A 40,740-nucleotide genomic window follows, 5' to 3' on the forward strand; every position below is an offset into this window, starting at 1 on the left:
CGGCCGGGCCAGGGCGCGCATGACCGGCCGGACCTCGCCGGGATCGACCGCACCGAACGCGCCCGGGTCGATCCGGACCGCGACGAACGCGGACCTGCCGCCCGCCAGGGCCGCGTCGAACAGCGCCATGCCGTCGTCGGTGCCCAGCGGGAGCAGACCTTCGCGCCGCAACCGGACGAGGTCGGCCTCGCCGAGGCCGCTGGTCATGCCGCTGCTCTGCTGCCACGGACCCCACGCCACCGAGGTCGCGGGCAGCCCGCGCACCTGGCGGTACCGGGCCAGCGCGTCGAGGAAGACGTTGGCTGCGGCGTAGTTGGCCTGCCCCGGATTGCCGATGACACCGGAGACGGACGAATACAGCACGAACGCCGACAGGTCCAGGTGCGCGGTCGCCTCGTGCAGGTTCCACGCGGCGTCGACCTTCGGCCGCAGCACTCGGGCGATCCGGTCGGCGGTCATGGTGGCGAGCAGGCCGTCGGCCAGCACGCCCGCGCAGTGGACGACGGCGGTCAGCGGATGCTCCGCCGGGATCGCCGCCAGCACCGCGTCCAGGGCGGCGCGGTCGGCCGCGTCACAGGCGACCACGTCGACCTGTGCGCCGAGTTCGGTGAGCTCGGCGACGAGTTCGGCCGCACCGGGAGCCGCCGGACCCCGCCTGCCCGCCAGGACGAGTCGCCGCGCGCCGTGCGCGGTGACCAGGTGGCGCGCGGCCACGGCACCGAGCCCGCCGGTGCCGCCGGTGATCAGCACAGTGCCCTCGGGCCGCAACGGTGTCGGCACGGTGAGGACGTTCTTGCCGATCCCCCTGGCCTGGCTGAGGTGCCGGAATGCCTCGGGCGCCCGGCGCAGGTCCCACGCCGTGGTCGCGCTCGGCGTGAGCGCACCGCGCTCGAACAGGTCGACGAGCGCGGCCAGGATCTCCCGGAGCCGGTCCGGGCCCGCCTCCATCAGCATGAAACTCGCGTACCGCACACCCGGGTGGGCGGCCGCCACGGCGGCGGGATCGCGGCGGTCGATCATGCCCATCTCGACGAACCGGCCACCGCGCGGGAGCAGCCGCAACGACGCGTCCACGAAATCGCCTGCCAGCGAATCGAGCACGATGTCGACACCGCGACCGCCGGTGCCGGCATGGAACTTCCGCTCGAAGTCCAGGGTCCGCGAGTCACCGATCTGATCGTCGTCGAAGCCCATCTCCCGCAGCACATTCCACTTCGGTGTGCTGGCGGTGACCAGCAGACGCAAATCCCAGTGCCGGGCGAGCTGGACAGCCGCCATGCCGACGCCACCGGTGGCCGCGTGCAGCAGCAGGGTCTCGCCGGGTCGCGCGGCGGCCAGGTCGACGAGGCCGTAGTAGGCCGTCGCGTACACGATCGGCACGGCCGCGGCCTGGGTGAACGACCAGCCGCGCGGCATCCGCGCGAGCAGCCGGTGATCGGTCACCGCGACCGAGGCGACGCCGGGGGTGAAGCCGAACACCCGGTCACCCGGCGCGAATTCGGTGACGTCGGGCGCGACCTCGAGCACGATGCCCGCGCCCTCGCCGCCGATGCGGCCGTTCGGGTCGGGATAGGTACCCAAGGCCATGAGCACATCACGGAAGTTGAGCCCGGCCGCCCGCATGCTCACCCGCACCTGTCCCGGGGCGAGAGCGGTGCGCGGGCGCTCGACCAGCGCGAAGTTGTCGCTGGACAACGTGCCCTTGTCGAGCGGGGTCAGCGCCCACTCCACCGCGTCCGGCACCTCGAGCGCGCCCCCGCCGGGGTGCAGTCGGGGCAGGTACGCGCTGCCCCGCCGCACGGCCAGCTGGGATTCGCCGTCGGTCGCCACAGCCAGGGCCACGGCGGCGCGGTAGTCGGCCCAGGAGTCGACATCGACGAGCAGGATCCGGTCCGGGTTCTCGCTCTGCGCGGTGCGCAGCAACCCCCAGGCCGCCGCGACGGCCAAGGCCACCTGCTCGCCGGGGTGCACGGCGACGGCCCGGCTGGTCACGACGACGATGCGTCCGTCGTCGGCCAGCAGGCGCTGGACCCGCACGGACAGCTCCGTCATCGCAGCACGCACGGTGGCGGGCAGATCGGTGCCGGTCGACGCGCCGTCGAGGCGCACCACCGTGGCGGTTCGACCGTCGATCGTGACGGTCTCGGCGTCGTCGGAGGTGGTCCAGTCGCCCAGGCCGAGGGCGACGGTGGGCTCGGGGGCGGCGACCCAGTCCAGCTCGTAGCCCACACTGTCCGCGCGGCGGGTGACCGTGCCGAGCGCGTCGGTCGACAGGGACCGCAGGGTCAGCAGGCCGACCTCGGCGACCGCCGTACCCGCCTGGTCGGCGAAGGTCAACGTGATCCGCGCACCGCCCGGACCGGTCCCGGCCGAGGTCGCGCGCACGCGCAGCGTGGTCGCTCCCGTGGCACGCAGAACGACGTTCTCCCAGGTGAACGGGACGGCCACGGTGCCGGTGGGCTGGTCGGGAACCAGGCCACCGAGCAGGATCGCGTGCAGCGCCGCGTCGAGCAGTGCCGGATGCAGGCCGAAGGCGGCGGCGTCCGCGCGCACCGACTCCGGCAGGACGACCTCGGCGAACACCTCGCCCTCGCCGCCCCACAGCGCGGTGAGCCCGCGGAAGGCCGGACCGTACTCGTAGCCGCGCTCGGCCAGGCCCGCGTAGGCGTCCGCGATCGCGATCGGGGCGGTGTTCGGGGGCGGCCAGGTCACCAGGTCGGATCCGGCGGCGGAGGTCGGCGCGGCGGTCATCGTCGCGACGGCGTGCCGGACCCACCGGTCCGAATCCTCGCCTGCCGCCCGCGAATACATCGACACCGTCCTGGCGCCCGTGTCGTCCGGGCCGCCCGCCACCACACGCAGTTCGGCGGCGGACTCGGCCGCGATGGGCAGCGGCGCCTCGATCACCAGCTCGGTGAGCAGCGGGCACTCCACCACGGTGCCCACGTGCAGAGCCAGCTCCACCAGCGCGGCGCCGGGCAGCAGCGCCACCCCGGCGACGGCGTGATCGGCCAGCCAGGGATGACCGGCCTGCGAGAGCCTGCCGGTGAACACCACGTCCGGGGAATCCGGCAGCCGCACCATCGCGCTCAGCAGCGGGTGGGCCGCGTCGTCGAGCCCCGACTGCCGGACATCCGAGGCCTCGACCGGCCGCACCCAGTACCGCTGATGCTGGAAGGCATAGGTGGGCAGGGTCACTCGTCGTGCGGCCCGGCCGGCGAACACCGGCGTCCAGTCCACCGGCAGCCCCACGGTGTGCGCCTGGGCCAGCGCCGTGACGAACCCGGCCGTCTCCGCGACCGAGCGCCGCGACGATGCCAGCACCGCCGACTTCGCCTCCAGCTCGGGGTGTTCGGCCAGGCACGACCGGGTCATCGCGGTGAGCACCGCGTCCGGGCCCACCTCCACGAACCGGCGCACTCCGAACTCGACCAGCGCGTCCACCCCGGGCGCGAAGCGCACGCAGCCGCGCACCTGGGCCACCCAGTACTCCGGGTCGAGTACCGTGTCGCCCGCCGCGGCGCCGGTCACATTGGACACGATCGGCAGCAGCGGCGCGCGATAGGTCAGACCCTGGGCGACCGTGCGGAATTCGGCCAGCATCGGATCCATCCGGGCCGAATGGAACGCATGACTGACCCGCAACCGGTGCGTGCGGCCGCCACGTTCGGCGAACAGGCGGGCGAGCTCGTCGGCCGCGTCCTCGTCGCCCGAGAACACCACCGCCTCCGGGCCGTTCACCGCGGCCACCGCCAGCCGGTCACCGTATCCGGCCACCAGTTCCATCGCCTCGTTCTCGGACACCGCCGCCGCCAGCATCGCCCCGCCCTCGGGCAGCGCGCCCATGAGCCGGCCTCGGGCCGCCACCAGCGCGCACGCGTCGGCGAGCGACCAGACACCGGCGACATAGGCGGCCGCCAGCTCGCCGATCGAATGACCGGCGACGACATCCGGGAGCACACCGCACGATTCGAGCAGCCGGAACATCGCCACCTCGAAGGCGAACAACGCGGGCTGGGTGAACTCGGTGCGGCTCAGCCCCGCCTCGGGGGCGTCGAACATCACCGCGCGCAACGATCCGCCGAGGTGGCGATCGAGCTCGGCGCAGACCTCGTCCAGCGCGGCCGCGAACACCGGGAAGTCCCGGGACAATTCGGCGCCCATGCCGGGGCGCTGCGCGCCCTGCCCGGTGAACAGGAAGGCCGTCTTGCCCTGTCCCACAACACCTGCGACCGACCTGGACGATCCCGTCCCGGCCGCGAGGTCGGCGAGCCCGTCCAGGAGCTCCTGGCGGTCGACGCCCAGCGCGCCACCGCGCCACTCCAGCAGCGCCCTGGTATCGAGCAGGGCCGACGCCACGTCCCGCAGGTCGGCGTCCGGGCGCTCGATCAGCCACTGCCGCAGCCGATCCGCCTGCGCCCGCAATGCCTGCTCGGACTTCGCCGACACCAGCAGCGGGACGATCCCGGAGGGGGCGGCCGACGCTCGCGCGGCGAGCGGAACCACCGGCGGTTCCTCGAGGATGACGTGCGCGTTCGTGCCGCTGATCCCGAACGAGGACACCCCCGCCCGCCGCGGCCGCGCACCGGCGGGCCACCGTTCGGCCTCCGCCAGCACCCGCACCGACCCGGCCGACCAGTCCACATGCGGCGACAACGCGTCGACGTGCAGGGTCTTGGGCAGGGTGTCGTGGCGCATGGCCTGCACAATCTTGATCACGCCACCCACGCCGGACGCGGCCTGCGAGTGTCCGATGTTCGACTTGAGCGAGCCGATGCGCAGCGGCTCGTCGCGGTCCTGCCCGTAGGCCGCGATCAGGGCCTGCGCCTCGATCGGATCGCCCAGGGTGGTGCCGGTGCCGTGCGCTTCGACCACATCCACATCCGCCGGCGTCAGGCCCGCGTCGGCCAGCGCCGCCGCGATCACCCGTTCCTGCGACGGTCCGTTGGGCGCGGTCAGGCCGTTGCTCGCGCCGTCCTGGTTGACGCCGGTGCCCCGCACGACCGCGAGCACGTTGTGGCCGAGCCGCCGCGCGTCCGAAAGCCGTTCCACGACCAGCACGGCCGCGCCCTCCGACCACGAAACGCCGTCGGCCGCCGCCGAGAAGGACTTGCACCGACCGTCCGAGGCCAGCCCCCGATTCCGGGAGAACTCCAGGAACACCATCGGCGTCGCCATCACGGTCGCGCCGCCGACCAGCGCGAGGGAACTCTCCCCCTGGCGCAGGGCCCGGCAGGCCACATGCAAGGCCACCAGCGACGAGGAGCACGCGGTGTCCACCGTCATCGCGGGGCCCTCCAACCCCAGCGCGTAGGACACCCGCCCGGACGCCACACTGCCCACGGCCCCGGTCACGACGTAGCCCTCGACCTCGGGGGTCTGCCGGGTCAGCGTCTCGTAGTCCTGGTACATCACGCCCGAGTACACCCCGGTATCGGTGCCGCGCAACGACATCGGATCGATGCCCGCGTGCTCGAGCGCTTCCCACGACACCTCGAGCAGCAGTCGTTGCTGCGGGTCCATCGCGATCGCCTCGCGGGGCGCGATCCCGAAGAAGTCCGCGTCGAAGTCGGCCGCCCTGGTCAGGAAGCCGCCCTTCCCGGAGTAGGTCGTGCCCACGTGATCGGGGTCGGGATCGATCAGCCGATCCAGCGCCCAGCCGCGATCCGCCGGGAAGTCGCCGATGGCGTCGGTGCCCGTGGACACCAGCTCCCACAGCTCGTCCGCGGAGGCGACCCCACCCGGGTACCGGCACGCCATGCCGACGATGGCGATCGGTTCGTCCGCCCGCGCCCGCCGACCCGGCCGCGCAGCCGGGTCGCTCGCCGCCTTCGGCTCGACCCGCGACTGCACCAGCTTCGCCACGGCCGCCGGGGTCGGATGATCGAAGACCAAGGTCGACGGCAAGGTCAGGCCGGTCGCCTTGCCCAGCCGGTTGCGGAACTCCACCGCACCGAGCGAGTCGAAACCCAGCTCGCGGAACGGTTTACCCGCGTCGACCGCCTCACCCGAATCGTGGCCGAGTACCGCGGCCACCTGGTCGCGGACCACCGCCAGCACCACGGCGGGGCGCTGCGCCTCGGGCACGCCCGCCAGGCGCGCGCCCAGCGAACCCACCGCGTGGAGGGTGGGCGTGGGGGCCACGGCCGGGCGGCGGACGAAACCGCGCAGGACGGCGGGGACGGTGTCGGGGTCGGACTCGCGACGCAGGACGGTCGCGTCGAACCGGATCGGGACGAGGCGGGCGTCCGGGCGAGCGAGCGCGGCGTCGAACAGGCGCAGTCCCTCGTCGTCACCGAGCTGTCCCAGGCCCAGCCGGTCCCAGCGCGCGACGGCGACGCGATCCAGCGCGCCGGTCATCCCGCCCGCCTGGTTCCACGGACCCCAGGCCAGCGCGGTCGCGGGCAGACCGGCGGCGCGACGCTGTTCGGCCAAGGCGTCCAGGACACCGTTGGCCGCCGCGTAGCTGCCCTGTCCGGCCGTGCCGAGCAGCCCGGACACCGAGGAGAACACGAGGAACGCCGACAGCTCGCGGGTCTGCTCGTGCAGGTGCCACGCGCCGTCGACCTTCGGCGCCAGGACCCGGTCGATCTGGTCGTCGGTCATCGCCTCGACGACGCCGTCGTCGAGGACGCCCGCGGCGTGCACGACGGCGGTCAGCCGCCCGTCGGCGGCGATGGTGTCGAGCAGGGACCGGATGTCGTCGGCGTCGGCGACATCGCAGGCCACGACGCGGACGTCGGCGCCCGCGCGCCGCAGCTCGTCGACCAGGTCGGCGGCGCCGGGAGCCGCGGGACCCCGGCGCGAGGTCAGCACCAGGCTGCGGACCTCGTGCGCGGTGACGAGGTGGCGGGCGAACAGGGCGCCCAGTCCGCCGGTGCCGCCGGTGATCAGCACCGTGCCGTCGCCGAACGACGTGGCGCCGGTGTCCGCCGACGCGGACGTGCGCGTCAGCCTGGGTACCAGGAGCTCCGTGCCGCGGACCGCGACCTGGGGCTCCCCCGACCGGGTGACGGCCGCGATCCGCTCCGCGTCCAGCGGCGCGGCGGGATCTTCGTCGACGAGGACGAAGCGCCACGGGTGCTCCGACTGCGCGCTGCGCACGAGGCCCCACACGGCGGCCGCGCCCAGATCTGGCGTTTCGCCGGGAAGGGTGGCGCCCGCGGTAGTGACCACGACGAGGCGAGGCGATCGCTCGTGGGCGAGCCAGGACTTCAGCGTCGCGAGGGTGGTCAGGACGCCGTCGCGGACCGCCGCCGGCGTCTCACCGCTGGGCGCCCGCCACACCACCGCATCCGGAAGCTGTTCAGCGGCAGCCAGATCGGTCACGGTGACGGAGACGTCGATCCCCCGCACCACCGTGCCCGCGAGCGCCGCCATCGACGGCGTGGACCCACCGGTGACCACGACGGGCTCCCAGCGCACCTCGTACAGCTGTGCGTCGTCGTCGGCCAGTGCGCTCCGGAAGGCGTTCACGTCGTAGGGACGCATCACCACCGCCTCGACCGACACGATCGGCGTGCCGTCCGGATCGACGGCGGCGACGGATACGGTCTCCGGGCCGGTCGCCACGGCGATGACCCGCAGCGAGGTGACCTCGGCCGTCGGCGCGTGGAAGTGGACCCCGCCCCAGCGGAAGAGCAGCTTGCCGGTGGCCGCGTCGGCGGCGGCGTCACGCCACACCAGCTGGGCGAGTCCGGCGTGCAGGGTCATATCCAGCAGCGTGGGATGCAGGCCGTAGCGGCCCGAGTCCCCCGCCGTGTCGGTGACGAGGGCGAGGTCGGCGAAGACCACGTCGTCTCGTCGCCACGCGGCGCGCACGCCGGTGAACGCCGGGCCGTACTCGAGGCCGGAGCCGTTCGACATCAGCGCCGGAATCTCCTCGGCGGCGATCGGTTCGGCATCCACCGGCGGCCACTGCTCGCCGCGCAGGCGCGCGAGCAAGGCCGAATCGCCGGCTCGCGCCGACAGCGCACCGGTCGCGTTGCGCGTCCATGCCCCCTCCGGCGAGGTCCGGAAGGAGAACTCGAACTGGCGCGATCCCGACGCGTCGGGCGCCCGCACCAGTACCTGCAATTCGACCTCGTCCGTGCCGGACGGCAGGATCGGCGCCTGGAGCGTGAGCTCCTCCAGCACACCGCAACCGATTCGATCACCGGCCGCGAGCAGGAACTCGGCCAGGGCCGCGCTGGGCACGACCACCACGCCGTAGGAGGCGTGATCGGTGATCCACGGCTGCGCGCGCAACGACAGACGGCCGGTGACCAGCCACTCGTCGGTACCCGCCAGGCCCACCACCTCGGTGAGGATCGGGTGACCCGAGGTCGAATGCGGCGCGTCCTGCACCGGCGGCAACCAGAACCGGCGATGCTGGAACGCGTAGGTGGGCAGCGGAATCCGTCGCGCCGCGCGATCCGCGAACAGCGCAGTCCAGTCGACCCGAACACCGGCGACATGTGTCTGCGCGAGACCGGTGACGAACTGCGTCACCTCCTCGGCCGACCGTCGCGCGGTGGCGACCACCGTCGACTCCGGTTCGACCTCCGGGTGCTCGGCCAGGCAGTTCCGGGTCAGCGCCGACAGCACCGCGTCGGGACCCACCTCGACGAACCGGCGCACGCCGCCCGCGGCGAGCGCGTCCACGCCCGGGGCGAACCGCACACAGCCCCGCACCTGGCGGACCCAGTACTCCGGGTCGACGATCTCGTTCCCGGCGAGCTCACCGGTCAGGTTCGACACGATCGGCACCCGGGGCGATGAGTAGGCGATAGCTGTTGCTACAGAACGGAATTCGTTCAGCATAGGGTCCATGCGCGCCGAGTGGAAGGCATGGCTGACGCGCAATCGGCTGGTCTTGACGCCGGCCGCCACGAGTCGCTGCTCGATCTCCTCGATCGCGTCGGCATCGCCGGACAGCACCGTCGAGGACGGGCCGTTCACGGCCGCGACCGCGAGGCGATCGCCGACGGCGGCGACGATCTCGACCGCGCGCGCTTCGTCGATCGCGACGGCGAGCATCGCGCCGCCCGTGGGCAGGGCGCCCATCAACCGACCCCGCGCCGCCACCAGCGCACACGCGTCCGGCAGCGACCACACTCCCGCCACATAGGCCGCGGCCAGCTCACCGATCGAATGGCCGATCACCGCATCCGGTGTCACACCGAAGGATTCGAGCAGCCGGTACAGCGCCACCTCGACGGCGAACAAGGCGGGCTGGGTGAATTCGGTCCGGTCCAGCACCGCGCTGTCGCCGTGGAACATCACCTCGCGAAGCGACTGGCCCAGCACGGGATCGAAGTGCTCGCACAGCGCGTCGAGTGCGGTCGCGAACACCGGGAACGCCGCGTACAGATCGGCGCCCATGCCGATCCGCTGTGCGCCCTGACCGGTGAACAGGAAGGCCGTGCGTCCCGCACCGGCGCTGCCGTCGACGACACCGGCTCCGGTTCCCCCAGCGGCGAGGTCGGCCAACCGCGCGAGGATCTCATCGCGATCGCGACCGAGCACGACACCGCGCGTATCCAGGTGCGCGCGGGTGCTGACCAGTGAATAGGCGGCGTCGGCGACCTCCACCTCGGGGTGGTCCGACAGCCACGCGTGCAGTCGCGCGGCCTGCGCGCGCAAACCCGGCTCACCCTTCCCGGACACCAGCAGCGGCGTGATCGTCGCCGTCCGCGCGGGCGCGTCCTCGGTGACCGGTGCGGCCGGCGCTTCCTCGAGAATGACATGCGCGTTGGTGCCGCTGATCCCGAACGACGAGACACCCGCTCGCCGGAGCCGCTCCCCGGCGGTCCACGCTTCGGGTTCGGTCAGCAGACGCACCGCGCCCGCCGACCAATCCACATGCGGCGACGGCGAATCGAGATGCAGGGTGTGCGGCAACCGCTCGTGCCGCATCGACTGCACCATCTTGATCACCCCGGCCACACCCGCGGCGGCCACGGTATGGCCGATGTTCGACTTCAGCGAACCGATGCGCAGCGGCTCGCGGTCCGCGCGACCCTGGCCGTAGGTGGCGATCAGGGCCTGCGCCTCGATCGGGTCACCGAGGGCGGTTCCGGTCCCGTGCGCCTCGACGACATCCACGTCGGCCGCCGTGATTCCCGCGTTGGCCAGCGCCTGCGCGATCACCCGTTCCTGGGAGGGACCGTTCGGCGCGGTCAGGCCGTTGCTCGCGCCGTCCTGGTTCACGGCACTGCCGCGGACAACGGCCAGCACCTGGTGGCCGGATCGCTGCGCGTCCGAGAGCCGTTCCAGCACCAGCACGCCGGAGCCCTCGGACCAGGCCACGCCGTCAGCGGCGGCCGAGAAGGGCTTGCACCGGCCGTCCGGAGCCAGGCCGCGCTGGCGGGCGAAGTCGACGTGCAGGTACGGGCTGGCCGCGACGGTGACGCCACCGGCGAGGACCAGCGAACTGTCCCCCTGACGCAGCGCTTGGCACGCCAGATGCAGCGCCACCAGCGAGGACGAACACGCCGTATCCACCGTGACCGCGGGCCCTTCCAGGCCGAACACGTACGCGATCCGGCCGGAGATGACGCTGTGCGAGGTACCGGTGAGCCGGAACCCCTCCAGGTCACCGGTCACCCGGCGCGCGTACCCCGAGGAGCAGGCGCCGACGAACACGCCGGTGTCGCCGCCCCGCAGTGAGGTCGGGTCGATGCCCGCGTCCTCCAGCGCTTCCCAGGCGGTTTCCAGCAGCACGCGCTGCTGCGGGTCCATCGCCAAGGCCTCACGCGGGCTGATGCCGAAGAAGCCGGGATCGAAATCGCCCGCACCGTCGAGGAATCCGCCGTGGCGGGTGTACACGGTGCCCGGGGTACCAGGATCAGGGTTGTAGAGGCGGTCGAGGTCCCACCCGCGATCGGTGGGGAATTCACCGATGGCGTCGCGTCCCGCGATCATCAGATCCCACAGATCCTCCGCGGAGGCCACCCCACCGGGGAAACGCGCGCCGATGCCGACGATCGCGATCGGTTCGTCGGTGGTCGTGCGCCGCGAGACCCGGTGCCGGTCCTGCCCGCGCCCGGCGACACGGGCCCGCAGCAGCCCCGCCACCGCTGTCGCGGTCGGATAGTCGAAGACGAGGGTGTCGGGCAGCGGCACACCGGTGGCCGTGGTCAACCGATTGCGCAGCTCCACACCGCTGATCGAGTCGAAGCCGGTCTCGGTGAACGGCAGGTCGGGGTGGATCGCCGTCGGCGACTCGTGGCCGAGGACCGCGGCGGCCTGCTGCCGCACAATGTCGAGAACCAGTGCGTCGCGCTGGAATTCGGGTGCGGCGGCGAGAGTCCGCGCCAGTTCGGTGTCGTCCCGAGCATCTACCCGGACCTGATCACCTTGATCCCCAGCACCATTCGCCGTGGTCGTCGGCTGCGCGCCGTTGTGGCCCGCCACTCCGAATGCCGGATCTTCGTGGCCCAGAGCCCCCCGCCCTGGGGCGCTGAACCGGGTGCCGTCGCGCTCCGGGTCGTCGAGCTGCGTTGCCGGGACCCCTGCGGTGCCGTCACCCGCTCCGCTGAGATCCGGTGCCCTGAGTCCTGTGGCATCGCGCTCGGTGGGGGAATAGACGCCCGGGGGAAGGGTCCTCGGGGTTCCGGACCAGAAGTTCCGGCGCTGGAATGCGTACGGCGGCAGATCGACTCGCGATCCGCCGGTGACGAGTGCGTCCGGTCGGACCGGCAGGCCTGCACAGTAGGCCTGGGCGAGCAGGGCGACGAACCAGTCCGGACCATCCTCACCCAACCGCCGCGAACCGAGCACCGCGACGGTGTCGGAGGCCATGTCGGCGAGATCGGGGGCGAGGGTCGGGTGTGGGCTCATCTCGACGAATCCGGTGATGCCGTCGGCGATCAGCGCGGATATCACCTCGGCGGACCGGCCAGGGGCAGGCTGCGATCGGAGCCAGTACTCGGCATCCAGGTCCGCGGGATCGACCGGATCGGTCGAGGCCGTGGAGCGGAACGGGACCGACCCCGAGCGTGGTCGGATCGACGCCAGGTCTCGCCGCTGTCGGGCGGCGTCCTCGGTCCGCGACCGGACGACCACCACGCGCGCCGCGTCGTCCAGCGACAGCCCACCGGCGATGTGCGCGGCGGCGATCTCGCCCAGCCCGTCGCCGAGCACCAGATCCGGCGCAACGCCCGACGCCTGCCACCGCCGAGCCATCGACACCATGACCGCGAACAACACCGGCTGCGCCACGTTCGGGCGATCCGCCGACGGCGCGCCCTCGTCGCCGCGCAGCACCGCGCGCAGCGACCAGCCCACGTACGGCGCCAGCGCCGCTTCACAATCCGCGATCGACTCGGCGAACGCCGGGTCCGACGCCAACAGCCCCAGCGCCAGACCGGCCCACCTGCTGCCCTGCCCGGGGAAAACGAACGCGACCTTTCGCGGCGCCGCCTCGACGATCGTCGCCCCGGACCCCGCCACAGCCGCCAACGAGGCCAGCAACTCCGCACGATCCCGGCCGACCGCGTACCCGCGCCACTCCATCGCGACCCGGGTGGTCACCAGCGAATGCGCGACATCGACCACATCCAGCTCGGGACGGCCGCCCAACCACTTCCGCAACCGCTCCGCCTGGGCCCGCACACCGGTTTCGGTGCGCGCGGACAACACCCACGGCACCACCCCGACGTCGACCCCACCGCGTGCAGTGCGCGCGGTGGCGAATTGCCCACGGTGAGTGGTAGAAGGGGCGACAGCTGTCCCGTGGTGAGGGATGACCGCCGGGGCTTCCTCCAGGATCACGTGGGCGTTCGTACCGCCCATGCCGAACGAGGACACACCGGCCCGACGCACGGTGTCGGTCGACCAGCCCTCGTTGGCGGTCACTACGCGCAAGCCCAAGTCGTTCAAGGGGATTCGTGGATTGGGTGAGTCGAAGTTCAGGCTGGGTACCAGGTCTGCGCGACTCAGGCAGAGGGCGGTCTTGATCAGGCCCGCGATGCCGGCGGCGCCTTCCAGATGGCCGATGTTGGTCTTGACCGAGCCCACGGCCAGCGGTGCGTCCGGTGCCCGGTCCGCGCCGTAGATGTCACCCAGGGCCGCGGCCTCCACCGGATCGCCCGCCGGTGTTCCGGTGCCGTGCAATTCGACGTACTGCACCGAGGACGCGTCGACCCCGGCCGCGCGCAATGCGGCGCTGATCGCCGCCGCCTGCCCCGCCCGGCTCGGGGCGCTCAGTACCCTGCGTTCGTTGCCGGTGTTCACCGCGCTGCCGCGGATCACGGCGTGGACGCGGTCGCCGTCGGCGATCGCCCGGTCCAGCGGTTTCAGCACCACCATGCCGCCGCCCTCGCCGCGCACGAACCCGTCGGCCCTGGCGTCGAAGGTGTAGCAGGCGCCCCGCGTCGACTGCGCGCCGAATTGCTCGATCCGCGCACCGCTGGACGGTGACAGGATCAGGTTCAGGCCGCCGACCAGCGCCACCTCGCTCTCGCCGCTGCGCAGGCTCTCACAGGCCAGGTGGACCGCGACCAGCGACGATGCCTGGGCGCTGTCGACCACGAGACTCGGTCCGCCGAAACCGAAGTGGTTCGAGATCCGGTTGGCCATGATGCCGCGCCCGGTCCCCCACAGCGCGTGTCTGCTGACGCCGGGACCGCCGCGCAGGGCCATGACCTCGGCGAAATCGCTGCCGGTGCTGCCGAGGAACACGCCATAGGGCCGCGACCGATGCCCCGGCGCCGCCAGCCCGGCGTCCTCGAGCGCCTCCCAGCTCAGCTCCAGCGCCAGCAGCTGCTGGGGATCGACCGCACGTGCCTCGTTGGGCGAGACACCGAAGAAGTCGGCATCGAAATCACCTACGGTATCGAGGAATCCGGCCCGCTCGGTGATCGCGTCCCGCCCGGCGGGCGCGGTCCCGATCGCGGCCCGCCCCTGACTGAGCAGCTGCCAGAACCCCTCGAGATCAGCGGCGCCCGGCAATCTGCAGGACATACCGACAATCGCGACGTCGAACGTCGAACCGGTCACCTCTGAACATCCTTCCGCGAAACACGCTAATTCCCCCGAGCCCCCTGCCGAGTATGTGTGGGGGCTACCAGATCGCGGAGCGGGTCATGTCACCATCGATTCGTAGTACTAACTAATGAGTTCGACGACTCAGACGATTCGTGCGTCGACACAACGAATCTCGATGCGGTCGAGCAGAAGGGGCGCGGAGATCGTCCGCGGATTGCCGTGGTCGCGCTGTGGGTGCGGGCCCGGCTGGAGTCGGCCGTTCGGCCGGAAAGCTGACGCGCTACGTCGCCATTCCGGCGGCCCGAGGCGCGGGTCTGAGGGCGTCTCGGCCGGGCGAACCGGCGCGCTGATCCCTCTCGAAAGGTTCGAACGGCAGAACAGGACTCATTGAACTGCACAGTATTTGGGGTATCTCGAGCTTGTCAACCGTCCGGTTTCTTCCCGTTCATCGCGCTGATTACTCACAAAGCTTCCCACGATCCGAGCCGCTTCGCAGTGTTCGGTGGCTGGAATGTTGCCCGGCACTGGTACCGCTCGACCGTTCCGCGCCGATCGCGCGACGGCCCGGCCGCCCGCGCTCGCGCTCCGCCGGGCCTCACCGGCCCATCATTACCGGATTGCCCTGCGCACCTCGGGATTCGGACCCGAGGAACTCGGGGACTGGTGGCAGCGCCACCGGCCACGGCGAACGTCGCCGGGAACGGTCCCGCCGTGACCGACGGACGGGGGTCTTCCGACGTCCCGCCCGCAGGCTCGACTGTGCGGCACGCACCCTGCCCGACAAGGGTTCCCGGCCGCCACTCGAACGGCCGGGATCGGTTTGCTGACGATGCTGTTCACACCCGCCGGTGCCGTCGACCGGCTCCCGGCCCAGTACCTCGCCCGTCCCAACCACTCGGCCGCCCTGGTTCCCCGACGCCGGCTCGACGTGCCGGTCACGACCGGGCTCCGGCCGTCCGAATCGGGGACCCCGGCCGGGCTCGATTGCCGGTGCGCACTTTTCGACGCGTACACCGTGGGCCGCGCAGCCATGCCGGTAGTCACGGTAAGGCCGACCGATGGGAGGCGGCGCCGGGCGAGAGCGGCCGCCGTAGGGGGTCGTCAGTACGCGGGCGGTCGCGGCGCCTCCAAGCGAAGGGCCGCGACCGGGCAGGTGTCGACCGCGAGTCGGATGGTGTCGAGTTGGTCCTCGCTGACCGGACCCAGCACGGTCGCCTTGCCTTCGTCGTCGGCCTCGTAGACGTCGGGCGCCAACGCGACACAGAGCGCGTGGCCCTCGCATCGGTTCCGGTCGACGCTGATCCTGGGCGTCATACGGCCGAGGACGATTCGGTCGCGCGGGCGTGCCGTGGCCGGAGGTCGATCGGCAGGCCGTCGTCGGGAGTGGGCCCGGTGCCCCAGGTCAACGGTGGCTGATAGCCGACGGGAACACTCCACTCGTATCGAAGCAGCATTCGGTGCATGATGGATTTCACGGTCATCCCGCCGAAGTACAGACCGATACACTTGTGCGCCCCGCCGCCGAAGGGGGACCAGGCATAGCGGTGCACCTTGTCCTCGCGCCGATCCGCGGCGAACCGTTCCGGGTCGAACTCGTCCGGTCGCGGCCACCACCGCGCCAGCCGCATCGACGGATACGCGCCGAGGAGGATGTCGGTACCCGCCGGGATGTAGTGACCGAGGATCTCGGTGTCCTCGATCGCCTGGCGAATCAGCATTCCCGCCGGGGCGTACATGCGCAGTGTTTCCTTGAACGCGAGATCCAGCGACGGCAGGCGATCGAGGTCGTCGTAGTCGAGCGAGGCTTTCCCCAGCGCGAGCGATTCCGCGCGCAGCCGCTCCTGCCAGTGTGGATCGGCGCCGAGCAGATAGGTGAGCATGGAGGCCGTGACGGCGGTGGTGTCGTGCGCGGCCATCAGGACGAAGATCATGTGGTTGACGACGTCGGCGTCGGAGAACACCTCCCCGTCCTCGCTCCTCGCGCGACACAACACGCTGAACAGATCGTTCCCCGCCCCGGCGCGTTTGGCGGGCAGTCGGGCACGGAAGTACTCCTCGAGGACCCGGCGGCCACGTAACCCCCGCGACCACGTACCGCCCGGCACCTGCGCCCGGATCAACGCCTGGCCGCCGACCACTGTGTGCTCGAACGCGCGCTCCAACTGTTCGGCGCGCGAACCCATTTCCTCGCCGACGAAAACCTCGGTCGCCAGGTTCAGCATCATCTGCTTGACGGCGTCGTACAACCGAAAGCCGTTGCCGGGCCGCCACGATGCGAGGTCCCGATCGATGCCCGGCCCCATCAGGTCGAGGTAGCTGATCAGTCGAGGCCGCGTGAACGCCTGCTGCATGATGCGCCGGTGATACATGTGCTCATCGAAGTCGAGCAGCATGATGCCACGTCGAAAGAACGGCCCGATCCAGAATTCCCAGCCCTTCTCGCTGGAGAAGGCCTTGTCCCGGTCGGCCCAGACGGTCTCCAGCGCGGCCGGGCCCAGCGCGCAGACGGCGCGGTGGCCGAACACCTGCGTCCAGGAGACCTCGCCGTACTTGTCGAAGGTGCTGCGCGCCCATGCGAGCGGGTCGGTGTAGACCCGCAACGACTGGCCGATCAGAGGTAACCCCGCGTTGCCCGGCACCGGAAGCAGACCGCTCCCAGCCGGTGGCTCGGCGAGCGGCATGGTTCTCGACGGATACAGGTCGGCCAAGTCGGCGGCACGCTGTTGAATCCTGCGGCGAATGTCGTGGTGCATGTGGTGTCCTTTCGCGACGCTGCGAAGGTTCGACGGAGGCCCGGTGACAGCCACCAAATTGGTGACACTCCGTCACCAATTAGCTCTCTTGCCGCCCGCCTTTGTCAAGATGGAGCCATGACCACCTCCCAGACCTGGGGCGGGCGCACTGCCCAGGCGCGCCGTGCCGCGCGCCGCCAGCAGCTGATCGACGCCGCCATCGACATCTGGGCCGACAGCGGCTGGGCGGCGGTGAGCCTGCGCAGCGTATGCGCCAGGGCAGGGCTGAACGATCGATACTTCCGGGAGAGCTTCGCCGATCGAGACACGTTGCTTGCCGCGGCATGGGACCAGGTGCGCGACGAAACGACGGCCACCCTGGCCACGGCGATCAGTGATCGCGGGAGTTCACCACCGCTCGAAGTGCTGCGTCGCGCAGTCGAAGCCGTGGTCACCAGCTTCGCTACCGACCAACGCCGCACCCAGGTCCTGTTCGGCGACCACGCGGGCAGCGAAGTACTCGAGCGCCGTCGCCGCGACCTGATATTCCTCGTCACCGATATGCTCGCGACGGGCATGCGGCCGTCGCTACGAAACGGCGTGAACTACGACGAGTTCCACCGCACCGTGCTGATGGCCGTCGGCGGTTTCGTGGAGTTGACGACCGCGTGGCGTGCGGGCACCATCGCCATCGACCCCGCCGGGATAGTCGCCCAGACAACCCGCTTCGGCGAGATCCTCGCCGGCCACTACCTCGAGCCCGACCCGCCGTCACATCGGGCAGACCCGCGCGACGCCGGTACCGACTCCACCCTGGTTCGATTGCCCACTACCGCATCCGACGACTGAGGACCGGACTACCGGCCCCTAGCCAGGACCGCGAGGCGCGGAGATCGCGTGCCGCATCCACGCAGTCAGTCGACGAAAATGCCTCAGGCCGGAAGATCTTTCGATCTTCCGGCCTGAGGCGCTTGTAGCGGGGACAGGATTTGAACCTGCGACCTCTGGGTTATGAGCCCAGCGAGCTACCGAGCTGCTCCACCCCGCGTCGGTGAATACAACATTACACACGGGTTAGCGCGGATGCCAAATCGTGAGGTCAGGGCAGGTTTTCCCGGCGCTGCACGCGATNCCCCGCGTCGGTGAATACAACATTACACACGGGTTAGCGCGGATGCCAAATCGTGAGGTCAGGGCAGGTTTTCCCGGCGCTGCACGCGATCTTCGACGAGCTGCCGGGCCGCGCGGAACCGCACATTGTGACCGGCGTCATATTCTCGCTCGACTCGACGAGCGGCGCGTGCGGAGAGCCGGATTCGCGTGACCGGGGTCACTATTTCGGCGTGATCTCACGCACATAACGGACCAATAACAGACCGACCGGGATCTAGGTATTCCCCCACGCTATGCAGCGTAAACATTGGTAAGACGGCTATTTCATTCATACAATTGTCTCGTTATCAAGATGTGATCGTCATGGATTTCTTGGTTAGCGTCTCCCCCATGACTGAGACCCGGAAATTCCGCACCCGTGCCCTTGGCGTCGCCGCCATCACCGGCGCCCTGGTTGCCGTTCCGTTCAGCCTGGCCACCGGCACCGCCTCCGCCGCGACCCACAACTGGGACGGTGTCGCGCAGTGCGAGAGCGGTGGCAACTGGGGTATCAACACCGGTAACGGCTACTACGGTGGCCTGCAGTTCTCGCAGAGCACCTGGGCCGCCAACGGCGGTCAGGGCTCGGCGCACAACGCCAGCAAGGAAGAGCAGATCCGCGTCGCGGAGAACGTGCTCGCCAGCCAGGGTGTCGGCGCGTGGCCGCACTGCGGCCGCTACCTGCAGGCAGGCACCTCCGAGCCCGAGCCCGCCGTCGAGGAGCCCGCCGCGGAGCTCCCGGTCGAGCTGCCCGCGCAGACCAAGACCGAGGTCCAGAATGCCGTCGACCAGGCCAAGGCCGCGGGTCAGGCCCTGGCCGACCAGTACGGCGTCGCCGGTCAGTACCAGGACCTGCTCAACGCCGGCGCCCCGCTGATCGCCTCGATCGGCGGCTGATCCACCGTTCCCCCTGCACGAGAAAGGCCCCGCCATCCGGCGGGCCTTTCTCGCTCTCGCTACCGACGACTACCGGCCGACGGCATCCTGGTACGCCTTCACCGCGGCGTCCAGTTCCTCGAGCGCCTTACCGAAATCGGTGAAGTTGCCCGTGCGCATCGCCGTGCGCACCGCCTCGATCTTGCGGCTGAGCTCGGCGGCCGCGGCCTCCTGGGCGGTCGACCCCGGCGGGGTCGTCGTCCCGGGCGGCGGGGTCGTGCCGCCGTTCGGCGGAGTGGTGGTGCCCTGGTCCACCGGCGGCGTGACGCCCGGTTTCGGCTTCACGGCCGGATCGCCGCCGAACGGCGTCGCCAGCGAACCGGCGCCCGGCATGACCTGGTTGAGCGCCTCGGCCAGCGTCGCCGCGTAGCCGACCTTCACGCTGCCCGCCGCGTCGCGGTAGCTCACCAGCACGCGCAGCAGCTGCGGGAACGTCGAGGATCCGGTGTTGCGTTCGTTGTAGAACGGCTCCACGTAGAGGATGCCGCCGTCGGCCACCGGCAGCGTGAGCAGATTGCCGTAGCGGATCTTGTTGGAGTTCGACAGCAGGGTCTTCTCACGAGACACCGCGTCGGCGGTGGTCATCGAGTTCTGGGTCTGCTGCGGACCCTGGGTCTGGGTCTCGACCGGCAACTGCAGCACGGTGAACTTGCCGTACCCGTCGGGGTCGGAGCGCACCGAGATGTAGGCGGAGAGGAACTGACGGTTGTAGCCGACCATCGCCGAGGTCAGGTTGAACACCGGCTTGTTCGTCTTCGGATCGCCGAGCAACACGTAGTACGGCGGCTGGTTGAAGGTGCCGCCCTCGATCGTGGGATCGCTGGGGACCGACCAGAACGCGTTGTTGGTGAAGAACTCACGCGGGTTGTCCACGTGGTACTTGGTGAGCATGTCGCGCTGGACCTTGAACAGATCCTCCGGGTAACGGAAGTGCGCCCGCAGCTCCGGCGAGATCTCGCTCTGCGGCTTCACCGCGTTCGGGAACACTCCGCGCCAAGCCTTGAGGACCGGGTCGGTGGAGTCGGTCTCGTACAGGGTGACGGTGCCGTCGTAGGCGTCGACGGTGGCCTTCACCGAGTTGCGGATGTAGCTGACCTCCTTGCGCGGGATGACGCGCCCGGTCTTCTTGTCGATGCTGTCCTCGACCGCGCCGTCGAGCGAAGTCGACTGGGCGTAGGGGTACTTGTCCAGCGTGGTGTAGGCGTCGACGATCCAGACGATGCGCTTGTCGACGACCGCCGGGTAGGCGTTGCCGTCGGTGGTCAGCCACGGGGCGACCTTCTGCACCCGGTCACGCGGACCACGGTTGAACAGGATCTTGGAATCGTCACTGATCGCCGAGGAGAACAGGATGTTGCGCTCGGCGTATTTGGCGGCGAAGGCCAGCCGGTTGAACCAGTTGCCGATCGGCACGCCGCCGCTGCCCTCATAGGTGTAGGAGGCCTGGTCGGAGTCGTATTCGCGAGGGGCCTGGCCCTCGGCGGTGCCGACGATCGCGTAGTCGGGATCGGTCTGGGCGATCAGCTCGCCGTAGTAGATCCGCGGCTGCTCGACCTTGATCTGCTGATCGTCCATCTTGGTGAACAGATCGCTCACCATGAACAGCGGATAGCCGGAATCGCTGCCGCCCACCACGCTCGGCGCGTCGGACTGCGGCTTGTTCACCCGGTTGGCCGGCGCGGCGACGAAACCGTTGCCGTGGGTGTAGACGGTGTGCTGGTTGATCCAGTCCTTCTGGTTGCCCGAGAGCGCGGCCGGATGCAGCTCACGCGCGGCGACGATGTAGTCCTGGGTGTCGCCGTTGAGGGTGTATCGGTCGATGTCGAGCGACTCGGGGAAGCCGTAGAAGTTCTTCCGCTGCTGGAGCTGGGTGAACGTGGGCGAGAGGATGTTCGGGTCGAGCAGGCGGGCGTTGCCGATGGTGGCCGCGTCCGCGGGAACCTCGAGCGGGCTCTTCTTGCTCTCGCCCTGATAGTCCTGGTATTCGACCCTGTCGTCGGTGATGCCGTACGCCTGGCGCGTCGCCATGATGTTGCGCTCGATGTACGGGCTCTCCTTGTCGGCGGCGTTCGGGCGCACCGAGAACTGCTCGACCACCATCGGCCACACCGCGCCGACCAGGATCGACGAGAGCACCAGCAGGGCGGCCGCCATCGCGGGCACCCGCAGATCGCGCAGCACGATGCCGGCGAAGAACGCGATCGCGCAGATCACCGCGATCGAGAGCAGGATCAGCTTGGCCGGCAGCACCGCGTTGATGTCGGTGAACGACGGACCGCCGAAGGTCGGCTCCTTGCGGGTGCTCGACAACAGGTCGTAGCGGTCGAACCAGTACGCGACCGCCTTGAGCAGCACGAAGATACCGGCGATCACGGCCAGCTGCACGCGCGCGGCCCGGGTCAGCGTGCCCTCGCGACCGGCCAGGCGCAGGCCGCCGAAGACGTAGTGGGTCACCAGGTTCGCGAAGAAGGCGATCACCACGGCGACGAACAGCCAGTTCAGCACCATCCGGTAGAACGGCAGATCGAAGGTGTAGAAGCCGATGTCGAGATGGAACTGCGGGTCCTGCTGGCCGAACTCACCACCGTGCAGGAACAGCTGCACGGTCGCCCAGTTCGACTGCGCCACCAGTCCCGACAGCAGACCCAACAGCACCGGGATGCCGATGCCGAACAGCCGCAGCCTGCCCATCACGGTGGTGCGGTAGCGCGCGATCGGATCGTTGGGCCCGGCGACGGGCACGAAGACCGGCCGCGACCGGTAGGCCAGCAGCAGCGCGGCCCAGACCACCAGGCCGACGAACAACGCGACCACGACGAACAGGAGCAACCGCGTGCGCAGCACACCCAGATACACACTGCGATAGCCGACCTCGCCGAACCACAACCAGTTGGTGTAGGCGTCGGTGAGCCGGGGCCCGAGCAGCAGTAACGCCGCGAGGACGACTGCTGTCACCAGCAGCACTCGGCTGCGTCGGGACAACGAAGGTAAACCGGTGGGGGGCCGCATGCCCACGGTGCCACTCTCCAAGGTCCGGCGGCGACCGCGCCGCTGATCGGCGCAGCACCGCAGTCCGATGTTGCGGATGGTCCGTTGCCGGACCGTTGGCGCCCACTCTACGGAAATCGGACACCGTGCAAGCGCCTGGGCCGAAAATGATTGGATGGGCGGGTGACCGATGACCAGCACGCCGAAGTCGTCCTCGCCCGTTGTGTGCGCGAGGTCGTCGAGTTCGCCGACGCCGAGGGCTGGGGTAACCCGCCGCAGATGTTCGCCCTGGTGCCGACCGCCGACCTCGCCGCGGCCGAACCCGATCTCCAGGATCAGCTCGACGACGGCAGCGAACTCACCCCGATCGCGCAGGAAGCCTTTCCCGACGACATCACCGGCGGGTCGATGGCGCTCGACGAATTCCTCGCGACCACCACCTGGCCGCCCGCCGTCGAGGGCTGCGTGCTGGTCCAGGAGATCGTGGTGCTCCCGCCCGACGCCGAGAGCGACCTCGACGAGGCGCTCGTTCCGCTGCTGGCCGACGACGAAGCCGCCGACGCGGCCGGGCGCGCCGCGGCGCACGCCCATCCCGGCCGCCGGGACGCGCGGCTCATCGCCGGCGTGCTGCGCCAGGGCACCTCGCTGTGCCTGCTGCAGATCCGCCCCGAGGACGACGACGGTTTCGGCGACCTCGACCTGCGCACCTACCCGAATCTGGCGCCGGGCCTGGTCGAGGCCCTGCACCACACGCTGGAGTGATCAGCCGCAGCTGACGGCCTCGCGGCCGGCGTCGATGTCGGCCAGCGAGGTCACCGCGCTGTCGAGCGTGTCGACCTTCACCAGGCGCAGCCCCTCCGGGGCGCGCTGCCTGGCCTCGTTGCAGTTGTCGGCCGGGACCAGGAACGTCTCGGCACCCGCCTCCCGGGCGGCGATCATCTTGTACTGGATGCCGCCGATCGGACCGACCTTGCCCTCCTGGTCGATGGTGCCGGTCCCGGCGACGAACCGGCCGCCGTTGAGCTCACCGGGCGAGAGCTTGTCGATCAGCGCCAGGCTGAACATCAGCCCGGCCGAGGGTCCGCCGATGTCGGCGAGGTTGAACTCGACCTGCAGCGGCGGGCGGCCGCCCTCCCCCGGCGTGATGCCGAGGTAGCCCTTCGTCGAGTCGTCGGGACGAGGCGCGAGGGTGATCGGCGTGGTCTGCTGGGCGTCACCGCGGCGGTAGACGACGGTGATGGTGGTGCCGGGGCCCTTGGTGGAGACCAGGTCGACGACGTCCTTGGGCGCGGTGATCGGCGTGCCGTCGATGCTGATCAGCTCGTCGCCGACCTGCAGCACGTCCTTGGCCGGGCCCTCGTCCCCGAGTCCGCGCACCAGCACGACCGTCGGCATCTTCAGGTAGTGCAGCGCGGCGACCTCGGCGTTGCTCTCGGAGTCCTTGAAGTCCTGCTGATTGGACTTGTCGACCTCCTCGCGCGACACCCCGGGCGGGTACACCTCCGCGCGTGGGACCAGTCCGTGCTCGCCGCTGACCCAGAAGCCGAACGCCTCGAACAGGTTGAGTCCGTCGCGGACGGACACCGTGGTCATATTGAGGTGCCCGCTCGTCGGATCCAGCGGCGCGCCCGTGACGTCGACCACCTGCTTGCCCTCGACCTCGCCGAGGGTGTCGAAGGTCGGCCCGGGTCCGAGCGCGACGAACGGCACGGTGACCACGCTGCCGACCACACCGAGGACGAGCACGGGTACCAGGGCCACGATCAGGGTGAGGATCCGACGATTCACTCGGACCACAGTAGTGATCACCGGCCGTGACCGACGGGAGTGGCACGCTTTTGCCGGGTACCCGGTGCCATCGATTTCGCGATGCGCGAACACCGTGGCCCCCTGGTGTCCGCGTAACGTATGAGGTATGAGCGATCTCCCCTTCGGCTTCTCGAACCGCGACGACGACGAATCGGGCAAGCGTCGCGACGAGGCGAACGGCCCCGGCGGAAACGATCCGTTCGGGTTCGGAGCTGCGGGCGCGGGCGGCTTCGACCCGTCGCAGCTGGGACAGATGCTGACCCAGCTCGGGCAGATGATCAGCGGCATGGGCCAGGCGGGCGGCCCCGGCGGCGCGCAGGCCGGGCCGGTCAACTACGACGTGGCCAAGCGGCTGGCCCGCCAGCAACTCGGCGCCACCGTCGCCCCGATCGCGGCGAAGACGACCTCCGCGGTGACCGACGCGGCGCACCTGGCCGAGCTGTGGCTCGACGGCGCCACCGTGCTGCCCGCGGGCGCGAGCAAGACCGTCGCCTGGACGGCCAACGACTGGATCGAAGAGACCCTGCCGACCTGGAAGCGCCTGTGCGATCCCGTGGCCGAGCAGATCTCGGGCATGTGGACCGCGCAGCTGCCCGAGGAGGCCAAGCAGTTCGCCGGGCCGATGGTCGGCATGCTCGGGCAGATGGGCGGGCTGGCGTTCGGTTCCCAGCTCGGTCAGGCCCTCGGCCAGCTGGCCAAGGAGGTGCTGACCTCCACCGATATCGGTCTGCCGCTGGGCCCGGCCGGTACCGCCGCGCTGCTGCCGACGGCGATCTCGGCGTTCAGCGAGGGCCTCGAGCAGCCCGAAAGCGAGATCATGGTCTTCCTGGCGGCCAGGGAGGCCGCCCACCAGCGACTGTTCGCGCACGTGCCGTGGCTGCGTCAGCAGGTGCTCGGCGCGGTGGAGGACTACGCGCGCGGCATCAAGATGGACTTCTCCGCGCTGGAGGAAGCCGCGCAGAACATCGACCCGATGTCGCTGAGCGATCCGTCCAAGCTCGAGGAACTGCTCTCGCAGGGCACCTTCGAGCCGCAGACCACCCCCGAGCAGAAGCAGGCGCTCGAGCGCCTGGAGACCCTGCTCGCGCTGATCGAGGGCTGGGTCGACGTGGTGGTCACCGACGCCGTCGGCGAGCGACTGCCCGGCGCGAGCGCGCTCTCGGAGACGCTGCGCCGCCGCCGCGCGACCGGCGGACCCGCCGAGCAGACCTTCGCCACCCTGGTCGGCCTGGAACTGCGTCCGCGCAAGGTCCGCGAGGCCGCCGCGCTGTGGCGCCGTCTCACCACCGATGTGGGCATGGACCGCCGTGACGGCGTGTGGGCGCACCCCGACCTGCTGCCCGACTCCAGCGACCTGGACTCCCCCGCCGGCTTCATCGACTCCGTGATCGGCGGCGGCACCGGCGCTTTCGACGATCCGCTGGCCCAGCTGGCCGAGACCGAGGCGCGCGAACGCGACGAGGCCGAGCGCGGCAAGACCGATCCCGACACCGACCAGTCCTGAGCTGAGCCGACGCGCCACCACGACCGCCGAAAAATCTGCGGATCATGGTGGCGCGACACGGTTTCCGGGGTGACACCCGCCCAGAAACGCCGTCACGACCGGCCGGACACGAGTTGTCCACAGGCTGACCGTCCGAGCACGACACGCCGAAAGCCTGTGGATAACCGCACTTTTCGCGCACCGTCGGACCCGGGCCCGCGCCGATACTTGCGCCATGACGACCACGACGCCACTGCGCGGACCGATGTTGCACCCGCGGGTGATCACCCTGGTTCGGCCCTCCGGGACCGTGCAGCTGGGGTGGGACCCGGAACGAGCGCTGCTGCTCGAGACCACCGAGCTCGACACCGGCACCGTCCTCGCGTTCCTGCGCCTGCTCGACGGCCTGCAATCGCTACCCCAGATCGTCTGGCGCGCCGGTGAATTCGGCATCGCGCCGGCGCGTACGGTCGCACTCGTCAGCGCGATCGACGAGGCCGGGCTGCTGCTGCAACCGGAGCGCAAACAGGGCACGGTGCGCGGTGTCACCGTGCACGGTCTCGGGCCGCTGTCGGACGCGGTGACGATCGGGTTGCGGCGCATGGGCATCCGGCCGACCCGCTCGCGGGAGTACCGCCCGGGCACGGCGGTCGGGGCCGGCGGCAATCTGGTGGTGCTCACCGACGCGCTGATGGTCGATCCACGGCTGTCGGTGGACCTGGTGCTGCGCCGAATACCGCACCTGCAGGTCCGGATCCGGGACGGTATCGGCGTGGTCGGTCCACTCGTGCTGCCGGGCGAGACCAGCTGCCTGCGCTGCGCCGATCTGACCCGCACCGGGTTCGACGCCGACTGGCCGCACCTGGCGGCGCAACTGCTCGGCCGCACCGGGCACGCCTCACCGGCCGGGATCGCGGCGACCACCGCCCTCGCACTGGGCGAGTTGGAGACCATCGTCGCCTGTTCACCCCGCCAGGATCCGGGCACGCTCGACGCCACCATGGAACTCAATCTCGACACCCACGAGGTGCAGCGACGCCCCTGGCCACCGCATCCGGACTGCGGCTGCCGCACCCTGTCCACGACCGAGCCGGGAACGGGCCTATGAGGGCTCCCACAGTGCGGTGTGAGCATTCTTATGGCACACCACCGGCAAGTTCGGCCATGATGGGTAGCGTGTCCGAGATCGTGCGCCGCAGTTCCAGCCGCAATGCCAAGTTGGCCAAAATTCCGCTCGGCATCGCCGGACGAGCCGCCGTCGGCTTCGGCAAGAAGCTCGTGGGTGGTGACAAGCAGCAGATCAACGCCACGTTGAACCAGAAGGCCGCCGAGCAGCTGTTCACCGTGCTCGGCGAGCTCAAGGGCGGGGCGATGAAGTTCGGCCAGGCGCTGAGCGTGATGGAGGCCGCGGTCCCGGAGGAGTTCGGCGAGCACTATCGCGAGGCGCTCACCAAGCTGCAGGCCGCCGCACCGCCGATGCCTGCCGAGACGGTGCACCGGGTGCTGGACCAGCAGCTGGGCACCAAGTGGCGCGAGCGCTTCCAGTCCTTCGACGACACCCCCGCCGCTTCGGCCAGCATCGGCCAGGTACACCGGGCGGTGTGGTCGGACGGGCGCGCCGTCGCAGTGAAGGTGCAGTACCCCGGCGCCGACGAGGCGCTGCGCGCCGATCTGAAGACCTTGTCGCGAATGACCGGCCTGCTGTCCTCGGTCATCCCCGGCGCCGATGTGAAGCCGCTGCTGGCCGAGATCACCGAGCGCACCGAGGAGGAGCTCGACTACCGCATCGAGGCCGCCAACCAGCGCCGTTTCGCCGCCGCCTTCGAGGGCCACCCGCAGATCGTGGTGCCGCGGGTGGTGGCGGGCGCCCCGAAGGTGATCGTCACCGAATGGCTCGACGGCACCCCCGTCTCCGCGCTCATCGCCGCGGGCGCGGCCGACCCGGAAGGCACACGGGCGCAGCGCAACCGGATCGCCGAGCTGATGGGCACCTTCCATTTCTCCTCCCCGGAGCGAGTGGGCCTGCTGCACGGCGACCCGCACCCGGGCAACTTCCTGGTGCTCACCGACGGCAGGCTGGCCGTGCTCGATTTCGGCGCCTGCGCGCCGATGCCGGACGGCTTCCCCGAGATCCTGGGGCGGATGCTCGCCCTGGCCGTCGCGGAGGACCACGCCGCGCTCACCGAACTGCTCTACGAGCACGGCTGGGTGATCCCGGGCCGCACGGTCACCCACGAGGAGATCGAGGCGTACCTTCGCCCGTTCAGCGACCCGATCCGCACCGACACCTTCCACTTCACCCGTTCCTGGATGCAGCGGGTCGCGGGCAAGGCCTCGGAGTTCACCAGCCCGGAGATGAAGACCGCGCGTGCCCTGCAGCTTCCGGCCGAATACCTGACGATCTTCCGGGTGCTCGGCGGTTCGGTCGGCATCCTGGCCCAGCTCGACGCGGAACTCGGGTTCATGAACCTGGTCCGCACCTGGGTCCCGGGTTTCCGCGCCGAACGCGCCTCCTAGTCCGTCACGCGGGGCCGGCGTCACTCACCGGTGGTGGGCGCACTCCCCGGACACCACCACCCTGGTCGTCGCTGTCGCCGACGACCGCACGGTCACACGTACCGGCCGCCGATGACAAACGAACCGCTCACCAGGACTCGGTGAGCGGTTCGTTTGCGGTACAGGCCTTTTCCGGGGTTCATGCCGGGATCGCGACCTTGCGCGGACGGCCACGCGGGCGCTTGCGGGCGATCACGACACCCTGGTCGAAGATCTCGCCACCCCAGACACCCCACGGCTCGGCGCGGTCGATGGCCGCGGTCAGGCAGCCCTTACGGATCGGGCAGGACGCGCACAGTTGCTTGGCCTGCTCGAGGTCGTTCGGGCTCTCGGCGAACCACAGATCAGGGTTTCCGGCCCGGCAGGGCAGGGACGCCACGTTTCGGCATGTCACGTCAGCAGTGGCCGTCGGCCATTCCTGGGCGGTGAACACGTCGTTCTCCTTCAGCTCGTTTGCAGCGGTTGTTCGTTCGGTGTGCGAACCCGGTGCCAACGGCTGAAGAGCCGAATGAAAAAGGCCACGGATTTCGCTTCTCGCGATCCGTGGCCAGGAGGTCTGGGAGGAGTTCCCTACCTAGTTCGACATTTCTGCCGAGACCTGATCACGGTCGCTGGGTGGACACGGAGGCGGATTGCGCCGGCGAACTCGGGTGCGTATCCGAGTTCAACGGCCGGAGCTGCCGGTGCCTCGAAGGCCGCCGGCTGCCAACCCACGCTGGGCTTGTCCTGGAGACGAATCGGGGTGTGCTGATGGACGACAGTCATCGGCACAGCTTTGGTATCGACGCCGGACAGACCGGTCCCCTGCAGAGCGAGGACCCCCCGGGAGGCCGACACCATGGATGCGTTCACCAGGACGCGATTGCCCATCGCGTCGAACGTGGTGTTGCTGTTCATCTGACTGCCTCCCTCCTGAACTCGTGTGCTGATAGAAACTCGCGCCGAGATCACTCTCGGTGCGTGTTCTCCACCATAGGCAATGATCGAGAACCGAACAACCTATTTTCTACCTGCGGTTTTGTGTCGTGGCCCGCATTCGGGACGCGACGATGGCGAGCACATCCGCGCCGTACTGCTCGATCTTCTTCGCGCCGATGCCGGCGATCGCGGCCAGGGCCGCGTCGTCGGCGGGCAGCTGCTCGGCGATCGCGGTGAGCGTCGTGTCGGTGAAGACCACGAAGTCGCGCACCCGCAGGACCTCGGCCTTCTCGGCCCGCCACTCCTTGAGCGCTTCCAAGAGCTGGGGGTCGAGTTCGGCCGGGCAGCGGCGACAGCGGCCCAGCATGGTGGCGTAGGTGCCGATCAGCGGTTTCGCGCAGACCCGGCACAGCGGGCGCTTGCCGTCGGCGTCCTTCGGGCCGGTCGCGGTGGCGGCGATGCGGGAGGCGGGCGAGTCGTCGGGAACAAGGCCGTTGAGGAACCGCGAGCGCCTGCGCACCCGCCTGCCGCCCTCGGTGCGGGCCAGCGCCCAGGACACGGCGAGGTGTTCGCGCGCCCGGGTGACCCCGACGTAGAGCAGCCTGCGTTCCTCTTCGAGCGCCGCCTGATCGGACGGACTGCCGTCGTCGCCGAGGACGTGCTGGATCGGCAGGGTGCCGTCGGCGACGCCGACCAGGAACACGGCGTCCCACTCCAGGCCCTTGGCCGCGTGCAGTGAGGCCAGGGTGACGCCGTCGACGGTCGGCGGATGCTTCGCCTCGGCCCTGGTCGCGAGCTCGCGCAGCAGTCCGGTAAGGTCGATCTCCTCGTCGTGGCCGACCAGTTCCTCGGTGAGCTGCACCAGCGCCAGCAACGAGGACCAACGTTCCTTGGCCTGCGCGCCCGCCGGTTCCTCGGCGGTGAGCCCGACCGGGGCGAGCACGGCGCGGACCAGTGTGATCAGCTCGGCGCCGCTGCGCGACTCGTCGGGCAGGTCGTCGCGCGCGTCGGCCTGTCGCAGCGCCTGCACCGCCTGGCGCACCTCCTGGCGCTGGAAGAAACCCTCGCCGCCGCGCACCTGGAACGGGATGTCGCGCGCGCTCAGTGCCTGCTCGAACGGTTCGGACTGGGCGTTGATCCGGTAGAGCACGGCGATCTCGGCGGCCGGGGTGCCCGCCGCGATCAGCTTCTTGATCCGGCCCGCGACGGCCGCCGCCTCGGCGGGCACGTCGGGATATTCGGCGAACTCGGGTTCGGGACCGTCGGGCCGCTGGCCGATCAGGGCCAGCCTGGTCCCGGCGATGCGCCCGCGCGCGGCGCCGATCACCCGGTTGGCCAGCGATACCACCTGCGGGGTGGAGCGGTAGTCGCGTTCGAGCCGGATGACGGTGGCGTCGGGGAAGCGACGGGAGAAGTCGAGCAGGTAGTTCGGGGTGGCGCCGGTGAAGGAGTAGATGGTCTGGTTGGCGTCGCCGACGACGGTGAGGTCGTCGCGTTCGCCGAGCCAGGCATCGAGCACCCGCTGCTGTAGCGGGGTGACGTCCTGGTATTCGTCGACCACGAAACTGCGGTAGCGGCCGCGGAATTCGTCGGCGACGGCCGGGTAGTCCTCGAGCGCGGCGGCGGTGTGCAGCAGCAGATCGTCGAAGTCCAGCAGCAGACCGTCGGCGGAGGTCTTCATCGATTCGTAGCCCGCGTAGACCTGGGCCACCCTGGTGACCTCGACCGGCGCGTCCCGATGGTGCCTGGCCGCGGCGGCGGGATAGTCCTCCGGCGCGATCAGCGAGGCCTTGGCCCATTCGATCTCGCTGAGCAGGTCGCGGATCAGTTCGGTCGAGGTTCCCAGGCCGGCGCGGTGCGCGGCCTGCGACACCACCGGGAACTTGCTGTCGAGCAGGCGCCACGGCACGTCACCGACGACCTGCGGCCAGAAGTACCGCAACTGCCGCAGCGCGGCGGCGTGGAAGGTGCGGGCCTGGACCTGTCCGGCGTCGCCGCCGAGCCCCATCGAGCGTAGCCGGTTGCGCATCTCCCCCGCCGCCCTGGCGGTGAAGGTCACCGCCAGCACCTGGTCGGCCTTCACGTGCCCGCCGGCGATCAGATGCGCGATCCGGTGGGTGATCGTCCTGGTCTTGCCGGTCCCCGCACCGGCTAGCACGCACACCGGGCCTCGTGGCGCCCGCACCGCGGCGGCCTGTTCCGGGTCGAGGGCGGTGAGATCGAGTGCTGGCACGGGCACCATCATGACAGCGCCCGCCGACAACCGGGCCCGACGGCCGCCGACCCGCGCCTACGGCGTGCCGTCGCGCAACGCGCTGGGCACCGGTGAAGCCGCCGACGCCCCCGCCCGGCGGCCCGAAAGGCTCCGGTCGCAGTTCTCCACGGCCACGAGCGCCCGGTTGGCCAGCGCGACGCCGGCCCGCGGTGGCACCAGCGGAACACCACGCCCACCTCAGACGTTGCACATCCCGTGACTGAAGCAACCACTGATCTGACGATGTACTCGACCACCTGGTGCGGCTACTGCCGTCGCCTCAAGACCCAGCTCGACGAGGCGGGCATCACCTACACCGTGATCGACATCGAGGACGACCCCGCTTCGGCCGAATTCGTCGGCAGCGTGAACAACGGCAACCACGTCGTCCCGACCATCAAGTACCGGGACGGCTCGACGGCGACCAACCCGTCACTGTCGCAGGTCAAGCAGGCCCTGGCCGCCCTGGCCTGAGCGCCGCGCGCCGGCTACTCGGCCCAGGATTCGATGATCGTGCGAGCGATCGAGATGGAACCGGGCACCAGTAGCCGCGCGCCCTGCTCGCGCGCCGCGGTCCAATCTCCGGCCCGCAGCGCCGCGCGGACCTCGTCGCGGGTGAACCAGTGCGCCTCGGCGATCTCGCCGTCGGAGAACACCAGCTCCTGCTCCGGATCGCCGACCGCGGCGAAGCCGACCATCAGCGAGCGCGGGAAGGGCCACGGCTGACTGCCGAGGTAGGTGACCTCGCGCACGTCGACGCCCACTTCCTCGCGGATCTCCCGCTCGACGCAGTGCTCGAGCGATTCGCCCGCCTCCACGAATCCGGCCAGCAGCGAGAACATGGTCGCGGGCCAGGCGTGCTGGCGGGCCAGCAGCACCCGGTCGGCGCCGTCGTGCACCAGGCAGATGATGGCGGGGTCGATCCGGGGGAATTCCTCCTCGCCGGTGGCGGTCAGCCGGGACCAGCCCGCCCGCGCCGAGGTCGTCGAGGTGCCGTCGCCACCGTGGTAGCCCGCCCGGTCGTGCCAGTTGAGCAGCGCGTAGGCGGTGGCGAGCAGGTCGGCGGTGAAGTCGTCCACAGCGCCGAGGGCCCGCAGGTCCTTGAGCGTCCCGTCGAGCTCGGGCTCGCGCACGGCCCACAGGTGACTGTCCTCGGCGACACCGAGGAACACCGCGCCTGCGCCTGGCTCGTCGGCGATCGTGATCGCCGCGTCCAGGACGACGCCCGCGCTCTCCACCCGCACCCGTCCCCGCGCGTCGACGCGCAGGACCTTGGCCTTGCCCCACCCCTCCCGCAGCGCGTCGGGGTCGAGCCGGACGTGCTCGGCTCGATCGATCGTGGAACGCGACAGCAGCGGAACGTCTTTCAACCGGAACGACACACGTCCGAGCCTAGCCGGTCGCGCGGTCCCGGATCACTTGCCGGTGTGCCGGATGTAGAGCAGCTTGTCGCTCGCCTCGAGCGCGTCGACCTCGGGCTCGCCCACCCGGATCAGGTTCCCGTCCCGCACCACGCCGAGCACGATGTCACTGAGATGGCGCGGCGAGCCACCGACCTCGGCCGGTTCGACCTCGCGTTCGGCCACGGCGAAGCCCTGCTCGGGCGTGAGCAGATCCTCCATCATCTCCACGACGGTGGGCGTGGTGGTGGCGATGCCGAGCAACCGGCCCGCGGTCTCCGAGGACACCACGACCGAGTCCGCGCCGGACTGGCGCACCAGGTGGGTGTTCTCCGCCTCACGGATGGCGACCACGATCTTGGCGGTCTTGTTCAGTTCCCGGGCGGTGAGCGTCACCAGCGTCGCGGTGTCGTCCCGGTTGGTGGCGACGATGACCGAGGCGGCCCGCTGGACGCCGGTCAGCCGCAGCACATCGGATTTGGTCGCCGAGCCGTGCACGGTGACCAGTCCCGCGCTTGCCGCCGCCTCCAGCGCCACCGCGTCGGTGTCGACGACCACGATGTCGGCCTGCTGCACCCCGTCGGCGAGCATGGCGTCGATCGCGGTGCGTCCCTTGGTGCCGTAGCCGACGACGACGGTGTGATTGCGCACGGTGTGCCTCCATCGCTGAATCTTGAACGCCTGCCGGGACCGTTCGGTGAGCACGCTGAGGGTGGTGCCGACCAGCACGATCAGGAACAGGACGCGCAGTGGCGTGATGACGATCGTGTTGATCAGTCGCGCCGAGGGAGTGATCGGGGCGATGTCGCCGTACCCGGTCGTCGAGAGCGAGACGGTCGCGTAGTACATCGCGTCCAGGAACGACAGTTCGTCGCCGGAGTTGTCACGGTAGCCGTCCCGGCCGATGTACACCACGGTCGCCGCGGCGAACAGCAGCGCGATCGCGAACAGGACGCGGCGGGTGAGCGACACCCACGGACTGGTCTGCACGGCGGGAATCCGCAAGAGACCGACCAGCGCGTAGTCCGGGCTGCTGCTGAGCCCGATCGGGCCACGTTTGTCGCCTAGCATCGCCCCCTCCTTTCGCTCGGCCCGTCACCGCTGGGCTCCGGCACAACCCGGGAGCCTACTGCGTGCGGGCGTCTCGGGCTCATTCGACATCAGGGACCGGCGCCGCGTCGCGGATGAGCTGTGCCAGTTCGCGCGGACCGGCCAGGTCGGTGGGCGCGATGGTGCGCCCGGACCGGACGTAATGGAATGCCGCGCCGACCCGTTCGAGCATCGTCGCCTCGTCGGCACCGGTGCGCGCGGCCATCAGCCGCGCCCAGGCGAGCCGGTAGACGGCCAGCTGCACCGCGACGGCGGCTTCGTCGGCGGGGCCGGGCTCGGCGCCGGTCTTCCAGTCGACCACCACCCAGCGGCCGCCGGGTTCGGCGAACACCGCGTCCATCCGCCCCCGGATGACGGTGCCGGCGATGCTGGTCTCGAACGGCACCTCGACATCGATCGGATTGCGGTGCGCCCACGGTGAGCGACGGAACGCGGCCTGCATGGCGGCGAGTTCGCGGTCGGCCCGGCCCAGTTCGGTGCCGCTGTCGGCGGCACCCGGCAGTTCGTCGAGACCCAGCAGCTGTTCGGTGCCGAACCAGGACTGCACCCAGGCGTGGAACGCGGTGCCGCGCCTGGCCATCGGGTTCGGCGGATACGGCAGGGGGCGGCGCAGCCGGGCCGCCAGGCGGGTCGGGTCGGCGCGCAGTTCCACCAGCGCGGTCGCGGGCAGCTGGCCGGGCAGCTCCACCTGCTGGTCGGCGAGTTCGGCCGCGGTGAACTCGGCGAGCAGCGCGTCGACGTCGGTGGCCCAGCCCTCCGGATCGTCCTCGTCGTCGGTCGGCTCGGGATCGGCCGGGCGGGAACGCAACCGCTCGAGTGCCGCGCGCACCAGCTCCGCGCCCTGTTCGATCGGATCGCGCCGGCCGCCGAGCGGATCGCGCGGCCAGGGGGCGGTGGGCGGGTTGTCGGCGAACGGGTTGACGGCGTCGGGCGCGGGCGGGTCGTCCCAGCGGGCGATGGTGGCGACACCGAAGGCGGCGCTGCCGGGGTCCTCGTTCGCCTGCTTCAGTTCGAGCAGGAAGTCCGACGGACCCTTCTGGGCGGTACCGGTCTCGGGCCAGTAGTAGGCCGAAACCAGCAGGACCCGTTCGGTTCTGGTGAGGGCCACATAGAACAGCCGACGTTCCTCGTCGAGGCGGCGGCTCTTGAGCGCGTCCTTATGGTCGGCGATGGCGCGTTCGAGTTCGGCGCGGTCCCCGACCCGGCTCAGGTCCAGCACCGGCACGCCCTCGGACGCGTCGGGCTGGGCGCGGTCGCCGCGCAGGGTGGTAGGCAGTTCGGTGAGCGCGCCGAGCCAGGTGCTCAGCGCGGTCGTCGAGGGGAACACCGACGCGCTCACGTGCGGCACCGCGACGACCTCCCATTCCAGCCCCTTGGCCGCGTGCACGGTGAGCACCTGCACCCGATCACGGGCGACCTCCACTTCGCCCGGTTCCAAGCCGTTCTCGACCGATTCCGCCGCGGTGAAGAAGGCGAGCAGACCGCTGAGCGAGGCGCGCGAGTCGGCCGCGTAGCCGGCCACCACCTCGGCGAACGCGTCGAGGTGCTCACGGCCCGCGCCACCGCCCGCGATGGCCCGTCTGGCCTGGGTCTCCACGCCGACGCCGATGGTGCGCTCGACATCGGCGACGAGCTCGACCAGTGGCTGCCCGCTGCGTTCGCGCAGGGCGCTCAGTTCCGCACCGAGCGCGACGATGCGGGCGAACCCCGCCTCCGAATACTGATCGGGCGCACCGGGATCGGCGATGGCGTCGGCCAGGCCCGCTTGTTCGGTGGGTTCCGGTGCCACCTCCCGCAACGCGCTCGCCAGTCCGGCGGCGTCGGTGATGGCGGCGGACGCGTCGCCGGACAGGCTGCCGATCGACAGCATCCGCGCCCGCCGGGCCAGGGCGGCGAGATCGGCGACGCCGAGCCGCCAGCGGGCGCCGGTGAGGATGCGCACGGCGGCGCTGCCGGTGCCGGGTTCGGCGATCAGCCGCAGGGTGGCGACGATGTCGGCGACCTCCGGTGTCGCGAGCAGCCCACCGAGACCGACGATTTCGACCGGAAGTCCTTGCTCGCGCAGCGCCTCGGCCAGCGGCGCGGCGTCGGCGTTGCGCCGGATCAGCACCGCCGAGGTCGGTGGCGGCTGGTCGGCCGCCCTGGCGTTCGCCCATTCGTGGGCGATCCGTTCGGCGATCCAGTCCCGTTCCTGGGCAACGGTTTCGGTGAGCGCCAGTTCGACGACACCGGGCTGCGCCTCGGGTTTGGCCCGCAGCGCGTCGACGGTCGCCCCGCCCGCGGCCTTGGCCCGCAGGCGCAGCGGATCGGCGACCAGGTTCGCCAGGGCGAGGGCTTGCGGCGGGTTTCGCCAGCTGGTCAGCAGCGGCAGGATCGGCGCGGGGGCACCGGAAGCTTCGGGGAAGTCGGTCGCGAAACGGGGCAGGTTGGCCGCCGACGCGCCACGCCAGCCGTAGATCGACTGCATCGGGTCACCGACCGCGGTGACGGCGAGAGACCTGTCGGCTCCGCGCGGCGCACGGTCGCCCGCCGACCCGCTCTCCGGCCGACCGCCCGCGCGGCCCGCCGGTACAGCCGCAGCCCCGGTGACACCGAAATCACCTGCCGCCGCGAGCGAGTGATCCGCGGGGTCGACGGGTCCGGTGCCGAGGAGATCGGGCTCTCCCGCACCGAGATGATCCGGGCCCCAGAGCGTCTCGGGTCCCGGTGCCGGGGCTGTCGACGAACCGCCGCGAACCCGCACCGGACGCGGCCGATCCTGGCGCACGGCGTCGGCATCGCCGAACAGCGCCGACAGCAGAACCCGCTGGGCGTGCCCGGTGTCCTGGTATTCGTCGAGCAGCACCAGCTTGAACCGGGCGCGTTCGGCGGCCGCCACCTCCGGATGGTCGACGGCCAGCTGCGCGGCCAGCGACATCTGGGAGCCGAAATCGAGGGCGCCACGGCGGTTCAGCGCCTCGGCGAGCTGACGGACCAAGGGCAGCAGCGCGACCCGCTCCCGCTGCGCGTCGACCACGGCGGTCAGCGTCTTGCTCGGCCCGCCGCGCTGCCGCGGCCCGGCGGGCAGGGTGTACACCAGTTTCTCCAGCTCGGCGTGTGCCTCGGCGAGCTGCTCCGGTTCCACCAGGTGCTCGGCGAGCTGGCCGGACAGCGCCAGCACCGCCTCGGTCACCGAGACCGGGGTGCGGTCGGTGTCGAGGTCGCCGTCCCAGGACCGCACCACCTCGTGCGCGAGCTGCCACAGCTGGGTCTGGGTGAGCAGCGCGGCCGACGGCTCGACGGGCAGCAGCAGGCCGTGCGCGGTGAGCAGCCTGCCCGCGTACGAGTGATAGGTGCTGATCTCCGGTTCGGCGCCGGAGATCAGCGTGCGCAGCGCACCGGTCGGGTCGATCTCACGCACCAGCGGCGCGCCGGCCAGGCGGGCCAAGCGGGTGCGGATACGCGAGGTCAGCTGCTGGGCGGCCTTGCGGGTGAAGGTGAGGCCGAGCACCTCGTCCGGGGCGACGAGCTGGTTGGCCACCATCCACACCACGCGCGCGGCCATGGTCTCGGTCTTGCCCGCGCCCGCCCCCGCCACGACCAGTGTCGGGCCCGGCGGCGCGGCGATGACCGCCGCCTGCTCGGCGGTCGGTGGCGGCAGCCCGAGCGCGTCGGCCAACCGCTGCGGGGTGACGCGCACGCCGCTCACTCGTCGGTCACCTGCCGTCCGGTGTCCTGCACCGGGCAACTGCCCGCGACCGGACAGTGCCTGCACCCGTCGTTGCGCACGGCCAGGTAGCCGGGCCCACGCGTGGCGGCCGCCGCGTCGTGGATCGTCTCGCGCCAGGTGTCGAGCCCCTCGGCGTCCAGCGCGGTCTGCGCGCGTTCGGTGGCACCGGTCTTGTGATGTGGCTTGGCGACATAGACCAGCCTGGCCCCACCGGGATCGGCGGGCGCGGCCGATTCCGCCTCGTCGAGCGCGCCGTGCGCGGCGGCGACCTGGTAGGTCGCCAGCTGGGCGTGCTCGGCGACGGCCTTCGCGCTGACCGGTGTCTTGCCGGTCTTCACATCGACGATCACGAAGCGCCCCTGCGCGTCCCGCTCCAGACGGTCGATCCGGCCACGGATCCGCACCGCGCGTTCGTCGTCCGACCGCGCGGGCAGCACGCAGTCCACGGGTACCTCGACACCCGCCTGGGTGAGCTCGCCGCGGGTGGTCCTGACCCAGGCCAGGAAGGTCTCCAGCATCGCCTCGGTGCGGCGCAGCTCCTGCCGGGAGTGCCAGCCGGTGGCCGGGTCGACCGACTTCCACGCCTGGTCCAGCGCCGCGCGGACCTGTGCCTCCGGCACGTCACCGGCCAGCGCCTGCACCAGGGTATGCACGAGATTGCCCTTGACGGCGTGCGGATTGTCGCCGTCGGTGCCGCCGTGGCGTTCCAGCGCCCAGCGCAGCGGGCAGGTGCGCAGCAGTTCGACCGTCGACGGGGACAGGCCGATCGGGGAATCGTCGTCGTCCCACAGTCCCTTGTCCGAGCTGAGCTCGGCGGTGCCGTACCAGTCGCCGGGATCGGTACCGGGGACACCGGCGTCGGCGAGCCGGGCCAGCTGGTGGGCGGCCCGGTCCCGCCGGTCCGGGGCGGTGGTGGGATCGCAGACCACGCCGCGCAGTTCGGCGACCAGGGCGTGCATCACCAGCGCGCGACCGGGATCGGCGACGGGCAGCGCGCCGGGTTCGCCGGTGTCGTCGTCGCCGAGCAGTTCGGTGAGGAAGCGCGAGGGCACCAGATCCTGGTCGCCCGCCGCGGATTCGACGGCGGTGACCAGCAGCGATCGCCGGGCCCGGCTGCACGCGACGAGCAGCAGCCTGCGTTCCTCGGCCAGGATCGGCGCGGCCCGGCTCGTGGTCGCCCCGAGGTCGACACCGGCGACCAGGTCGACGAGATCCTCGGTGTGCAGCAGCGTTCCCCTGGCGCGCGGGTTGGGCCAGATCCCCTCCTGCACCGCGGCCACCGCCACCACATCCCACTCCCGGCCCGCCGCCGCGTGCGCGCTGAGCAGCGACACGGCCTCACCCTCGGCGGTCAGCGGCCTGCCCTGCTGGGGAATCTGCTGGTGCAGCAGGTATTCGACGAAACCGTCGATGCTCGCCTTGGGCAGCCGGTCGACGTAACCCGCCGCGGCGTCGAACAATTCGACGGCGGCGTCGAGGTCGCGGTCGGCCTGCATGCCCGCCGCGCCGCCGCGCCTGGACTGCCGGAACCAGCGCCGTTCCAGCCGGGAACTGGTCCACAGTGTCCACAGCACGTCCTCGACGCCCTGGCCGCTGGCCTGGGTCTCCCTCGCCTTGCGCACCGCCCGCAGCACCCGCTGCAGCGGCGCGGCCTCCACTTCGGTGAGTCCGTCGAGCAGCCGCTCATCGCCGATGCCGACGATCAGGTCGCGCAGGACCTCCGCCGAGGACTGGTCGATGAGCGGCACCGCCGGGGGTTCGGGTTCGGGCCGGGGCGGGCCGACGACGGGCGGCGGTGCGGCGGGCGGGTTTTCGGCGTCGAGCAGGTCGATGTCGTCGGGCAGGCGTTCGGCGATGTCCCAGTCCGGTTCGGGTTCCGGGCGCAGCGGATCGTCCGGGTCGGCCTGCGGCGGCAGCCATTCGCCGTCGATCGGATCCGGTTCCGGTTCGGGTGCTTCCGGTGGGGGCGGCGGTGTTTCGTCCCAGAGCAGGAATTGGTCGGCGTCGGCGTAGGGGTCGGCGGCGGCCAGCGCGCCGGTGCGCTCCAGGTCCAGGACCGTGCGGCGGATGCCACGGCGCAGCCGCCGCAGGGCGATCTGATCGGCGCCGCCGAGGGGACCGGACAGCAGGTCCATGGCGTCCTCGGGCGAGAACATGGCGTCGATCGCGCGCCTCGAACCCGGTCGTGACGAGTCCCCGGCCAGCAGCACACGCAGCGCCAGCACCATCCACGCCGCACCGCGCCTGCGGGCGAGCGGTTCGGCCACCGCCGGTCGGCGCACCGGAACACCCGCGGCCAGCAGTGCGCGCCGCAGCGGTGCGAGCGAGAGCGGGACCGAGCGCACGATCACCGCCATGGCGGACCACGGGATGCCATCGGTCAGATGCGCCCGGCGCAGGTGATCGGCGATCAGCGCCGCTTCCTTGGCCGCGGTCGACAACACCCGGACCCGCACGCTCGACTCGACCTCGTGGTCGGGCACCTCGTCGGCCCGGCCCGGTGCCGCCGTCGAACCACCGCCGAAGTCGCCGGACCGATCCGGTCCCGCGTCGTCGGTGTCGCTGGACGTCGATGGCCGGGACTCACCGCGGCGCCTGGACTCGGCGTGGCCCCTCGTGTCGAGCAACTCCGGCATCGGCCGACGACCAGCCGAATCCCCTTCGGTACCACCGTGCTCGGTGGATTCCGGCGGAGCGGCCTGCCCGGGTAGCACGCGGTGACGCGCACTTCCCGGCAGTCGCGCCGCGATCCGCGCGGTGGCCAGGCGGATGGGTTCGCCGCTGCGGTGGTTGTGCCGCAAGATGATTCGCCGCTGCGGCACCGTGTCGATATCGATCAGGAAGCGGGAGTCCGCCCCGCGGAAGGTGAACACGCTCTGGTCCGGGTCACCGGTGACGACCGTGCTCGCGCTGCCGCTGCCGATGGCGCGCACCAGGGTCGCGGCCTGCGGGTCGAGGTGCTGGGCGTCGTCGACGAGCAGGTAGCGGATCCGATCGCGTTCGGCGGCGAGCAGATTCCGGTCACCGGCCAGCGCGTCGAGGGCCGCGCCGACGAGTTCGGCGGCGTCGAGGGCGGGCGCTGTCGCCTCGGGAGCCGCGACGCCGACCGACCAGCGCAGCATCGACGCCTGTTCGTAGCGCTGGAAGAACCGCCCCGCCGCCACCCAGGCGTCGTTGTCGTGTTCCCGGCCCAGCGCCATCAGATCCTCGGGGCCGAGCCCGCGTTCGGTGGCCCGCAGCATCAGGTCGCGCAGTTGTTCGGCGAATCCGCCCAGCGCGAGCGCGGGGTGCAGCCGGGGCGGCCACAGTCCGCGCGCGCCCGCCTCGATGTCGGCGAGGTCGCCGCGCAGCATCTCGCGCAGCACGGCGTCCTGTTCGGCGCCGGTGAGCAGTCTCGGCGGCGGGTTGCCGTGCAGCTCGGCGTGGCGGCGCAGGACCGAGAACGCGTAGGAGTGCAGGGTGCGCACCATCGGTTCGCGGCTCGCGCCCGGGATGCCGCCCGCGTGCGGCCCGAGCTGGACGGTGATCGCGTCGCGCAGCGCGGCGGCGGCCTGCTTGGTGTGGGTGAGGACCAGCACCGACGAGGGGTCCGCGCCGTCGGTGATCCGCGCGGTCACCAGGTCGACCAGCAGCGCGGTCTTGCCGGTACCGGGGCCGCCGAGGACCTGCCAGGGCAGCCAGCCGGGGCGCGACGGCGCGGGCTGGGCCTGCTCGGCGAACAG

19 protein-coding genes and 1 tRNA gene are annotated in these 40,740 nt (G+C 71.0%); 8 read left to right on the forward strand and 12 right to left on the reverse strand.

Going from position 1 to position 40,740, the window contains the following annotated elements; translation table 11 throughout:
• From V8688_RS17550 to V8688_RS17560, 3 genes are all read right to left on the reverse strand, one after another.
• The coding region (locus V8688_RS17550; protein WP_342801262.1) for an SDR family NAD(P)-dependent oxidoreductase at positions 1-13,983 on the reverse strand (13,983 nt) is incomplete at its 3' end.
• Between the two features lie 1,089 nt (positions 13,984-15,072).
• Entirely contained in the window at positions 15,073-15,285 is a 213-nt protein-coding gene (locus tag V8688_RS17555) for a ferredoxin (RefSeq protein ID WP_342801263.1), read from the reverse strand.
• Positions 15,282-16,724 carry a cytochrome P450 gene (locus tag V8688_RS17560; RefSeq protein WP_342801264.1) on the reverse strand — a complete coding sequence of 481 codons (1,443 nt, stop codon included), beginning with the start codon at positions 16,722-16,724 and terminating at the stop codon, positions 15,282-15,284. The genes V8688_RS17555 and V8688_RS17560 overlap by 4 nt, the downstream gene beginning before the upstream one ends.
• Before the next feature lie 117 nt (positions 16,725-16,841).
• On the opposite strand from V8688_RS17560, the gene V8688_RS17565 reads away from it, so the two are divergent.
• Positions 16,842-17,552: a TetR/AcrR family transcriptional regulator gene (locus V8688_RS17565; RefSeq protein ID WP_218721961.1), complete on the forward strand. Its 711-nt coding sequence runs from the start codon at positions 16,842-16,844 to the stop codon at positions 17,550-17,552.
• A 125-nt stretch (positions 17,553-17,677) separates the two neighbouring features.
• Here the strand turns inward: V8688_RS17565 and V8688_RS17570 are convergent.
• Positions 17,678-17,751, reverse strand: a tRNA-Met gene (locus V8688_RS17570).
• A 455-nt stretch (positions 17,752-18,206) separates the two neighbouring features.
• Between V8688_RS17570 and V8688_RS17575 the strand changes: the two genes are divergently transcribed.
• Complete coding sequence (locus tag V8688_RS17575; RefSeq protein WP_342801265.1) at positions 18,207-18,752, forward strand: transglycosylase family protein; 546 nt, start codon at positions 18,207-18,209, stop codon at positions 18,750-18,752.
• 69 nt (positions 18,753-18,821) lie between these two features.
• Here V8688_RS17575 and V8688_RS17580 read toward each other — a convergent pair whose 3' ends face one another.
• Positions 18,822-21,806 carry a UPF0182 family protein gene (locus V8688_RS17580; RefSeq protein ID WP_342801266.1) on the reverse strand — a complete coding sequence of 995 codons (2,985 nt, stop codon included), beginning with the start codon at positions 21,804-21,806 and terminating at the stop codon, positions 18,822-18,824.
• Between the two features lie 156 nt (positions 21,807-21,962).
• On the opposite strand from V8688_RS17580, the gene V8688_RS17585 reads away from it, so the two are divergent.
• Complete coding sequence (locus V8688_RS17585) at positions 21,963-22,541, forward strand: PPA1309 family protein (protein ID WP_218721964.1); 579 nt, start codon at positions 21,963-21,965, stop codon at positions 22,539-22,541.
• On the opposite strand, the gene V8688_RS17590 is transcribed toward V8688_RS17585, so the two are convergent.
• On the reverse strand, positions 22,542-23,567 hold the full coding sequence (locus V8688_RS17590) for a PDZ domain-containing protein (protein ID WP_218721965.1): 1,026 nt from the start codon (positions 23,565-23,567) through the stop codon (positions 22,542-22,544).
• 127 nt (positions 23,568-23,694) lie between these two features.
• Between V8688_RS17590 and V8688_RS17595 the strand changes: the two genes are divergently transcribed.
• The 3 genes from V8688_RS17595 (at position 23,695) to V8688_RS17605 (ending at position 27,588) form a co-directional block, all read left to right on the forward strand.
• The gene (locus V8688_RS17595; RefSeq protein WP_218721966.1) at positions 23,695-25,092 is read left to right on the forward strand and encodes a zinc-dependent metalloprotease; all 1,398 of its coding nucleotides are present in this window, start codon (positions 23,695-23,697) and stop codon (positions 25,090-25,092) included.
• Between the two features lie 214 nt (positions 25,093-25,306).
• Positions 25,307-26,179, forward strand: coding sequence for a TOMM precursor leader peptide-binding protein (locus V8688_RS17600; protein ID WP_218721967.1), 873 nt, complete (start codon positions 25,307-25,309; stop codon positions 26,177-26,179).
• Positions 26,180-26,235: 56 nt separating this feature from the next.
• Entirely contained in the window at positions 26,236-27,588 is a 1,353-nt protein-coding gene (locus V8688_RS17605) for an AarF/UbiB family protein (protein WP_218721968.1), read from the forward strand.
• Positions 27,589-27,766: 178 nt separating this feature from the next.
• On the opposite strand, the gene V8688_RS17610 is transcribed toward V8688_RS17605, so the two are convergent.
• Together V8688_RS17610 and V8688_RS17615 are read right to left on the reverse strand one after the other, a co-directional pair.
• Positions 27,767-28,021: a WhiB family transcriptional regulator gene (locus V8688_RS17610; protein ID WP_218721980.1), complete on the reverse strand. Its 255-nt coding sequence runs from the start codon at positions 28,019-28,021 to the stop codon at positions 27,767-27,769.
• A 612-nt stretch (positions 28,022-28,633) separates the two neighbouring features.
• Positions 28,634-30,790 carry an ATP-dependent DNA helicase UvrD2 gene (locus tag V8688_RS17615; protein ID WP_342801267.1) on the reverse strand — a complete coding sequence of 719 codons (2,157 nt, stop codon included), beginning with the start codon at positions 30,788-30,790 and terminating at the stop codon, positions 28,634-28,636.
• Here V8688_RS17615 and V8688_RS17620 point away from each other — a divergent pair.
• Together V8688_RS17620 and V8688_RS17625 are read left to right on the forward strand one after the other, a co-directional pair.
• Positions 30,789-31,019 (forward strand): hypothetical protein, encoded by a 231-nt coding sequence (locus V8688_RS17620; RefSeq protein ID WP_342801268.1) that lies wholly within the window; start codon positions 30,789-30,791, stop codon positions 31,017-31,019. The genes V8688_RS17615 and V8688_RS17620 overlap by 2 nt on opposite strands.
• Positions 31,020-31,042: 23 nt before the next feature.
• Positions 31,043-31,273, forward strand: a complete 231-nt coding sequence (locus V8688_RS17625; protein ID WP_218721981.1) for a mycoredoxin — start codon at positions 31,043-31,045, stop codon at positions 31,271-31,273.
• 14 nt (positions 31,274-31,287) lie between these two features.
• Here V8688_RS17625 and nudC read toward each other — a convergent pair whose 3' ends face one another.
• The 4 genes from nudC to V8688_RS17645 form a co-directional block, all read right to left on the reverse strand.
• Positions 31,288-32,181, reverse strand: a complete 894-nt coding sequence (gene nudC / locus V8688_RS17630; RefSeq protein WP_218721971.1) for an NAD(+) diphosphatase — start codon at positions 32,179-32,181, stop codon at positions 31,288-31,290.
• Between the two features lie 33 nt (positions 32,182-32,214).
• On the reverse strand, positions 32,215-33,270 hold the full coding sequence (locus V8688_RS17635; RefSeq protein WP_218721972.1) for a potassium channel family protein: 1,056 nt from the start codon (positions 33,268-33,270) through the stop codon (positions 32,215-32,217).
• 79 nt (positions 33,271-33,349) lie between these two features.
• Positions 33,350-36,997: a UvrD-helicase domain-containing protein gene (locus tag V8688_RS17640; protein ID WP_342801269.1), complete on the reverse strand. Its 3,648-nt coding sequence runs from the start codon at positions 36,995-36,997 to the stop codon at positions 33,350-33,352.
• On the reverse strand, positions 36,994-40,740 hold the full coding sequence (locus tag V8688_RS17645) for an ATP-dependent DNA helicase (protein WP_342801270.1): 3,747 nt from the start codon (positions 40,738-40,740) through the stop codon (positions 36,994-36,996). The genes V8688_RS17640 and V8688_RS17645 overlap by 4 nt, the downstream gene beginning before the upstream one ends.

Origin of the sequence: Nocardia sp. No.11, assembly GCF_038752175.1 — a bacterium.
In the GTDB taxonomy this organism is placed as follows: domain Bacteria; phylum Actinomycetota; class Actinomycetes; order Mycobacteriales; family Mycobacteriaceae; genus Nocardia; species Nocardia canadensis.

Bases quoted from the DNA above. Each gene is read 5' to 3' on its own strand.
- V8688_RS17555 (WP_342801263.1), bottom strand. From the start codon at position 15,285: ATGACGCCCAGGATCAGCGTCGACCGGAACCGATGCGAGGGCCACGCG.
- V8688_RS17575 (WP_342801265.1), top strand. From the start codon at position 18,207: ATGACTGAGACCCGGAAATTCCGCACCCGTGCCCTTGGCGTCGCCGCC.
- V8688_RS17600 (WP_218721967.1), top strand. From the start codon at position 25,307: ATGACGACCACGACGCCACTGCGCGGACCGATGTTGCACCCGCGGGTG.
- V8688_RS17615 (WP_342801267.1), bottom strand. From the start codon at position 30,790: ATGATGGTGCCCGTGCCAGCACTCGATCTCACCGCCCTCGACCCGGAA.
- V8688_RS17635 (WP_218721972.1), bottom strand. From the start codon at position 33,270: ATGCTAGGCGACAAACGTGGCCCGATCGGGCTCAGCAGCAGCCCGGAC.
- V8688_RS17625 (WP_218721981.1), top strand. From the start codon at position 31,043: ATGTACTCGACCACCTGGTGCGGCTACTGCCGTCGCCTCAAGACCCAG.
- V8688_RS17620 (WP_342801268.1), top strand. From the start codon at position 30,789: ATGACAGCGCCCGCCGACAACCGGGCCCGACGGCCGCCGACCCGCGCC.
- V8688_RS17560 (WP_342801264.1), bottom strand. From the start codon at position 16,724: ATGCACCACGACATTCGCCGCAGGATTCAACAGCGTGCCGCCGACTTG.
- V8688_RS17565 (WP_218721961.1), top strand. From the start codon at position 16,842: ATGACCACCTCCCAGACCTGGGGCGGGCGCACTGCCCAGGCGCGCCGT.
- V8688_RS17595 (WP_218721966.1), top strand. From the start codon at position 23,695: ATGAGCGATCTCCCCTTCGGCTTCTCGAACCGCGACGACGACGAATCG.
- V8688_RS17605 (WP_218721968.1), top strand. From the start codon at position 26,236: ATGATGGGTAGCGTGTCCGAGATCGTGCGCCGCAGTTCCAGCCGCAAT.